The organism is Cupriavidus sp. Met-2, from assembly GCF_049843575.1.
GTDB classification, from domain to species: Bacteria; Pseudomonadota; Gammaproteobacteria; order Burkholderiales; family Burkholderiaceae; genus Cupriavidus; species Cupriavidus metallidurans.
In genome coordinates this window covers 452,318-509,988 of the sequence record NZ_JBBHZL010000001.1, presented here as the reverse complement: position 1 = coordinate 509,988, position 57,671 = coordinate 452,318, and the positions used below count along the sequence as shown (strand labels likewise).

The following is a 57,671-nucleotide window of genomic DNA, read 5'->3' as shown; positions in this document are numbered from 1 at the left end:
GACGGCCTCGAAATGCCGCGTGGTCAGCGCGGAGAGATACTCGCCCACCAGCGTGGCGACGGCTTCCTCCGCCATCGGCACCTCCACGGACCGACGCGCGCGGGGTCTGCCAGCGGACGCCTCCAGCCCCAGGAACTCGAGCACGCTGGCGATGACCTGCTCGCGATCGTTATCCACGCAGATCATGTGATAGCTGTTCTCGAGCACCACACCCCGCACCTGCGGCACCGCGCCGAGCAGGAAATCGTACGAGCGCAGCGTGGTCAGCTCGTCCTCGCGCGCGTTGACGACCAGCGTCGGGCAAGGCACGCGGTGCGCGCTGTCCAGCACCCAGCGGCGCAGACGGTCCACCTGCCGGATGCAGGTCAACGGCACCCAGCGATAGTGGAAGTTGTCGCCGCGCTCGAACTTGGCCTTGACGATGGCGCGCACCAGGTCGTTCTTGATGCCGAACGGCTCGTTCTCCTCTACCTTGATGCGCGTGGGCAGCCCCGGCAGGTGATAGACCACGTGCCGCAGCCAGCGGTAGGACGGTGTGGACCAACCATCGATATAGACCGGGGCAGCCAGCGCCACCAGTTGGCCCTTGCGATGCTGGCGCCGCGCGACCAGTTCCAGCGCGAGCAGCGCTCCCATGCACATGCCGATGACATGGAACGTGTCGTACTGGCCGACCAGTTCGTCGTAGGACTGGGTCACCACGTCCATCCACTGCTCCGCCACCACGGGCAACAGGTCCTCGGGCACGCCGCCATGACCGGGCAGCGTGACGGCGTGCGTCTCCACGCCCGCGCGGCGCAGCACCTTGTGCATCGGCCCGAGGTCGTACTGGGTACCGCCCAATCCGTGAATCAGCAGGGCTCCGGTGCGTGGAGCCTGTTGCGTTGTCATGCTGCGCGCCGCCCTTCCGTGTCGTGGGAGGCGATCACGCGCCATGCGCCGGCAATCAACGCGACGGAATCGTCGCCGTCGAGCAGCGGGCCACTCATGTCGACGATCGTCGTGGTGGCGCCCGCCGGCAGCAAGAGCCGGAACGTCAGGTCGCCGCGCATCTCGCCATCACATTCGCGCAACCAGCGGCGGCGCACCTCGGCGCGGTCGTCCGGATGCACGCGGGCCAGGACATCGTCGAGCGTGGACAACGCCGAGTCGTGCAGGCCCAGCGCGCGTTCCACGCTGCCGCTCCAGCGCAGCCGCCCGCTATGTGGGTCAAGTCGGTAGACGAGTTGCCCACTGGCAGCCAGCGCGAGTTCCACGTCGTTCTGGCGTGCGGCGGCCTGCGCGTTCGTCTGCTCGCGCGCCGTTCGCAGCGTGTTGATCAGCAGCGTCAGCAGCGCGGCTACGGCCAGGTAAAGCTGCGCGATCAACAGAGAGTCACCGTGGTACAGCGCGGTTTCGGCAAACGGGCCGTCGCCCTGGGCGGTATTGACCAGCACTAGCACGGTCAGCAACGCCACGGCGACCGATCCGCCACGCCCACCCAGCAGCAACGCCACGATGGCCACGAAGAACAACGGGATATAGGTCAGCGCATAGGCCACGCCGAGCGAGAGCTGCGCAAGCCGCGTGCCGTCGAACACCAGCGCGGCGGTCGCCAGCACACATGCCAGCGCGGCCAGGCCGAAGAAGAACTCGCCGGGCTGGCGGCCGCCCGAACGCGCGGCGCGAAAACGCGCCCATCCGGCGAAGACCGGCGTGACGATCAGCACCCCGACGAAGTCCGCCGCGGCCCACACCTTGGCGGTAGCCCAGAACGGCACATCAAGGAACAGCCAGAACCAGCCCGCGCCGATGACCGCCCCGCCGACACTGGCGATCACGCCGGCCAGCAGCAACCCGCGCAGGAACGCCAGCCCTTCCAGCGAGAACTTGGTCAGATGGATCACGGCCACGGCCAGCGCTGCGAAGCCGATCTCGTCGAGCGAGAACAGCAGCATCCGGAACGCATCGCGCCCTTCCACCATGCCCAGCAGCATCTGGGCCACCAGGAACGCCAGGCCGAGCCCGAGCCAGCGGCGCATCGGCGCCAGCATGAAAGCGGCCACGGTCACGCCGGCCGGCAGCCAGATGTAGCCGGCGGCCGTGAACGGCCCATTGAATTTGTGCGAAAAGTATCCGAGGACGAAATACAGGATTGCCCAGAGCGGCAATGTGACGGCCCGGTTGGTGAGATTCACTGTGATGTTCCCGATTCAGTATGACTGACTATCACCATGATCTGAACGGCAAGACGAGGCCCGCCGTTGACCTGGGCCGCCAGAAGTGTGGCGGATTGTACACAGCAGGGTCAGACGAGACCCCGCTGCGGTGTCAATTCATGCCGCTGGCGTCGACGTAGCCGAGCGCCTCGCGCACAGCCACACGGGCCTTGAGCGTATAACAGACGCGGCGGTCGCGAATCGCCAGGGCCAGAATCTCGCCCTGGGTCATTTCCTGGAAGTGGTGCGCAGCGTGGCGCAGCGTCAGGCCGGCCAGTTCGGCCAGCTCCGCCGCGGACATGCCTTCCTCGCCCGCATCGAGCAGGGCGCGGCAGATCGTGACGCGGACGGGAGCCGTCAGCAGTGCCAAGACGAGGGCGCTTTCCTGAGTCTCCATGGTCTACCCCTTTTCTCTAACCCTTTCGTTGTTGTGACAGGCCGCCGGCCACGAATTGCGGCCTCCCGCCTATCTTCTACGCTGCACATCGTGGCAGCGCAATAGGAGATTGGATGGAGGGCCACGCAAGGGCCCGAGGCTTGACGCGCGAGTCACATCGTGAACCTGAAATAAACGGTAATAAGGCGGTCATATCTCACATGACAGCCACCGACTATGCTTGTCGAGTCAAGCGACCAATGTCACGCATGTCTGCTTCGCCTCCTCCCCGCCGGCGGCCATTGGCCATCGCCCTGTACGTCGTCATCGCCATCGTGGTGGTCTGGCTGGTTGCCAGGCCATTGGGACGATGGCTGTTCCCGCCCAAGGCCGCGCAGGCGAACCCGGCCATCGTAGTGACCACCGCCGCGGCGCAGGGCGAGGACGTGGACATTGGCCTGACTGGCGTCGGCACAGTCCAGGCCATGCAGACTGTGACGGTCAAGCCACGCGTGGATGGGCAGCTCGAGCGCGTTGGCTTCGTCGAAGGCCAGGACGTCAAGGAAGGTCAGGTGCTGGCGCAGATCGACCCGCGCACGTTCCAGGCGCAATTGCAGCAGGCGCAGGCTACCAAGGCGCGCGACGAGGCGCAGCTTGCCAACGCCCGCCTGGACCTGAAGCGCTACGAGGAACTGATCAAGGTCGACTCGACCACGCGCCAGACACTCGACACCCAGCGCGCGCTGGTCGACCAGCTTGCCGCCGCCGTGCGCAATGACGAAGCGCAGATCGCGCTGGACAAGGTGCAGCTCGATTTCACGACCATCACGGCGCCGCTCTCCGGCCGTGTCGGCGCCCGGCTGGTCGACCCCGGCAATATCGTCCATGCCACCGACACCACCGGCCTCGTCGTGATCCGCCAGATCGACCCGATCGACGTCGTCTTCACGCTACCCGACGACGCCTTCGGCCGCATCAACCGCGCGATGCAGGCCAGCCAGTCGCCACTGGTAGTGTTCGCCCACGAGCGCGGCACCGATGCCGACCTCGGGCACGGCGGCCTGATCCTGCTGAACAACACGATCGACACCACCAGCGGCACCATCCAGCTCAAGGCGCGCTTTCCGAATCCGAAGCACCTGCTGTGGCCGGGCCAGTACGTCAACGCCCGGCTCGTGCTGGGCCAGCGTGACCGCGCAGTGGTCATTCCGGCGTCAGCGGTGCAACGTAACGATGCCGGCACCTACGTCTATGCCGTGCAGGCGGACCAGACCGTGAAGCTGCAGCCGGTGGAGGTAGCGGAACTCCAGGGCGCGCGGGCCGTGATCGCCAAGGGCGTCCAGGCCGGGGAGCGCGTGGTGGCAGATGGCCAATACAAGCTCAAGCCCGGCGCGTTGATCGCCGAGGCGCCCGCGCGGCCAGGCGCCGCACCGACTGGCGGGTCGGCCGCCGAATCCACTGCCGGCACCCCCCCTGCTGTCGCCGCCAGCGCCACGGCCGCCGCGCGCCAGTGAGCCTTCCGATGAGCCACCCATGAGTATTTCGGCCACCTTCATCAAGCGGCCGATCGGCACCTCGCTGCTGGCGCTCGCGTTGCTGCTCGTTGGCCTGGCCGCGTGGCCGCTGCTGCCGATCGCCCCGCTGCCGCAGGTGGACTTTCCGACGATCCAGGTCACGGTCAACCTGCCGGGCGCCAATCCCGAGACGATGGCGTCGAACGTGGCGCAGCCGCTCGAACGGCAGTTCTCGCTGATCGCGGGGCTGTCGCAGATGACGTCGACCAGCGCGCAAGGCACCACGCAGATCACGCTGCAGTTCGACCTGAACCGCAGCATCGACGCCGCCGCCGTGGACGTGCAGGCCGCCATCAACGCCGCGGGCGGCCAGCTTCCGTCGAACCTGCCGACACCCCCGACGTTCCGCAAGATCAACCCCGCCGACGCGCCGATCCTGGTGCTGGCGGTGCAGTCCGACGCGCTGCCGCTGACCACCGTCAATGACTTCGCCGACAACATCCTGGCGCAGCAGATCTCGCAGATCGAAGGCGTGGGCCTGGTCAACATTGGCGGCCAGCAGAAGCCGGCCGTGCGCATCCAGGTAGACCCGGCCAAGCTCGCGTCGATGGGCCTGAGCATGGAAGACATCCGTGGCGTGATCGCGGCGACCACGGTCAACCAGCCAACCGGCGCCACCGATGGCGCGACCCAGGCCTTCAACGTCTACACCAACGACCAGATCACCCGCGCGGCGCCGTGGAACGACATGGTGCTGGCATGGCGCAACGGCGCCCCGGTGCGCGTGCGCGATGTCGGCGTGGCGGTGGATGGCCCCGAGAACAACCGGCTCGCGGGCTGGGCGTTCGCCGGCGCCGCCGCCCCCGCTGACAACACGTTCCACAACGGCCGCGCGATCATCCTGGCCGTGACCAAGCAGCCGGGCGCCAACGTGATCGCCACGGTGGACCGCATCAAGGCCGCCCTGCCCCGCCTGCAGCTCTCGATCCCAGCCGCGGTCAACGTCAACGTGCTGGCTGACCGCACGCAGAACATCCGCGCCTCGGAAGCCGATGTCGAGTTCACGCTGATCCTGACCATCGTGCTGGTGGTCGGCATCATCTTCGTGTTCCTGCGCGACGTATGGGCCACGGTGATCCCGAGCATCACCGTGCCGCTGGCGCTGCTGGGCACGGCCGGTGGCATGTACCTGCTGGGCTACAGCCGCGACAACCTGTCGCTGATGGCGCTGACGATTGCCGTGGGCTTCGTCGTCGATGATGCGATCGTGATGCTTGAGAACATCTATCGCCACGTGGAAGCGGGCATGTCGCCGCTGGAGGCCGCGCTGCAGGGTGCCGGCGAGATCGCCTTCACGATCGTGTCGATCTCCGTGTCGCTGGTGGCTGTGTTCATCCCGCTGCTGCTGATGGGCGGCATCGTCGGCCGGCTGTTCCGCGAATTCGCGGTCACGGTGACGCTGACGATCGCGGTATCGGTGATCGTCTCGCTGACGCTGACGCCGATGATGTGCGCAAAATTCCTGCAGCCGCACGACCCGGCCCACGCCCGCCATCACGGACGGCTCTACCTGATGTTCGAGCGCGGCTTCGATGCGATGCTCGGTGCGTACCGGCGCGGGCTCGATCACGTGCTCGATCACCAGTTCCTGACGCTGTGCGTGTTCCTGCTGACCGTGGCCACCACGGTGGTGCTGTTCGTGATCATCCCGAAGGGCTTCTTCCCCCAGCAGGACACCGGCTTCGTGTTCGGCACCGCGGAGTCCGCGCAGGATGCATCATTCAAGTCGATGAATGCGCGCATGGTGGCGCTGGCGGATGTGGTGCGCAGCGACCCCGACATCTCGGCCGTCGGCATGACAGGCGGGCAGAACACGGTCAACACTGGCAACTTCTTCATCGCGCTGCGCCCGAAGGAGGAAGGCCGCACGGCCACGGCCGACGAGATCATCGCGCGGCTGCGACCGAAGCTGGCCAAGGTGGAGGGCGCCAACCTGTTCCTGCAAGCCGGACAGGACATCAACGTTGGCGGACGGCTGTCGCGCACGCAGTACCAGTACACGCTCACCGACGCCAATCTCGCCGAACTCAACGACTGGGCGCCGCGCGTCCTGGAGCGGTTCCGCCAATTGCCGCAACTGGCCGACGTAGCGTCCGACCAGCAAAACTCCGCAGCCGCGGCCATGCTGACGATCGACCGCGCGCGCGCGTCGAGCTTCGGCATCACGCCGGCGCTGATCGACGCCACGATCTACGACGCGATCGGCCAGCGCCAGGTGGCACAGTACTTCACGCAGATCAACAGCTACCACGTGGTCCTCGAAGCCACGCCGCAACTGCAGGACGACCCACGCCTGTTCGACAAGCTCTACCTGACGTCCCCGATCACCGGCGAGCAGGTGCCGCTCTCGTCGTTCGTGAAGATCGACACGAACCGCACGGCCTACCTGTCGATCGGCCACCAGGGGCAGTTCCCGGCCGTGACCATCTCGTTCAACCTGGCGCAGGGCGCGTCGCTGGGCGATGCCGTGGAGGCCATCAACAAGGCCCTGGCCGGCATGGGGCGGCCACGCACGCTGGGCGGCGCGTTCCAGGGTACCGCGCAGGCATTCGGCGCGTCGCTGGCTTCGCAGCCCTACCTGATCGCCGCCGCGCTGATCGCGGTGTACATCGTGCTGGGGCTGCTCTACGAGAGCTATATCCACCCGCTGACGATTCTTTCGACGCTGCCATCCGCCGGCGTCGGCGCGCTGCTGGTGCTGATGCTGGGTGGCTACGACTTCACCGTGATCGCGCTGATCGGCATCATCCTGCTGATCGGCATCGTCAAGAAGAACGGCATCATGATGGTCGACTTCGCGCTGGTGGCCGAGCGCGAGCGCGGCATGTCTCCGCGCGACGCGATCTACGAGGCGTGTCTGCTGCGCTTCCGCCCGATCATGATGACCACGATGTGCGCGCTGCTGGCGGGGCTGCCGCTTATGCTCGGGCACGGCGCGGGGTCCGAACTGCGTCGGCCGCTGGGCTACGCGATGGTCGGCGGGCTGGTGGTATCGCAGATGCTCACGCTGTTCAGCACGCCGGTGGTCTATCTCTACCTGGATCGCGCGCACTACTGGTACGTGCGCCGCAAGGCCGCGCGCGGCGGCAAGCCGCCACCCACGCAACAGACACCGCACGGCAAGACGCACGAGTACATGGGTGGCGAAGGCGAGTGACGGCCTTTCGGCCCGAGAAACGCCAGAACCATTCTGATGGCGTCTCTACGTCACCTCGATGAGGCCGCTCATGTTCTCGTGCCCCGACCCGCAGAAGATGTCGCACAGGAAGCCATAGCTGCCGGGCTTGCCCGCCGTCAGCGTCACCTTGATCGCCTGGCCAGGCGGCAGGTCCGCACGGACGTCGAAGTCGGGCGCGGAAAATCCCATCACCACGTCTTCCGCCGTGATCGACAGCACCACGGTCTCACCCGCCTTGAGCTTCACGCGATCGGGGATGAACACGAAGCGCCGCGCGCGCATCGGGATCACGCGCGGCGCCGCGGCATCACTCCGGCTCACCACCGACACCACGGGCACCACCGCGGCGGCCAGCATCCAGCCCAGCAGCGTGCGACGGCTTGCATTGGCTGTGCTCATGCCTTGCTCCCGTTAACGGAGACCTCGGCCAGCTGGAATCCGTCAGGCGACGGTGTCGCCGTCACCTGACGCCAGCCCAGACCCTGATACGGATGCGCGGCATCCCACGGTATGGGCAAACGCTTCGGCTGCGACCCCGCGACCGGCAGCGGAAACATCAGCGAGCGCGCCGCATGGTGCGCGATGTGGCCGGTCATATGGTGATGCTCCTGGTGGATATGGCCGTAGAACACCGTGACGTTGCGGTACGGCATCAGGATGTCGATGACCTGCGCGCCGTCGCGCGTGGCCCAATCCCACTGTGGATAGAGATCGAACAGCGGCCGGTGCGTGAACACCACGATGCGCGCGTCGCGCGACTGCTTCGCCAGGTCGTCGGCCAGCCACTTGCGCTGCGCCTCGCCCACCATGCCGGCCGGATCGGACACGTTGTCGAGCACGATGGCGTGCAGGCCCTTGTGATCGAAGGTGTAGTGCGTGGGCCCGAACAGCTCGCGGAATGCCTCGCCCGCGTCCAGGCTGGCATCGTGCTCGCCCGGCATCAGGTGCACCGCGCCCGCACGCAGCGGCGCGATGATGTCGCGTACCTCCGTCATGCGGCGGCGGCGCTCGGCCGGATCGTCGGTGGAATGCGTCAGGTCGCCCGTGAACATGATGAAATCGGGCTGGCTCGGCAATGCGTTGACGGCCGCCACGGCCTTGGGCAACGTGCCGCGCGCGTCCGGATTCGGCGGCCCTTCGAACCCCCAGTGCGAATCGGACAATTGCACGAACACAAAGTCCTCGTCACGCCCCGCCGCCCAGCCGGGCAGCGCCGATGCGACCACGGCACCGCCTGCCGCGCCCGCCAGGCGCAATATGTCGCGCCGACTCCAGTTTCCGTGCATGACAGCCTCCTTCGTTCTGTGGGTGGTGACTGTCATACCGGAGGCGCCCGGCGTTTATTCCCGGGACCGTGGGATTCTGATGCACCACTGCCGTGCCACCACACAGGAGTGGTGAGAACACCATTGGCGCCGGACAAGCGCCGGGAATAGAATCGGCCCAGCGCCGGTATAACGGGGGAGACGCACTCATGCCGCTATGCCATTTCGACCAGCCGACACGCAAGGACTGACTTGGACGCCGCCAACACGCGCCGCCGCTTCGACGACCTGGTGCTGCCGCATCTGGACGCCGCCTACAACCTCGCCCGCTGGTTATGCGGCAATTCGGGCGATGCCGATGACGTGGTGCAGGAAGCATTCCTGCGCGCGTTCCGGCTGTTCGGCAGTTTCCGCGGCGACCAGCCCCGGCCGTGGCTGCTGGCCATCGTGCGCAACACGTGGTTCACCACGTGGCAGAAGCGCAAGGCGGCTGCCGAGGTGGAGTACGACGAAGCCGCGCCACCGGGTGAGCTGCCCGACTGGCATGGCGGGCCCGGCGACCCGGAACAGTGGCTGGTGCGCGAGGAGGATGTGCGACTGGTGCATGCCGCGCTGGAGCGACTGCCGGTCGTGTTTCGGGAGGTTCTGGTGCTGCGCGAACTGGAGGAACTGCATTACCGCGACATCGCACGCATCGCCGATATTCCGGTCGGCACCGTGATGTCGCGGCTGGCACGTGGCAGGCGAATGCTGGCCGCCACCGTCGTGGCCTTGCGCGACGAAGGCGCGGTACGGCTGGCCCATCCCGACGCCCCCAACACCGCCAACGCCCCGGCCGATATCGTTCAACCCGCAGGAGGCACCCGCCATGGACTGCAATGACGCCCGCAACCTGCTGCAGGCCTGCGCCGATGGCGAAGCCGGCGCGGCCGACAGCGTGCGCCTGGAACGCCACCTCGAAGATTGCGAGTCGTGCGTCGACAGCCTGCGTAACCTGCAGGCGCTGCGCGCGGCCACCCGTCATGGCGCGGCCTATCATCGCGCGCCAGCCGATCTGCGCGCGCGCATCGTGGCATCGCTACCCGCCCCCGCAGAACCCGGATTTGCCGACTCTGGCGCCGCCGAGCCCGCGGGCTGGCGCAGTTGGTTCACATGGTCGCCCGCCGCCAACGCCGCACTGGCCACGATCACGGCTGCGGCCGTGGGACTGAGCCTGTTCCAGTTCAATCAGCAGCCGTCAGAGGGCGACCTGACCGCGAACGCGATTGTCGCCAGCCACGTGCGTGGCCTGATCTCGAATCGCGCGATCGACGTCGTGTCGTCGGACCAGCACACCGTCAAACCCTGGTTCAACGGCCGCATCGACTACGCGCCCGACGTGCGCGACCTGGGCGCGGCGGGATTCCCGCTGGTAGGCGGACGGCTCGACTACGTCGATGGTCAGCGCGTGGCGGTCATCGTCTACCGGCGCAACCAGCATCCGATCGACGTGTTCGTCATACCGGGCAATAACTCGGGGTCACTGGGGGAACGGGAACGCCAGGGCTACCAGATCGAAACCTGGGGCGCGCACGGCATGCGCTACTGGGCCGTGACCGATGCCTCGGCCGGCGACCTGCGCGCTTTCGTGCAGGCGTGGAGGAATGCGGAAGGGGGAGTGGAACGCTAGGAGCCGTGGGATTGCTCGTGTTGCTGCCCTCGCTCCCATTTGTGGGAGCGGGGGCAGCAAACCCACCTTAACGCAAACACGCAAACGCGCAAACGCGCAAACGCTCAGGTCAGCACAAACGGCATCTGACGCTGACGCTTGCCCGTCAGCCGGAACAGCGCGTTGGCGATCGCCGGCGAGATCGCCGGAACGCCCGGCTCGCCGAGCCCGGTCGGGTTGTCGTTCGACGGCACGAAGAACACGTCCACCACCGGCGCATCAGTAATGCGGGGAGGCGGATAGTCGGGGAAGTTGCTGTTCTTCACCACGCCGTTCTCGATCTCGATCGCAAACCCGGGCTTGGTCATCGAAATGCCGAACACGCAGCCGCCCTGGACCTGGGCTTCCGCGGTCAGCGGGTTGACCACGCGGTTGGCATGCACACCCGCCGTGACGCGGTGCACCTTCGGCTGGCCCTTCTCGATCGACACGTCGACCACGTACGCCACCACCGAGCCGAACGATTCATGCACGGCCACGCCCCAGGCGTGTCCCTTGGGCAACTTCTTCTTGCCGTAGCCCGACTTGTCCACGGCAAGCTGGAGCGCCGCGCGATGGCGTGCGTGCGCCTTCTCGTCGAGCCGCGCCATGCGCCATGCCACGGGGTCCTGCTTGGCGGCAGTGGCCATTTCGTCAGCCAGCGTTTCCTTGACGAACGCCGTGTGCGTGTTGCCCACGGAGCGCCACCAGAGTACGGGCACGTCGGTCTTCGGGTGATGCACGTTCAGCTGCAGCGGCAGGCCGTAGTCGTTCTCGATGATGCCCTCGACCATGGTCGCATCGACGCCGTTCTTGACCATCATCGGCTCGAACGGCGTGCCGGTGATGATCGACTGGCCGACGATCGTATGCTGCCAGCCCACCACCTTGCCTTGCGCGTCCACGCCGACGCGTGCGCGGTGCACGTGCAGCGGACGGTAGTAGCCACCCTTGATGTCGTCCTCACGGCTCCACATCACCTTGAGCGGTTCGGTGTGGCCAGCGGCGATCCAGCTACGCATCACGTTGGCCGACTCCACCAGATAGTCGGAAGTCGGTACGGCACGGCGTCCGAAGCCGCCACCTGCCATCATCGTATTGAGCGTGACCTTGTCCGGCGTGAGCCCCAGCGTGCGCGCGATCGCGGCCTGGTCGATGGTCTGGAACTGCGAGCCCACCCACACCTTGACGGCCGTGGCCTTGTTCGCGGCGATCTCGGCCTGCATCGTGCAGTTCAACGGTTCCATCGGCGCATGGGCCAGGTACGGCACACGGTACTCGGCCTCGATCACCTTCGCGGCACCGGACAGCGCCGTGTCGATGTTGCCGCCTTCCAGCGCCCTGGCCACGGTGCCCGGCTGCGCGGCCAGCTTGCTGTACTCGTCGAACAGCGCCGCCGAACTGACCTTCGAGCCTGCGTCTTCCCAGACGATTTCCAGTGCCTCGCGCGCAGTCTTGGCCGGCCAGTAGCCGTCGGCCACCACCGCCACGCCAGTGCCACCACGATCGACGGGCACCAGGAAGACATCGGCCACGCCCTTGATCTTGCGCGCCTTGTCCGCATTGAACGACTTGACCTTGCCACCGAAGCGCGGCGGATGGGCCACCACGGCCACCTTCATATCCTTGAGCTTCACGTCCAGGCCGAACACGCCATCGCCATGCAGCTTGGAAGCGGCATCCAGGCGCGGCGTCGGCTTGCCGACGATGCGGAACTGCGCCGGGTCCTTGAGCTTGACCTGCGCCGGCACCGGCTGCGCCATGGCGGCCTGCGCCAGTTCGCCATACGTGGCGCGGTTGGCGCCCGAAGTCACCACGCCGAGCGACGTGGCGCAGCTTGCCGGGTCCACCTTCCACTGCTGGGCCGCCGCGGCGATCAGCATCGCGCGCGCCCGCGCGCCCAGCTCGCGGTACTGTTCGAACGAATGATTGACCGCCGTGGAGCCGCCGGTCATCTGGATGCCGAACATCGGGTCCTTGTAAGGATCGCCTGCCGGCGCCAGCATGGCGCGCACGTTCTTCCAGTCGACGTCGAGTTCCTCGGCCAGCGCCATCGGCAGCGCGGTATGCACGCCCTGGCCAAATTCGAGCCGGTTCACGGCGACCGTCACCGTGTTGTCCGGCGCGATCTGCAGAAAGGCCTGCGGCGAGGAAGCCGGCTTGGCCGCACCCTGCGCATGGGCCGATTCCACGACGCTACCGATGCCGAGCGCCAGCCCGCCACCGGCCATGCCGGTCAGTTTGAGGAAGCCACGGCGCGTCAGCGGCGCCACGGCATCGCCAGTTTTCACTGCTTCGCCGCTGCCGCCGGCCAGTGCTTCAATCCCACGAATTCGCATGTTGGCTCCTCAGGCGATGGCGTGCGCTGCGTCCTTGATGGCCGCGCGAATCCGTTGATAGGTGCCACAGCGGCAGACGTTGCCGGCCATGGCCTGGTCGATGTCGGCGTCAGTCGGCCGTGGCTTGCTGCGCAGCAGACCCACCGCGCTCATGACCTGGCCGTTCTGGCAGTAGCCGCATTGCGCGACGTCGTGCTTGAGCCAGGCGGCCAGCACGGCGCGGCCGACTTTGTCGTCGCCCATCGCCTCGATCGTCGTGATCTTGCTGCCGGCGGTGCCGGAAATAGGCATCACGCAGCTACGCGTGGCCGTGCCGTTGATATGGACCGTGCAGGCGCCGCACGAGGCCATGCCGCAGCCGAACTTGGTGCCGGTCATGCCGAGGTTATCGCGCAGGGCCCACAGCAGCGGCGTGGACGGATCGGCGTCCACCTCCACGGTCTTGCCGTTGATGGTGAGGGAAGTCATCGGGGGAAACTCCTTGGGTGCATTGCCCAGTCGGTTGTTCGATCTACCGCCGGGCCTGGCGACGCGGGGGCTGGCCAGGCCGGCAGACCCGAGGAGCATAGTGCAAACGGAAAAAACTTGCGCAGCGCCGCTCACATCGGGCAGCGCGCACCGAAAGCGGGATTATTTCCCGGCGAGGAACAGATACAGCGCATTGAGATCGGTATCGTTCATCTTCGCGAACGCGCCGAACGGCATCACGCGGCTCACCTCGCTGCCATCGGGCCGTTTGCCGCTGCGCATCATGGCGACGAACTGTTCTGCCTGCGGATACGTCTTCATCGCGCCGGACGGGCGCAGGTCGGCGGCGGCCGGCCAGTCGGGCGGCGCCCCGGGAATGTTGCCGCCACGCAGCGTGGCGCCGTGGCATCCCTTGCAGGAATTGGCGACGTAGGCGCCGTACTGCGCATTCAAGGCAGCCGCGATCGGTGGCGACGGCGGCAGGCTGTGGTCGATCTTCTCGGCCGCATCCTTGACCACCCCTGCGCCGTACAGGCCCTGGATGAACCACGGCAGATGGATCTCGGCCGGCTGGCCGCCCCCGGCAGGAAGGCTGCGGACGTAGGCAACGAGCGCCCCGAAGTCGTTATCGGAAAGCCGGTTGTAGTCCTCGCTCGGCATGATCAGCAGCGGACGCCCGGAAGGCGCCACGCCATGACGGATCGCCAGATCCCAGTCACGTGGCTGATACTTCTCGATGTCGGGGTTGCCTCGCGTGATGTCGGGGGCACGCACGCGCAGGCCATTGGCTTCGTCAAACACCTGTTTGCCCGCGCCGTTGGCACCGTGGCAATCCATGCATCCGCGCGATTCGTAGAGATACTTGCCGTGGTCGACCGCCCCGGTATCCGTCGGGAAGGCCACCGGCTGCACGGACACGTCGATCTTGCGCACGAGCTTGCGCCCGCCCCACCAGTACGTGCTGCCCACCGCGATCACCACGAACACGATAAATGCGACCGCCGCTGAACTGGCAATCCGGTAGAAACGTTTGACGTCCATCGGTCCCCCCCCTCTGAAGCCGCCGGGCTGATTGGAGCGGCTGCGTGCCGGATGTTCCGTGCGGGATGGTACAGACGAACCGAGATGGTGGCGAGTGGGGGGAAGTTGCTCCCCTCTTCCAATGATGGAAAAGATGGGAAAGGGGAGCGCTTCAGCGGGAAGGTCTGCTCACCCCGCCCGCTTACCCGGCCCGCTTACCCCGCCCGCTCACCCGGCCAGCCCGGCCGGCGCCCGGTCGATGAAGCCGGTCATGCCATTTAGCCGCCCATCGGCCGAAACCGTCGCGAAGTCGGTGCCGACCACCAGCGCGGCTTCGCCGGCTGGGCCCAGCTCCCAGGTGAAGCGCATGTGCTCGCCATGCGCATCCACGGGCGTGACGCGGCGGAACTGGAAGCCGGGGAAACGGGCTTGCACACCGGCGATCATCGCGTCGATGCCCGCGTGGCCCTCGCCACGCATCAGCGGGTCGACGTAGACCGCCGACTCGGTCCAGGCGCGGCCAATCAGGTCGCGGCGACGGGCTGCGTCGGTTTCGTTCCAGGCGGCGAGATAGCGGTCGGCCAGATCGGTCAGGGCGACGTTGGCGATGTTGGCGGCGATTTCGGTCATGTTGCGCTCCTTGATGTCTGCGGGTTGTGATGCGGTATGTCTGCATGATCGTCGCCCGCCCGAAGCGGCGCGATTACGCATGAGGTAATCGCCGCAATTCGCGCCCATACCAAACTTCTGCCGCGAACGCCACCCCTAACAAAGCCTCGGCAATCCCTCTTTATTGCCGCTTGGATTCCACCCGGCGGGAATAAAGTGCGCCATACGCTGGGCAGGGTCCGACCATCGCACCCACACCGGCAACGCCCGGCGCCTGCGCCCCCGGATAGCGAGAAAGATGACGCCTGAGACGGTCGCGACCCGTTCCACCCTCCCGATACCTGTGCCGGCTGCCCGCTGGGGCCTGCTGCTGGCCGCCGTGGGCTACTTCGCGCTGGCGACAGCGGGGATCTGGCTGGGCCGGCAGCCCGGCACCGGCGCCATGCTGTGGATGGGCAACGCCTTCGGGCTGGGCCTTCTGCTGCACCGCCCCCGACAGGAGGCGCCGGCACTGCTCGCGTCGATGCTGGCAGCAGACGTCGTCGCCAACCTGCTGGCCCACCACACTGCTGGCGTGGCGCTGCTGCTGGCCGGGGCGAACCTGCTCGAGATTGGCGGGATGGCCATGCTGCTGCGGCTGATGTCCAGCAGTGGCACCCTGGCACGCACCGGACCGCTGGCCACCTTCGCGCTCAAGCTCGGCGTGGCGGCCACGCTCGGGCCGGCCATCAGCGGCGTGCCCGGCGCCGCCGTGCTGGCCACCGCATACGGCACCCAGTTTCCGCGCGTGTGGTGGGCGTGGTGGAACGCCGGCGCCATCGGCATGGTGATGCTGCTGCCACTCATGGTGTCGATCTCGCGCGAGCGCGTGCAGGCCGCGCTGCGCCGCCCGATGCTGCTGCGCCTGATTGCACTGTTCGTGCTGTGCATGGCGATCGGCACGGGCGCGATCCTGGCCGGCCACGAGCCGTTCGTCGTGATGTCCCTGCCGTTGGTCATCGTGGCACTGGCCAGCAATCCGTTCGCCACGGCGCTGCTGACGCTGGTCTCGGCGCTGGCTCTGGAGAGCATCGCGCATCTGGGTGGCATGCAGTTCCTGGTCTCGCGTACCACGCCGCTTTCAGGCGCGCTGATCCTGGTCTTCCCGATCTGCATCGCGTTCATGACCGAGCAGAACCGCAATGGCCGGGCCGAGCTGCGCAGTAGCGAACGCCGCTTCCGGCAGGCGCTCGAACATTCGGCCATCGGCATGGCATTGGTCGGCCTCGATGGCAAGTGGCAACTGGTCAATCGGGCGATGGTGGATCTGCTCGGCTACAGCGCCGAGGAACTGCGCGACCTGCCGTTCCAGGTCATGACCCACCCCGAGGATCTCGCCGCCGACCTGAGCCAGCTCGACCGGCTGCTGGCGGGCGAGATCGACGCATACCGGCTCGAGAAACGTTACCGGCATAAGCAGGGCCACTACCTGTGGGCGCTGCTGGCGGTCTCCCTGGTGCGCGACGAGCACTCGGGCGAGCCCCGGCATTTCATCGCCCAGATCGAGGACATTCACACGCGCAAGCTGGCCCAGGAACAGCTCGAGGCACAGACCCGCCGCACACAGCTCGCCGTCGAGGCCGGTGGCGTAGGCATCTGGGAATGGGACTTCAACACGGCGGCCATCACGTGGGACGCACGCATGTATGCGCTGCACGGCACGGATATGGAACTCGGGCCGCCTTCGCTGGCCGAGTGGATCGCGAAGATCCATCCCGAGGATGTCAGCCGCGTCAGTTCGGAGATGCGCCAGGCCATCCGCGGCGCGCGCCGGTTCGATACCGAATACCGCATCGTTCGCCCTGCCGGCGAGACCCGGCATGTGCGCGCCATGGCCATGATCTCGCGCCACGAGGACGGCACCGCCCACTCGCTGGTCGGCACGAACTGGGACATCACTGAGCAACGCACGCTGACACGCGCGCTGTTCGAGGAAAAGGAACGGCTGCAGATCACGCTGCGCTCGATCGGCGACGCCGTGATCTGCACGGACCGCGTGATGCGCGTCACGTTCATGAACCCGATCGCCGAACAGCTTACGGGCTGGAGTCTGGATGCCGCGATGGGCCAGCCGCTCGATCAGGTGTTCCGCATCGTCGACGAGATCACCGGACTCACGATCCCGAGCCCGGTCGAGCAATGTCTGGAAACGCTGCGCCCAGCCTACCTGCAGGAAGGCGCGGTGCTGCAGAGCCTGACCGGCGAGCGGCACGACGTGCAGGACTCCGCCGCGCCGGTGCTGACCAACGATGGCGGCGTGCTTGGCGCGGTGCTCGTGTTCCAGGACATCACCTCGTCACGGGCGATGCAGCGCGAACTGGCCCACTCGGCCACCCACGACGCCCTGACCGGGCTGCCCAACCGGGCCTGGTTCGAAAAGCGCCTGCGCGAGGCGTGCGAGCAGGCGCGCTTGCATGGACACCGCACCGCGCTCTGCTTCATCGATCTGGACCGCTTCAAGATCGTCAACGACACAGCCGGCCACGGGGCCGGCGACGTGCTGCTGCGCGAGCTTGGCTACGTGATCCGCCACCATGTGCGCCCCGACGACCTGCTGGCGCGCCTGGGGGGCGACGAGTTCGCGTTGCTGCTCAAGGATTGCAGCATCGACCACGCCGAGCAGGTCTGCCAGAAGGTCATCAACGCGATCCGCGAGCGCCGCTTTCCGTGGGAAGGGCGCGTCTATGACGTGGGCGCCAGCATCGGCATTGCCGCGATCGACGCCGACGCGCCACCGGTCAGCGAACTGATGAGCCGTGCCGACGTGGCCTGCTACGCCGCCAAGGCAGCCGGCCGCAACCGCGTGTCGGTCTACCGCCGCGACGAAAGCGATGCCAGACGCCACCATCGCGAACTCGAGGTGGCGGCGGGCATTCACTCGGCGCTGGAGGCTAACCGCTTCCGCCTGTACGTGCAGGAAATCCAACCGCTGCAGCCCGAGATCGAGCACGCGCGCCACGTGGAGGTGCTGGTACGGATGGTCGACGAACAGGGCACCCTGATCATGCCCGGCGCGTTCATCCCCGCGGCAGAACGCTACGACCTGATGGGCCATGTCGACCGCTGGGTGATCCGCAACGTGCTCCACCAGTTCGGCGAACGGCTGGCGCGGGTGCCGGATCTGGTGGTGTCGATCAACCTGTCCGCCAACTCGCTCGGGGAACCCTTCCTGCTGCCATTCCTGCACAGCACGCTGGAAGATTCGATGCTGCCCGCAGCGCGCCTGGTGCTGGAGATCACCGAAACCGCGCTGATCCACAACATGACCGCCGCCAGCCGCCTGCTGAAGGAGATGCGCCACGCGGGCTGCACCGTGGCGCTGGACGACTTCGGCTCGGGGCTGTCGTCGTTCGCGTACCTGAAGCAGTTCCCGGTGGACTACCTGAAGATCGACGGCAGCTTCATCCGCAACCTGGCCGACAACGTGGTGGATCGCGAGATCGTCAGCTCGATCAACGACATCGGCCACCGGCTCGGCGTGCGCACGGTGGCCGAATGGGTCGAGGACGAAACCACGCTGCGCGTGCTGCGCGCGATTGGCGTCGACTACGCACAGGGCTACGCTATCGGTCGCCCCATGCCGATAGAGATTTTCCTGGAGATCTGCGAGAACGCGGACGCCTGACGAGCCTGCGTCTCGCCCGGGTGCCCTCCACGGCACTCTCGGCACCTCCCCTCCCCTTACGCCGTTCGGAAATCCGAACGGCGTTTTTGCTTCCGCATCCGGATTTCCGAACGGCGCGTACGCATCACTCAGAAAATCCCTTTGTATTCATCCACTTACATCTGTATCCAGATGCAACCGGGCTGGCACGGCTCGTGCGATTTAGGCGCCGCCGTAGGGCACACAAGCGCGGCCGCGCCATCCCCAAGAGGAAACACGCGGGGGCCGCCACAGTACAAAGGAGGATGTACCCACGATGACAAAACGACTGCCAACCCTGATCTTCGTCGCGATGCTGCTAGGCGTGCTCGTCGGCGCTGCCGTGCACAACATGTCGCCGGACGCCGCAACCGCGAAGTCGATCGCCGATCACCTGTCGATCCTGACCGACGTGTTCCTGCGGATGATCAAGATGATCATCGGCCCGCTGGTGTTCGCCACACTGGTTTCCGGCATTGCCAGCATGGGCGACGGCAAGACCGTCGGCCGCATCGGCCTGAAGGCGATGGCCTGGTTCATGGCCGCGTCGATCACGTCGCTGCTGCTGGGCCTGCTGATGGCCAACCTGCTGGCCCCGGGCCACGGCATGAACCTGCCGCTGCCGGCCGCCGACGCCGCGTCGAACCTGAAGACCGGCGCGCTGAACCTGCGCGACTTCATCGCCCACATGTTCCCGAAGAGCTTCGTGGAAGCGATGGCCACCAACGAAGTGCTGCAGATCGTGGTGTTCTCGCTGTTCTTCGGCTTCGCGCTGGGTACCCTCAAGGACGGCGTGGGCAAGCCCGTGCTGGCCGGTATCGATGGCCTGGGCCACATCATGCTCAAGGTCACCAACTACGTGATGGCCTTCGCGCCGCTGGGCGTGTTCGGCGCCGTCTCCGCCGTGATCTCGGCACAGGGCCTGGGCGTGCTGGTGGTCTACGCCAAGCTGCTGGGCAGCGTGTACGCAGCGCTGGCGCTGCTGTGGCTGGCACTGATCGCGGGTGGCTACTTCTTCCTGGGTCGTGACGTCTTCCGCCTGATGCGCACGCTGCGCGCGCCGCTGATGATCGGCTTCGCCACGGCCAGCAGCGAATCGGCCTACCCGAAGGTGATCGACCAGCTGACGCGCTTCGGCGTCAAGCCGCGCATCACGAACTTCGTGCTGCCGCTGGGCTACTCGTTCAACCTTGACGGCTCGATCATGTACACCTCCTTTGCCGCCCTGTTCGTGGCGCAGGTGTATGGGATCCAGCTTTCGCTGACCCAGCAGATCACCATGCTGCTGGTGCTGCTGGTCACCAGCAAGGGCATCGCCGGCGTGCCGCGCGCCTCGCTGGTGGTGGTAGCCGCCGTTCTGCCGATGTTCGGCCTGCCCGAAGCCGGCATCCTGCTCGTCCTCGGTATCGACCATATCCTCGATATGGGCCGGACCGTGACCAATGTGCTTGGCAATGCCATTGCCACGACCGTCGTCGCCAAAAGCGAAGGCGCGATCGGCGCGCCGGAACTCTCCGAGGAGGCAGACACCTCCGAGGACAGCAATACCGGCCTGACACCCGCTCAGGTCCTGGCGAGCAAGTAAGACATTGCTCCCAGGCGTGCCAGGGCCCGGTTGCCGATCAGGTAACCGGGCCTTTTTTGCTTTTTGGCGGCTGTAACGCCGGGTGTGGTAAAACGTCGCCTTGCCGATGGCTCGCATCACCCGAATGCGTGAAAGCATTCGATAAATGCCTTATACAGCACTCATTGGCGCCCGTATCACCGATTCCGCATGATTGCCCCCCTTGAATCCATCCCCGTTCCCGGCCAGTCCGAGGGCGGCGGTATGCCCTCGCCATGGCGTCGCGTCGCGCCGTTCGTCGCCCTGCTCGCGCTGGCCGCCCTGGTCACGCTGGCCGGGTGGCTCGGCTATCGCTATACGTACGACACCGCGCTGGCCCGCCAGGCCGAGCGCGGCCAGGTGCAACTGCGCCTCTACGCCCAGGCGCTGGAAAGCGAGCTGGCGCGCTACGACTACGTGCCGAGCCTGCTGTCGCTGGACGCGCGGATCGAAGGGCTGCTGCGCGAGCCGGGCGATCCCGCGCACGTGGCGCAAGCCAATGCCTATCTGGCATCGCTGAACATCCGCGCCGGCACGCGCGTGGTCTATGTGCTCGACGCCCGCGGCAAGGTGCTGGCAACGAGCAACTACCAGCGCCCCGACAGCTACCTGGGCGAAGACCTGAGCTTCCGCCCCTATTTCCGCACGGCCATCGACGGCCAGCTCGGGCGCTTCTACGGCGTGGGCACCACGCGCAGCGAATCCGGCTACTACCTGTCCGCGCCGCTCGGCGACCGTGACCGGCCTCAGGGCGTGGCCGTGGTCAAGATCGGCCTCGAACCGCTGGAGAACCGCTGGCAGGGCAACGACAGCCAGATGCTGCTGGCCGACGAGAATGGCGTCGTGATCCTGGCCTCCGATCCATCATGGAAGCTGGCCGCCTTGCGGCCGCTCTCCGCCGACCAACGCGCGAAGCTGGACCGCAGCCTGCAGTACAACCGCGCGCCGTTGCCGCAACTGGAACTGTCCAAGGTCCGCGCGCTCGGCACCGGCCCGGCCGAGGGCGGCGACGCCCTGATGCGTCTGCGCCAGGGCCCGCCAATGCTGGCCCAGCATCTGGCGCTGGCCGGCACGGACTGGAATCTCACTCTGCTCACCAACACCTCGCAGGCACGCGTGGCAGCGCTCAACAGCGCCGCGCTGGCCGGCGTGCTGTCGGCCTTCGTGCTGCTGCTGGCCGCCGCCTGGAACGTGCGGCGGCGCATCAACAGCGAACGGCTGGCCGCGCGCGCCGCGCTGGAAGCAGCCAACAGCGAACTCGAGCGCAAGGTGGCCGAGCGCACCGCCGACCTGTCCGCCACCAACCAGCAGCTTCATGCCGAAGTGGCCGAACGGATCCGCACCGAGACAGTGTTGCGCCAGGCCCAGGACGGCCTGATGCAGGCCGGCAAGCTCGCCGCCGTAGGCCAGATGTCGGCCGGCATCGCACACGAACTGAACCAGCCCCTGACCGCGCTGCGCACGCTGTCCGGCAACACGGGCAAGTTCCTGGAACGCGGCGACTACGCGACGGTGCAGCACAACCTGGACAAGATCGTCGGACTGGTGGAGCGGATGGGTCGCATCACGGGCGCGCTCAAGTCGTTTGCCCGCAATCCATCGGCCAGCCAGCGCAGTGTGGCGTATCTGGGCGACGCCGTTGAAAATGCGCTGTTCCTGCTGGAAACGCGTGTGGCGGCCGTGGCGCCGCGCATCGAGCGCCAGATCGACGCGCGCCTGGCCGTGGCCTGCGATCCGAACCGCCTCGAACAGGTGCTGGTCAACCTGATCGGCAATGCGCTCGACGCGCTGCGCGACCGCCCCGATCCCCTGCTGTCGTTGCACGCCTACGAAACCGGCGAAAACGGCGGCATGGTGCATCTGACGGTGCGGGACAACGGCCCCGGCCTCTCCGAAGCCGCGTTCGCGAAGCTGTTCGAACCGTTCTTCACCACCAAACCCGCGGGCGAAGGGCTCGGCCTTGGGCTCACCCTGTCGGCCGGCATCCTCAACGAGAACGGCGGCACCCTGACCGCGATCAATCACCCCGATGGCGGCGCCTGCTTCACGCTGGCGCTGCCGCAGGCGCGCGAGACACTTCGCCATGTCGGCTAACCCGATCGAAGCGCCCCTGGACGCCGAGGCAACAAGCCCCGTGCTGACCGTGCTCATCGTCGAGGACGACGCCGACGTGCGGCTCGGCTGCGAACAGGCGCTGCGCCTCGAAGGCATTGCCACACGCGCGGTCGGCAGCGCCGAAGCTGCGCTGCGTGAGGTCGATGCGGGCTACGCGGGCATCGTCGTCAGCGATATCAATCTGCCGGGATCGGACGGCATGGCGCTGCTGCGCGAACTCGCGTCGCGCGATGCTGCACTGCCCGTCATCATGATCACCGGCCACGGCGATATCACGCTGGCCGTGCAAGCCATGAAACAGGGCGCCTACGATTTCATCGAGAAGCCGTTCTCGCCAGAACGGCTCGTGGCCACCTGCCGGCGCGCGCTGGAGAAGCGTCGCCTGGCGCTCGAGGTGGCAGACCTGCGAGCCCGGCTGGCGGGGCAGGAATCGCTCTCCGCGCGCCTGATCGGTCATTCGCCCGCCATCGAGCGCCTGCGCCAGATGATCACCGGCCTCGGCAACACGACCGCGAGCGTGCTGATTCATGGCGAGACCGGCACCGGCAAGGAACTTGTGGCACGCTGCCTGCACGAAGCCAGCGCGCGCCGGGCGCGGCATTTCGTGCCGATCAATTGCGGCGGGCTGCCCGAGCAACTGTTCGAATCCGAGATCTTCGGCCATGAGGCCGGCGCGTTCACGGGTGCGGCCAAACGCCGCATCGGCAAGATCGAACACGCTGAAGGCGGCACACTGTTTCTCGACGAAATCGAGAGCATGCCGATGCAGATGCAGATCAAGCTGCTACGCGTGTTGCAGGAGCGCGTGGTGGAGCGGCTGGGCTCGAATCAGGCGGTGCAGGTCAACGCGCGCGTGGTGGCGGCCACCAAGGCCGATCTGCGCGCGGCGGCCGATGTGGGCCAGTTCCGCGCCGATCTCTATTACCGTCTCAATGTCGTCACGCTGGAGCTTCCGCCGTTGCGAGAGCGCCGGGAGGACATCCCGCTGCTGTTCGAGCACTTCGTCGCGCAGGCCGCGCTGCGATTCGAACGCGAGGCGATTCCGCCCACGCCAGCCGAGATGGCCGGATTGATGGCCTACCCGTGGCCCGGCAACGTGCGCGAGTTGCGCAACCTCGCCGAGCGCCATGTACTGGGGCTGGGATGCCGGCCAGGCGAAGGCGGACACGATATGGCGCCACCTGCGGCCTTGCCGCTGGCGCAGGCGGTAGAACAGTTCGAACGTGCACTGATAGCAGACGCACTGCGCCGCCATGATGGCAATCTGACACGCGCCGGCGAGTCGCTCGGTATTGCCAAGACCACTCTTTTCGACAAGGTCCGCAAGTACGGACTTTCGTCATGAGAATGTGGCAATTTACAAAATGTCGTTTTGATGGGAACTGGCGACCACGCGGGGAGTCTCTGCAATCGTCATGTGAAGAACGTCTGATACATATCGCAACATGATCATTGCACTCACCTGTCCACGCGATCCGCGCAGCGTACGTTAAACGACAAAAGTGTGACCCCAGTCATGACTCTGGCTGTGACGTGTGCGTATCAAGGGGCCATACTAGTGACGTTTTTGCAGAGATGCGATTTGAGGGTGTAGTCAGGTACCAGGCAGCGCAAGACTGCAGGCACCGAAAACGTGCACGGCATCCTGTTGCCGTGGCATGTCAGGTAGCAAATGCAAAAGCAACAAAGACCAGCCGGGGAGCGGGTCGCACGCATCAGGGTCAGTAAAAATTCGACAGCCCGGTATTAAACCGGCGTGGCGTGTCCGAAGGCGCCACGGCGTGCGCGTTGCGCGCCGAGCTGCTGATCGATACTACGGGTGATTGGATGAAACTGGATCCAGAACTGGCTGAAAAGCCATACTACAGCACGCGCACCGCAGCAAAACTCCTGAACGTCTCGTTGGGCACCGTCCAGAAGATGGTCGAACGGGGTGAGCTTGGCGCCTGGAAAACCAACGGCGGCCACCGCCGTATCCACAAGGAAACGGTGCACCGGTTGCTCGCCAGCCGGTCCGCGCCCGACGCGGCGATGGAGCACGACCTCGATCTGCTGGTCTTCCATCCGAACCATGTGGAAGCACAGCGCATCAGCGCGCAGCTTGGCAAATGGTCGTTGCCGCTCAAAAGCCAGGTGCTCGAGGACGTGGTGGACACGGTGATCACGTCGGTCGATTCACGTCCGCGCGTGGTGCTTTACTACGTTGAAGAACTCAATGACGCGCAATCGGCAACGATCGAGAAGCTGCAGAATTTCTTCTCGCGCCAGCACGTGGTCTTCGCGGTAATCACGAACCGCCAGGCCTACGACGGCGTGGCTGACGCGCTCCAGCAATGGGGCATCATGGTGTTCCTCAAGACACCTTCGCTGGAAGAGATCAAGGGATTTCTGCGCGCCCAGCTGATGATGGGACGCGTGGGCGCCTGACCCGCCTGATTCCCGATACGACAACGGCCCCGACGCAAGTCCGGGCCGTTGTGCCATTGGGCGCACCAATTGTCACGGCATGCGCCTGGCGTTGACGATGCCTCAGGCCAGGGCGACTGCCTTCCCGGGAACATCGCTCATCGCACCGGGCATGGCGATATCCGGCTTCATCATCCATCCATAGAGATCACGCGGATCTGGCGGCAAGGCCACGAGCTCGATGAACTGGCCCGCGTGATGCGCGATGGCCGCCGCATGGAGCCAACGCAACGCCGAGTAGTCTTCCAGCGCGAAACCAACGGAATCGAAGATCGTCACGTCATCCGCACTGACACGCCCCGGCACCGCGCCCGACAACACTTGCCACAGCTCACTGACCGGCGCCTCCGGCCACTGCTGGATTTCGCCTTCGATACGCGACTGCGGCGCGTACTCCACCATGATCCGCGCGCGATGCAGGATGTCGACGTGCAGCTCGGTTTTGCCCGGGCAATCACCACCCACGGCATTGAGATGCATCCCCGGCCGGATCATGTCCGGTGTCAGAATCGTAGCGCGGGTCTTGTCCGCCGTTACCGTGGTGACGATATCGGCACCGTCGAGCGCCTCTCGCACCGAACGTGTCGGCACGATGTTCAGCCCCGGCACTGCCGCGAAGTTGCGCATCAGCCGTGCGGTGGCATGCGCGTCGATGTCAAAGGCGCGCACTGTTTCGATACCGAGACCGGCATGGAAGGCCAGCGACTGGAATTCGGCCTGGGCGCCATTGCCGATCAACGCCATGGTCCGCGCGCCGGGCCGCGCCATGGCACGCGCAGCCAGCACCGACGTCGCCGCGGTGCGCAAGGCCGTGGCCAGCGTGAGATCGGCCAGCAGCAACGGAAATCCGGTCTCCACTTCGGCCAGCATGCCGCACGCCATCACCGTTGGCAGCGCGTGTCGCGCGTTGCGCGGATGTCCGTTGACGTACTTGAACGCGAACTGGACACCATCGCTGACAGGCATCAGTTCTATCACGCCCACCGGTGAATGGCTGGCCAGCCGTGCCGACTTCTCGAACGCATCCCAGCGCAGGAAATCCTGTCGCACACAGTCCGCCATCTGCATGATGGCCACCGGAACACCGATGCGCCGCACCAGCGTCGCAACGTCACCCGCATCCAGGAATCGCGTCATCCCGGTTTCTTTCAGTGCGTGCTTCATGCTCGGCTCCTTTCATGCCGCGGCCGCACGCCGCACGGACGTGCTGACGCGGTCCAGACGCAACGTCATGCAATACGCGCCACCGCCCGACATCATGTACGGCGACAGATCCACCTCGAGCACCCGATAGCCGCGACTGCCCAGTTCGGTACGCAGATGCGGCGTGGTGTGCGTCATCACGACGGTGTCGCCGCGATTGACCGCGTTCACGCTGAAGTGCCGCAGGTCGTCCTCGGTGGCCTCGATGCGCTGCGCGGCCGGAACGCGCGCGCGAATCTCTCGCAGCGCGGCAGGACTGAAGGCGGGTGGGTAGTACAGGACTTCGCCGCCGGCCAGGGGGCAGAAGCAGACGTCGAGGTGATAGCTCTGTTCGGTGGCAAGCTCTAGCGCCACGACTTCCTGACCGAAGTGGCGCGCCATCGCATCGGCGGCTTCACGGGAGGAACGTGGTCCGAAGCCGGCCCAGAAGTGGCCGCGCGACGCATCCCAGATGCAGTCGCCCGCGCCTTCCTGATAGCAACCCTCCGGCAGCGTCTCGACGCTATCGAGCAGGCCGCGCGCGCGCAGGTCTTCGAATATCGCAGCGAACGGCGCTTCCTCGCCACGCCGCTGCGGATAGCGAAAACGCGCCAGCACGGCCTTGCCATCGAGCACGACAGCCGCGTTGGCCGGGAACACCATGTCAGGTTGACCCGGCGCGCCTTCCATGACTTCAACCTGAAATCCGGCCGTGCCGAGCGCTTCCCGCAGGGCGTCGAACGACGCCATCGCGCGCCGATGCATGCCACGCGGGTCGCGAGCCCACGCCCCGGGGTCCATCCAGGGATTGATGCTGTAGGAAACGTCGTAGAAGGTGGGGGCTACCAGGAGGATGGTTGGGCGGTCTGTCACGGTGGAGGCTCCTTGATTTCACTCTCGTGTTCGGTGAGTGAATTCTGGTGCCCTCGCACGTCAAAAAACAGCTAACAAACTGACCAAATTGCTATCCTTCGTATCCGATATGTCAAGCATCCATGCACAAAATGCCAGCAGGACAGCCGGATCCTGCTACACGGTGCGGCCAAGCGCCTTTATCGCCATCCCGCGCAACCGCTCACGCTGGGTTTCCTCGTGCAGCACGTGGCTGCTGGGCGCCATCAGGTCGCGCAGCGAGACAATGCCCACCAGCCGCATCGTGATCTCGTCCTCGACCACTGGCAGCCTGGCCACGCTGAGTTCGGCCATGCGTCCGGCAGCGGCGCGACCGGTCTGTGCGGGCAACAGCACGGCCGGACCGGCGTTCGGATTTGCGCCATCGGCAAGCAGATCGCCACAGGTCAGTCCGGCATCGTCGCCGGCATGTGCCGCGACAATTGCCGCGCGCTGGAGCATACCGATCACCCTGCCGTCCCGGAGCACCGGATAGGCGCGATGCGCAGCATGGTCGCCGAAGTATCGCGGCAGCGCCTCGGTGACCGGCAGGCTGGCGTCGATCCACACCACGTCCCGCGTCATCAGTTCGCCCACATGCGCGCGCTCCAGCGGATCGACGCCGTACTCGCGATAGATGTGCAGCCCGCGGCGCGCGATCTTCTCGGTCATGATCGAGCGCTTCATCGTCAGCACCGAGAAACCGTAGGCCACGGCCGTCGTCAGCAGCAGCGGCAACAGTGCCTCGCTATCGTGCGTCAGGCCGAAGGCGAACACGATGGCCGTCAGCGGCGCGCCGAGTACACTGCCAAGCACACCGGCCATGCAGACCAGCGCCCACAGGCCCGGCGATCCGCCCGGCAGCATCGGGGCCAGCACCACGCCAAGCCCCGCGCCAAGCATCAGCAACGGGGCCAGTACCCCGCCCGAAGTGCCCGAGCCGAGCGCCGCGATCCAGATCACCGCCTTCACGGCCAGCAGCGCCACCGCCGCTTCCACGAGCAGCCGGTTGTTGAGCAGGTCGCCGATTACGTCGTAGCCCACGCCGAGCGCGCGCGGCTCGAAATAGCCGCCGATCCCGACCACCAGGCCACCGATGGCCGGCCACCACATCCAGTGCAGGCGCAGATGGTCGAATGCATCCTCGGTGCGATACAGCGCGAGCGTGAGCCCCGCGCCAAGCGCGCCGCACAGCAGCCCTGCCAGCACGCACGAACCGAGCGCCAGTGTGCTGGCCGGCGCGGTCTGCAGCGGAAACAGCGGACCCGCTTCGAACACGAACGGCCGCAGGAACCCGGCCACGGCGCAGGCCAGCGCCACGGGCAGCAGGCTGCGCGGGCGCAGTTCGAACAGCAGCAGTTCGATGGCCAGCAGGACGGCCGCCACAGGCGTGCCGAAGATCGCGGTCATACCTGCGCAGGCGCCAGATACGAGCAGCGTCTTGCGCTCGGCCGCCGTCAGATGCAGGTACTGCGCCAGCAGCGAGGCGATCGAGCCGCCGGTCATGATGATCGGCCCTTCCGCCCCGAACGGGCCACCGCTGCCGATCACGATGCCCGACGACAGCGGCTTGAGCACCGCCACCTTCGGCGACATCTTGCTCTTGCCGAACAGCACCGCCTCGATCGCCTCTGGAATGCCGTGGCCGCGGATCTTGTCGCTGCCATAGCGTGCCATCAGGCCGACGATCAACCCGCCGATCGCAGGCACCACGATCACCCAGGGGCCCAGCGTGTGTCCAGCCGGCGAGCGATCGGCAAACGACAGCGTCTGGAAGAAGAACAGGTTGGTGAAGAAGTGGATCAGGTTGACCAGCACATAGGCGGCGCCGGTGCTGATGGCACCGATGCCTAGCGCGATGGCAGCCAGCATGGGCAGGCGGCCATTGACGGCGTAGTCGCGTTTTTCAACGGTGTGAACTTCCGTATGCATGAGCGGGGGCGGCTTCTTTTCCGGCAGGATTGCCGGTCGGCGGAATATATCACGCCATGATATATTGGCGGGCCTCGCTCCTGTAGCGTGGTACGCTGCGGCGCGCCTCGCGCACAGCAAAGACGCCCCCGTTGCGCCCCCAACGCCCCCAACCGCCCCCGCTTTCGATGCCAGCAGCATTCGACTTATCCACTTCCGTTGCCGGAACACGTGCGTGGTTACGCACTTTCGTCCCCATGCCCATCGCGGCGAGCCGCCGCGAGCGCATCAAGAGCTGCATCGGCGCACTGATCGGCCTGTTCCTCACGGAATGGATCTGCCGCCACTTCCTGCAGGGCTTCAACCCGTGGTTCGTGGCGCCGATGGGCGCGTCGGCAGTGCTGCTGTTCGCCGTGCCGGCCAGTCCGCTGGCACAGCCGTGGTCGATCATCGGCGGCAACCTCGTGGCCGCCACGGTCGGCGTGGCCTGCGTGCGCTGGATTCCGGAGCCGGGGCTGGCCGCCGGCGTGGCCGTCGCGGTGGCCATCGCGCTGATGTTCCAGCTTCGCTGCGTGCACCCGCCCAGCGGCGCGGTGGCGATCACCGCCGTGTTTGGCGGACCTGCCGTGCAGGCGCTCGGTTTCGGCTTCGTGGTGGCGCCGGTCGCGATCAACTCGGCGCTGCTGCTTCTGACGGCGCTGGCGTTCAACAACCTCATGCAGCGCCGCTATCCGCACCGGCCGCCCGAGCCGCCCTCGCAGCACCTGACCAAGGATGTGCCGCCCAGCCGGCGCGTGGGCTTCACACGCGCGGACCTGGATGCGGTGCTGGCTGCACGCGGTGAATTCCTGGACATCGAGGAAGACGATCTCGAGGCGATCCTGGTGGCCGCCGAACTGCGCGCCTACTCGCGCCGCTTCGGCGACGTGCGTTGCAGCGACATCATGTCGCGCGACGTGGTGGCCGTGCGCCCCGGCCAGCGCGCGGCCGATGCCGCCGCGCTGCTGGCGCGCCACCACATCAAGGCGCTACCTGTGGTGGACGGCAATCGCCGCCTGCTCGGTATCGTGACGCAGAGCGATTTCTTCCGCGCGCATCGTTCGAACTCGCGCCGTGTCAACGGCACCGTGCGCGATCTGATGACGCGCGTGGTGGTGACCGCGCATGTCGACCAGCCGATGGTGGAACTGGCGCACGCGTTCTCCGATGGCGGGCTGCACCATGTGCCCGTGGTCGATGGAGACCGGCACGTCGTGGGCATGGTGACCCAGTCGGATCTGGTAGCTGCCCTGCTGCGCCGGGACACCACCGCAAACTGAGTGATCGAGGGGAAACCCGGACGGCTCATCGAATTCCGCTATGCTATCGGCGTTCTTATAAAGTGGACGCCCCTGGCCCGCCAAAGATGAGTTCCGGACAACTGATTGAGAAGCTGGCTGCCGTATTCGCGCTGATCGTCCTGATCGGCGGCTCGCTGCTCGTACTCGCGCCATTCGCCACGGCCCTGCTGTGGGGCGCGATCCTCGCCTACAGCTCCTGGCACCCCTATACCGTGCTGACGCGCTGGCTCGGCAACCGCCGCGGCCTGGCCGCGCTGATTTGCGTGCTGATCGCCACCGTGATCGTGCTCGGGCCGTTCGTCTACGCTGGCGCCAGCTTCTCGGCGCACATCGACGAACTGACCGCGCTGGTCAATCGCTATACCGAACACGGTATCCCGCAACTGCCGGACTGGCTCAGCAGCCTGCCGTTCGTTGGCCCGCAGATCGAATCGGCCTGGAACAAGGTCATCACTGCCGACTCCGAGACCGTGGCCAGCCTGCGCAAGCTGATTGCGCCGGTGGGACACGCGCTGCTCGGCGCCGGCCTGTCGATCGGTGCCGGTCTCGGCCAGCTCGCGCTGTCGATCGTACTGGCGTTTTTCTTCTATACCGGTGGCGAATTGGCCGTGGACTGGGTACGCGGCGGCATGCGCCGTGTGTCCGGCGACCGGGCCGACCACTTGCTGTCACTGGCCGGCAGTACGGTCAAGGGCGTGGTCTACGGCGTGCTCGGCACCGCTTTTGTGCAAGCCGTGCTGGCCGGCATCGGGTTCTGGATCGCTGGCGTGCCCGGCGCGGCGATTCTCGGCTTCATCACGTTCTTCCTTTCCGTCGTGCCGATGGGCCCGCCGCTGGCCTGGATTCCCGCCGCGTTGTGGCTCTATCACACCGGCGAGACGGGCTGGGCGATCTTCATGGTGGTCTGGGGCGCCGCAGTGGTCGGCATGGCCGACAACGTCATCAAGCCGCTGCTCATCAGCAAGGGCACCGGCCTGCCGCTCATCTGGATCATGATGGGCGTGCTGGGCGGCGCGCTGGCCTTCGGCTTCCTGGGCGTCTTCATCGGACCGACCGTGCTGGCCGTGGCGTACGCGCTGCTGCGCGACTGGACCATCGGCAACCAGGAACGCGCGAGCGTGACCGCCGTCACGGCGCCGCCGCCGTCCCAACTGACCCCGGATGCCTGAGCACCACGGCCCTGCGGCGTCGGCGTCCGCGCCGGCGCCGGACCTGCGCCACCTCGTGGCCTGCGAGTACTGCGACGCGCTCTACGAGCGTGCGTCGCTCGCGCCCGGCGAACGCGCCAACTGCCTGCGTTGCGGCAGCGAGCTCTATCGCGAAAGCACCCGCGCCTATCGCCGCCTGCTGCCGCTCGTGTTCACCGCACTGATCCTGTTCGTGATCTCGAACACGTATCCGATCGTCGAAATGGACCTGAAGGGCGTACGCACCGAGACCACGCTCTGGGGCGCGGTGCAGGCGCTCTACTCGGACCAGATGACGCTGGTGGCCATGCTGGTGTTCGCCACGACGATCCTGTTCCCGCTCTCCGAGATGCTGATGATGTGCTACCTGCTGGTGCCGATGGCACAGCGGAAGATGCCGCACGGGTTCGACGCCATCGTGCGTGGCATCCGTCAGACCCGGCCCTGGGGCATGATCGAGGTATTCATGATCGGCGTGCTGGTCACGCTGGTGAAGCTGTCGACCATGGCGGAAGTGCTGCCCGGCGTGGCGCTGTGGTCGTTCGGCGCGCTGGTGGTGGTGCTGGCCGCGATGCTGTCGTTCGATCCCCGCGACCTGTGGCATTACCTGGAAACGCCGGATGGAGATGACACCCCGCCCGGCGCGCAGGAGCCCACGCCATGAGCCAGCCATCACGCCCATCGCGCCCATCACGCACGGCCATGGCACGCGACCAGATCGCGCGGTCACGGCGCGTGGCCGCCGATGTGATGGCGGAGCTGACCGACGACGACGAACGCACCCCGCTGGCAGAGGTACCCACCGCATCCTCACGCGGGTTGCTGTCGTGCCATGCATGCGACCTGGTGAGCCCCATCACGCTCGAAGGCGAACCGTGCCCACGCTGCGGCGCCACGCTACACCGCCGCAAGCCGGCCAGCCTGGCGCGCACCTGGGCCTTCCTGCTGGCCGCGTACATCCTCTACATCCCGGCCAACCTGCTACCGGTGATGGTCACCGAGTCGATCCTGGGCGTGCAGCGCGACACCATCCTGTCCGGTGTGCTCTATCTGTGGCTATCCGGATCGCACATGCTGGCTGGCGTGGTGCTGATCGCGAGTATCGTCGTGCCGCTGCTGAAGATGATGATCCTGACGCTGCTGCTGATCTCGGTGCACATGAAATCTACATGGCGCATCCGCCAGCAGACCAAGCTGTACGGGCTGGTCGAAGTCATCGGCCGCTGGTCGATGCTTGATATCTTCGTGGTGGCGCTGCTGGCCTCGCTGGTGCGCGCGGGCGCGCTAGCCACGATCATCCCCGGCGCCGGCGCGCTGGCATTTGCCTCGGTGGTCGTGATGACCATGCTGGCATCGCTGAGCTTCGACCCGCGCCTACTTTGGGACTCGCTCGAGACCCCGAACCCCTCTTCCATCGAATTGCCGGAATCCGACAATGCCCGATCACGATAGTCCCTCCCCGCCGCCGACCTCCGGTGGCGTGCCCCAGCCCGCGCGCAAGCGTCGCGCCCGCTGGCTGCCATCGCTGGTGTGGCTGATCCCGATTGTCGCCGCCGTGGTCGGCGTCTCGCTGCTGATCAACACGCTCGCCTCACGCGGGCCAGAGATCAACGTCACCTTCCGCTCCGCCGACGGGCTGACACCGGGCAAGACCGCCGTGCGCTACAAGGACGTCGACATCGGCCTGGTCAAGTCAGTGCGGCTCGCGTCCGATCGCTCGCACGTGATCGCGTCGATCGAGCTGACAAAGGACGCCGAGAGCTTCGCCGTCAAGGACACGCGTTTCTGGGTGGTGCGCCCGCGCTTTGCGATCAGTGGCGTATCCGGCCTGGAAACGCTGCTCTCGGGCGCCTACATCGGCGTGGATGCCGGCAAGTCACGGGAAAGCACGCGCAACTTCATCGGTCTCGAAGTGCCACCCGTGGTCACCGCCGACGCGTCCGGCCGCCAGTTCGTGCTGCGCGCCCAGGACTTGGGCTCGCTCGATATCGGCTCGCCGGTCTACTATCGCCGCGTGCAGGTAGGCCAGGTGGTGGCGTACCAGCTCGACCCGAACGGGCGTGACATCTCGCTGCGCGTGTTCGTCAACAAGCCGTACGACAAGCTCGTCAATGGCGACACCCGCTTCTGGCACGCCAGCGGCGTCGACCTCAAACTCGATGCGAACGGCCTGAAGCTTTCCACGCAATCGCTGGTCACGGTGCTGTTGGGCGGCGTGGCCTTCCAGGCGCCGGACAACTCCACCGCAACGCAACCGGCGTCCGAGAATACGCAATTCCTGCTGGCATCGGACCAGTCAGAGGCGATGAAGGAGCCTGAAGAACTGGCGCCAGCGCTGGCAGTGCTGAACTTCGACCAGTCGGTGCGCGGCCTGTCGCCGGGCGCGCCGGTCGACTTCCGCGGTGTGATCGTGGGCCAGGTGCGCTCGATCGGCATCGAATACCAGCGCGACAAAAAGGCATTCCGAATGCCCGTAGTGGTGGAGTTCTACCCGTCGCGCATGGGATTCCGGGAGCGCGATGTGTCCGACGAGGCCAAGAAGCGCAGCATCGTGCAGGGCCTGGTCAAGCGCGGCATGCGCGCGCAACTGCGCACTGGCAACCTGCTGACCGGTCAGCTCTACGTGGCGCTCGACTTCTTCCCGAAGGCGCCACCGCCGAAGGACCTCGACCTCAACGCGACAATGCCGGAACTGCCGACCACGCCGGGTACCTTCGATGAGTTGCAGGCCAAGCTCGGCGACATCGTCAACAAGATCGACAAGGTGCCGTTCGATCAGATCGGCCAGGATCTGCGTACCAGCGTGGTGTCGATGAACAAGATGCTCGATAACGCCGACAAGCTCGTGACCCAACTGCACGGCGATGTAGCGCCCCAGGTACTCGCCGCGCTGCAGGATGCACGACGTACGCTGAACGCCGCCAATGGCACGCTTGCATCGGACGCGCCGCTGCAGCAGGATACGCGCCGCATGATGCAGGAACTGACGCGCACGGCCGTGTCCCTGCGTGCGCTGACCGACTATCTCGAGCGCCATCCCGAGGCGCTGTTGCGTGGGAAGACGGAGAAGGAATGATGAAACGCTCGCTGATGCTTCTGGCGCTGGCCGCCGCGCTGCTCAACGGCTGTGCATCGCCGGAGCCCCGCTACTACACGCTCGCATCCACAGCCGCACCGGCCGCCACGCCCCCGACACCCGGCACGCAGCCCATCTGGATCGAGGTGTCGCCGGTCAGGGTGCCGGAGCGCCTGAACCGCACCCAGCTCGTGGTAGCCGACGGCAACGCTGGCGTCGTGAAGATGCTGGACCTGTCGCGCTGGTCCGCGCCGTTGCCGGACGAGTTGCGCGATGCGCTGTCACAGCAGCTTCAGGCGAAACTCGGTGCCGTGGATATCTATCAGCAGGGCCTGTCCGAAGTGGAACCGGTCTATCGCGTGACCACGGAAGTAGTGCGGCTGGATGCGGACCCTGGCCAGCGCGCCAGCGCTTCGATCGCCTGGACCGTACGCCGGCTGCCCGATGGCAAGGTCCTGGGCGGCCGCACGGAAGCCGAGCTGCCCGCGCCCGGTCAGGTGGATGGCGTGGTGAACGCCTATCGCCAGATCGTCGCGGCAACCGCGGCCGACATCGCCGCCGGCGTGCTATCCCTGCGCCGCTGAGGCGTCAATCCCTCCGGACCGCCAGTTGGCGGTCCGCTTCGGCCATCGCGGCCAGGCACGCTTCGGCATCCCCCGTCACCCGCCGCACGCTGCAAGCCAGCATCAGGTTCATCGACAAGCCGAAGTCCTCCACCACATAACCGCGCGCATCGCGCGCGTTCCCGTCGGCATCGGTCCTGACACGCACACGATCCAGCAACGTGCCGGCATCGGCCGCATAGCCCCAGACGGGCTTCTCCAGCGCCACGGCAAACCCAACCTCGAACGCAGTACCGCTGTCTGGCTCCCCCGACCCGCGGAAGTCGTCGAGATTCGCCATCACGACATCGGCGCGACGAATCAACGCGATGTTGGCCTCGTAGATCCATTGTGCCGTGGCTGACCCCGACAGCCCCGACGGCGCCGCCTTGTCCAGCGGATACAAGCCTTCATAGCCATACCGCATACACAGCGCCTTCAGCTGTTCACCCCAGTCGCGCGCGTCCTCGCGGAACACATCAAAGCCGGCGAGATAGACCATCTTCATGGCATTTCCTCCATATGGAACGACGCAAGAATAGCGCAGAGGTGCGCGCCTTTCATTTCTGATCCCCGCCAGAAACAAATTTAGTGAAATTACGATTTACTTGTAAATCCAATATTGATTGTCCGTGAAGGCGCAAGGAAATTTCTTGCCTCCCATGCGTCGCATTTAGCCTACACAACCGCTCTCGCCGACACATTCAATCGGAACTCTCCCAAGAAAATCAAAAATTCAAGATAAATACGATTAAAAGAATTTCCCAAAGCCAATAGTCTTTGACCTTGTCAGGAAGACGCGATGCATAGCGACTTCACTAGCGAAATACCGGGGATATCCGCACGGAATGTGCGGCTTCTTATTCCGGATACAGCTGCCTTCGCTCGCTATGCGGATCTCCGCGATTCGCCTTGACAGCCACCAATCACATCAATATTCGAGGTCAATGTGAAACATATTCGAACAAAGATCCTTGCCACATCCCTGCTCCTTGCCGCGTTGAGTCCGACTGCATTTGCCGCGGATGGCACCATCGTCTTTACTGGCGAAATCAAGGGTCAAACCTGCTCCGTCGCGGGCGAAGGCAGGCCCGCCGGCGACTTCACCGTTGTGCTGCCCAACGTTCCATCCTCGCTGCTGAACACCGGCGGCAACATCGCAGGTAACACGCCTTTCGCTATTACGCTCTCTAACTGCACAGCATCCCTCAAGAAAGCGGCGGTTTACTTCGAAGCCGGCGGAAACGTGGATGCCGTCACCGGCAACCTGAATAACAACGCTGCCACCAACGGCGCAAAGAACGTCCAGATCGCCCTGTCGAACAACGATGGGAGCCCCATCAAACTAGGGGCCGCGTACCACGCGCAGAACTCGAAAACCGTGGACATTGCAGGCGGCAATGCAACACTGCGGTACCAGGCCCAGTACGTGGCAACTGGCACAGCCTCAGCCGGCCTAATCAGCACTACATTGAGGTACTCCGTCGTGTACCCGTAAGTCGGATCATCTAACCAGCCTATACCTGCCGGCATGCGCATACATGCCGGCACCTCCAGCCGTGCCCCTCCAGTAGTCGTTCATCATGTTCAAGACTTCAATCTGCCGCGCAGCCATTGCTGCCGTCCTCCTGGCAATGACTGCGCCTGGAACCCTTGCGTCCGTGGTTTTGACCGGTACCCGCGTCATCTACCCGGAGTCGGAGCGGGAAGTCAGCCTCAAACTCACCAACGAAGGAGACGCACCCTCCCTGGTACAGGCATGGATCGACGACGGCGACCCCAATGCGACGCCGGAGAACGCGAAATCACTATTCGTACTCACGCCGCCGCTGTTTAGACTGGACGCAAAGAAAGGTCAGACGCTACGCATCATTCAACTCCAGCAAGCGCTGTCTCGCGATCAGGAATCGCTGTTCTGGCTCAACGTTCTCGAAGTCCCGCCAATCGCATCCAGCAGCAAGGATCCGCAGAATTCGCTTCAGTTTGCCTTTCGGTCACGCATCAAGCTGTTCTTCCGTCCAACGGGATTGCCTGGCGACGCGGACAGCGCGCCCACCAAGGTTACCTGGCGCTTCGTACGCAAGGATGACGGCCATCATGTACTGACTGCAACAAATCCAACGCCGTACCACATCACCTACACAAAGGTCGAGGCAACCTCTGGCGGGCATGTGTACAGCAATGATGCCGGAGCAATGGTAAATCCCGGCGGCACAGTCGAGTTTGCCATCGATGACGCGTCGCCCGTGTCCGGCGAACCCGCGCAGGTCAGTTACACGTTTATCTCGGACTATGGCGCCGGTGTATCTGGCGTCCACAATGCGAAGCCAACACAGGAAGCGAAAGGGCAATGACGATGCGCACTCGGAAGCCGCGCGCCTCGCGCGCTCTGGCTGCGCGTTGGATCCTGGCCACCGCTCTGCCCACCGCGGTATTTGCTAATGAACCCGGCAAGACGGCCACCATCGCAGCCGTCAAGTTCAATTCAGATTTTCTGAAACGTTCCGATGGCACCAGCGTCGATGTCAGCCGGTTTGCGTTTGGCAACCCCATCTCACCTGGCGACCATGCGGTCGACATCTACCTGAACGGATCGTGGGTTGGTCGAGAGACAGTGCGATTCCGGTCCCGGGACGAGGTTGTCGGCCCATGCATGGACCGATCGCTCATTACCCGGTTGAATCTCGACGAACAGGCGCTGCCACCCGCCAGCCGCAATGCGATAGCGCAGGCCGTCAGTGGCGAATGCACTCGCCCATCGGACATCTCGGAAGACCTCACCTGGTCGTTCAACCTCAATGACCTGCGTCTCGACATCGGCGTGGCGCAGGCATTGTTACGCCGCACGCCGCGCGGCAGCGTCAGCCCAGAGCTCCTGGATGATGGCGTCCCGTCCGCGACGGTCGCCTACAATTTCAACACGTTCCACACTACTGGTAGCTCATCTGTCACTTCTACCTACCTTGGCATCGATTCCGGATTAAACATCGGTGCCTGGCACCTGCGGCAGCGCTCCTCGATGAGTTGGCAGTCCATGGGCCAAAGCACCTACGACTACCAGAACATCGCGACCTATTTGCAGCGGGATATATCGCGCCTGCGTAGTCAGCTCACCGTTGGCGATGCCTACACGGATGGAGCCGTCTTCGACAGCTTTTCCGTGCGCGGCGTGAATCTGGCCAGCGATGACCGGATGCTTCCTGACTCCGCACGCGGCTATGCGCCACTGGTGCGAGGCGTCGCCCGCTCCAATGCGCGTGTCACGGTCACGCAGAATGGCAACAAGCTCTATGAAACGACCGTGGCGCCAGGACCGTTCGAGATCAAGGATCTCTACGCCACCGGTTATGGCGGCAATCTGCTCGTCACGGTGACAGAAGCCGACGGCAGCCAAAGCAGCTTTACCGTGCCCTATGCATCTGTGGCTCAGCTTCTACGGCCCGGTATCACGCGGTACTCGGCCACGGTTGGGGAGTACCGCGATGGCTCGCGCACGTCTTCCCGCCGCGAGAAACTGGTCCAGGGTACGGTGCAGCACGGGTTCAACAACTTCGTAACGGGCTATGCCGGGCTAGTCCTCTCGGAGGGCTACCGGGCGGGCCTGATCGGCGCGGCCTTGAATCTGCCCATTGGCGCATTCGCGCTGGATGCGACCCATGCCCACGCCTCGATCGACCAGGTTGACAACACCAGCGGACAAAGCGTGCGCCTCAGCTACAGCAAGTTCGTGCCGTCAACTAGCACGAGTATGTCACTCGCCGCCTATCGCTATGCGACCCGTGGCTTCTGGACGATGAGCGACGCATTCACGGCTCGCGCCAGCGGTGGCAATGCCCGCGCCGTGGACCGCCAGCGCAGCCAGGTCCAACTCACGCTGAATCAGAGTCTCGGAGATCGCTGGGGCAACTTCTATCTCACAGGCACTTCCGCGGAATACTGGAATCGGGGCGGTACTGCGCTGATGTTCCAGGTGGGCTACAGCAACTCGCTGCGTGTGCTGGGACTGCCGATGACCTACAACATCGCGGCCTCACGCCAACGCGAGGCGATGACCGGCCGGTTCACCACCCAGGTTTTCGCCAGCCTCACCGTACCGCTGGGCAAGAGCAGCCACGCCCCGATGCTGTCGTTCGGCGCCACGCATAGTGACAGCCAATCCTCGCAACAGATGCGGCTGAGCGGCACTGCACTCGAGGACAACGCCTTCACCTATGGCCTGAACGTCGACCGTTCGCCGAACACAACCACCGGCGGTGGCAACGTACAGTACCGGACGCCTTACACCACCGTTTCCGCTTCTGTCAGCGGCGGCGGCGGTTACACGCAATACTCGGGTGGCCTGCAAGGCGCCCTGGTCGCCCACCAAGGAGGCATCACACTTGCCAACTTCCTTGGCGACACCATCGGCATCGTCGAAGCAAAGGGCGCTACCGGCGCGCGCGTCGCCAATGCGACGGGCGTCAGGATCGACGCATTCGGCTACGCCATTGTGCCGTACCTCCAGCCTTACAACATGAACACGATCGAGATAGATCCACGCGGGATACCGCTGGATGTATCGCTGGACGCGACCAGCGCCCAGGTAGCGCCGCGCGCGAACGCAGCGGTAAAAATCAAGTTCGCCGCGCTCAGCGGACGCGCCGTCATCATTTCAGCCAGCCAGCCCGATGGAGCGCCTTTGCCCTTTGGCGCATCAGTGCGCGATAGGGACAATGCCGAAATCGGCGTGGTTGGCCAAAGCGGCATCATTTTCGCGCGTGGCATCGAAGACACCGGACGCTTGCAGGTGTCCTGGGGCACACACTCAGCGCAACGCTGCACGATCGAATATCGGCTGCCGGAGAAGGTCCGCAATGCGACATCATTCACGCAGATCCGATCGGTATGCCAGCCCGACGCAAAGGGGGAATCGTGAATGCCGATACTGCTATCAGATCGCGCCAAATGTTGCCAACCATCGCCGTGACTAGGCTTGGCCTGATCACTATCGGCGCAATGTCAACGCCTCGCACGCGAACTATTGCACGCAGCAACTCTCCGGCCCGTTGTCATTACCACGCTGACGGACATCACCTCGCCAGGCAATCGTTCATCATGAGCTATCAATAGCGGCGGGGCTTACGGATTGATCGCCGGATGCTTCAGTGCATGCGCAGCCTCGGCCAGATGCTGGCGGTAGTTGCTCTCGTCTCGCGAGAGGCCAAGTTCTCCGCTGCGATAGGCCATCGCCAGCGCCTGGATCGAGGCCGGATGCTCCCGCTCGGCGGCAGCCTCGTACCAGGACACCGCAGTAGCATCATTACGCGGCACGCCATCGCCCTCTCGGTAGGCATTGGCCAGCAAGAACATGGCCTGCGCAACTCCACCGTCGGCAGCCACTCTGAACCAGTGCGCGGCGGCAGCCGGGTCCGCTGTGTGGCCATAGCCACCACGATAGAGCAGCCCCAGGTAATACGCCGCGCCAACATCGCCCACCCTTGCCGCCGCGCCGAGTTCGCGCCATGCGACAGGCAAGTCCGTACGACCGGACGCCAACTCACCTAGCATCGCGGCTTTGCCAAGCAGGAACTGCGCGCGGGTGTGGCCGCTCGCTGCCGCCAGGCTAAGCCAGTGCTCCGCTTGCGCGCGGCTCTCGGTGTCCGTCCGGGACAGTAGTGTTTCACCGAGAGCCGCACATGCCGCAATCTCGCCCGCCGCGGCTGCGCGCTGCAGCCGCGACAGTGCGGCGGCATCATTCGCCGAGGTCGCCATCAACTGCCATCGCGCGATCTCGCTTTGACGCACGTCCGATTGCTGTCGCCACATGGCGGCGCCAGCGACTCCAGCGGCCGCAACGGTTACAGCCAGCGTGGCCGCCACAAACAGCGGGTGGATGCGAGGAAAGCGCCGCGGTGCGGCCATAGTTGTTGGCATGGCGTGCATGGTCAATCAGTCAATCACAAGCTGAGATCGAGCTTGTACTGCGACAGGTTCTTGCCGGACCCATCGTCTGCCTTGTCGAGCGAGATATTGGTCAACCCAGCGTCGGTTGCCTGCTGCAGCATCCCGATACCCGAGCTGAACACCACCTTGCCCGTGGTGGTCACCTTGGTGAACTTCCAGCTACGCGCGCTGCCGTTGACCATGCGTGTGACATTGGCCACCTTCTTGATGTAGCTGATCAGCACATCGCGGTTGGCATCTGGCGAGGCATAGATCGTCTTGGTGCCATCGAGGCCCGGGAAGTTGCCGCCCCCGCTGGCACGATAGTTGTTGGTAGCCACGATGAAGTTCATCGCCGCGGTCACCGGCGCGCCCTTGTACGTCAGGTTCTTGATACGGCTGCCAACCGGCTGCGTCACGTCGATCTCATACTGCATGTCCGGATCGGTGAACATGTCGAAGTTGTAGCCCGGGAAGGTGCTGATCAACTGCTGGTCGGTCGTCTTGGCCGGGTCGATCTGGTTGAAGCGCTTGGCCGCGGTTTCCAGCCATGCCTTCACATCGTCGCCGTTGACCTTCACCGCGTACACCGTGTTCGGGTACAGGTAGAGATCGGCCGCGTTGTTGATGGCCAGGTTGCCGGACGCCACGTCGGTATAGTCGCTGCCACCGCCAAAGCCGCTCTTGAACGGGGCCGAAACCGACAGCACGGGCAGCGAGGCCAGCGCTGGCAGGTTCGCGGTGACGTAGTCCTTCACGTAGGCAGCCTGTGCCATGTTGACGATCTGAATCGCACCCGGATCACCCACGTCGGCGAAGTAGCTCGACATGCGGTAATTGGTACTGCCGATCGGCGTCTTCACGTATTGGATAGTTGCCTGGTGCTCGGTGTCGATCATCGGCGCCACGCTGGCGTCGGCCGTCACATAGGTCTTGTCGGCGTTCTGGGTCGAGCGCGCCTCCACAGTGGTCTTGGTGCGATCGACGCTCCAGCTCTTGCCGTCGTGGTTCAGCGACAGGTTGATCACGCCCAGGTGCTTGCCCCAGTAGTTGGCCATCACGGTCGGCACGCCGTTGACCGTGCCCTTGACCTTGTCCACGCCCGGCAGGTTGAACTGGCCGACCGTGCTGTTGGCATCCGGGAAGATCTGGTGCGAGTGGCCGATCAGCATCGCGTCCACGCCAGCCACCTTCGACAGGTGATAGCTGCCGTTCTCCATCGTCGGCGAGTAGGTCGAGTTATCCAGGCCACCATGCGAAATCACGACGACGAGGTCGGCGCCCTTGGCGCGCATCTCGGGAATGTATTTCTGGGCCGTCTCCACCAGACCTTCGGTGTAGACCTTGCCGTCGAGCCAGCGCTTGTCCCAGCTCATGATGGCCGGCGGCGCGAAGCCGATGATGCCAACCTTGATCGGCGCGGTGACCGTCTTGCCGTCCGGGCCGGTAGCCGTCAGCGTCTTGCTCAGGATCGCGTACGGCTGGAACAGCGGCGCGCGCGTCTTGACGCTGTAGACGTTGGCCAGCACCTGCGGAAACTTCGGGCCCGCGCATGCGGTCTGGGTGGCAGGATCGGGCAGGCCGTCCACGTTGAACTTGCTGCCGGTGACCTGGCTCAGGTACTGCAACCCATAATTGAATTCGTGATTGCCGATGCCACCGCCGTCAAAGCCAGCGGCGTTCATCACCTTGTACATCGCCAGGGTCTCGGTGCACGAGACCGGCTTCACCAGTGCCTGATAGTCCGAGAGCGCGGTGCCCTGGATCGTGTCGCCGTTGTCGAGCAACAGGCTGTTCGGAAACTCCTGCCGCGCGGACTTGATCAGCGTCGAGACGCGCTCGAAGCCCAGCGACTTGTCCTCGGCCAGCTTGAAGTAGTCATAGCTCAGGACGTTGGTGTGGAGGTCGGTGGTCTCGAGCAGCGCCAGCGTGGACTTGGTACCTGCGACGATCGCCGCCGGGGTGTCGCCACCGTTGTTACCGCCGTTGCCACTGTTTCCGCTATTGCCGCCGTTGTTGCCGGAGGTGGAGGACGAGGGGTCGTCTGAGCCGCAGGCGGCCAGCGCGGTCACCCCCACCAGCAAGGCCGCGAGCGTCGCGGCCTGGATGCGATGGAGTTGCATGTTTCGGGTTCCCTGATTGATTTGTTTTGGTTTTGGTGCAGCCACGGAATTGTCGGCAACCGCGATGGCAGGAAAGTGGCGAAATCGCGTCATTCGCGTGACAAACGCCACGGATGTCTGCGAAGTCAGGGAATGCACAAATCGCGCGCCAGACTATTCCAAATGGCTGAAGACCCTTATCCATCCGGGCAATTGACGGTGCGCTATATACCCGCTTATATTGCGCGAGGTAACGATCGCGCACACCGCACCCCTTCACGCCATGACCTTCCGCACCCTGCCCTTCCTGCGCCGCGCCGCCTGCGTCGGCGCCGCCCTGGCCCTGACCGTCGCCGCACCGTCGGCCTTTGCCGCCGATCTCGTGGTCTCCGCCGCCGCCAGCCTGACCAACGCGTTCAAGACGCTGGCCGAGCAGTACGAGCACGCCCACCCGGATACCAAGGTGGTGCTGAATTTCGGCGCTTCGGACGTGCTGATGCAGCAGATCATCAAGGGCGCGCCGGCCGATGTGTTCGCGTCCGCCGACCAGACCGCCATGGACAAGGCCGAGGCCGAGAAGGTCGTGCAACCGGCCAGCCGCAAGGACTTTGCCGCCAACCAGGTAGTGCTGATCGTGCCGCAGGACAGCAAGCTCGGCATCGGCTCGCTCAAGGACCTGACCCGCGCCGACGTCAAGCGCGTGGCATACGGCAATCCGTCGTCAGTGCCGGTGGGCCGCTATACCAAGGGCGCGCTCGAGGCCGAGGGCCTTTGGGATGCCGTGGCGGCCAAGGGCGTGCCGGCCCAGAACGTTCGCCAGAGCCTGGACTACGTGGCGCGCGGCGAAGTCGACGCCGGCTTCGTGTTCGCCACCGATGCGGCGATCATGCCGGAGAAGGTCAAGGTGGCGGTGCGCGTGCCAAATCGCACGCCGGTCACCTACCCCATCGCCGTCACCACGCAGACGAAGCAGGCCCAGCAGGCCACCAGCTTCGTCCAGTACGTACTGTCGTCCGAGGGCCAGGCCGTGCTGGCCAAATTTGGATTCCAGAAACCGTAACAAGGTCTGATTGCTGTCATGGATGCCGTCTGGGTACCGCTGTTGCTGTCGCTCAAGGTAGCGGGCTGGGCCACGCTGCTGAACGCCATTCTTGGCGTGGCGGCCGCCTATGCGATATCGCGCTGGCGCTCGTCCGCGCGAGATGTGGTGGATGCCATCCTGACACTGCCGCTGGTTCTCCCACCCACCGTGCTCGGCTACTACCTGCTTGTGCTGGTGGGTCGGCGCGGCGTGTTTGGCGCATGGCTGGACCGGATCGGGATCGAGCTTGTATTCACATGGCAGGGCGCGGTGCTGGCGTCGACCGTGGTGGCATTTCCGCTCGTGCTGAAGTCCGCGCGCGCCGCGTTCGAAGGCGTCGATCACCAGCTTGAGAATGCCGCCCGGGTGCTGGGCGTATCGGAGACCGGCATCTTCTTTCGCGTCACGCTGCCGATGGCGCAGCGCGGCATCTCCGCTGGCGTGGTGCTGGCGTTTGCGCGGGCACTGGGCGAATTCGGCGCCACACTGATGGTGGCCGGCAACCTGCCGGGCCGCACCCAGACGCTCTCGGTGGCCATTTATGAAGCCGTGCAGGCTGGTGACGACAACACTGCCAACCTGCTGGTGCTGGTGACGTCGGTCACATGCATCGTGCTGCTGGTGGTGGCCGGCCGGCTTGTGCCGCCCGCCGCGCGTGGCGTTGGCGAGGTCTACGAGCGACGCGCCTTCCGGCGCGAAGCCGTGGGCAAGTGAGGCCCGCCATGAGTATGCAGATCACCATCCGCAAGCGCCTGGTGTCGCGAGATCGCCAGTTCGCGCTCGACATCGGATTTGAGTCGGACAGTCACCGCATTGCGATGTTCGGCCCCTCCGGCTCTGGCAAGACCCTGACACTGCGCGCCATCGCCGGGTTGCTGGCGCCGGAAAGCGGGCGCATCGTACTCAACGGACGCACGCTGTTCGACAGCGAATCCGGCATCGACCTGCCGCCCCAGGAGCGCCGCGTGGCGTACCTGTTCCAGGACTACGCGCTGTTTCCGCATCTGACCGTGGCGCAGAACATCGCGTTCGGTCTGAACCACGGCTGGCGCAATCCCCGGCGGCGCGAGTTGCCGCCAGAGGCCGCGCACTGGGTCGATGCCTTCGGCTTGCGCGAGATCGTGAATCAATATCCGGCCGAGATCTCGGGCGGTCAGAAGCAGCGCGTGGCGCTGGCCCGCGCGCTGGCGCCCAAGCCGGATATCGTTCTGCTCGACGAACCGTTCTCGGCGCTGGACCCGGCGCTACGGTCGCGTATGCGCGAAGAGCTGCTGTCGCTGCAGGCGAACCTCGATGTGCCAATGGTTGTGATTTCGCACGATCCGCAAGACGTCGAGATCCTGGGCGACCACGTGCTCGAGATTCGCGAGGGCCGCATCTTTGGCAGCGGCACCGGCAAGCGGCATCCGCCGGTCTACGCGCCCCTGCCCGCACGCGTGGCCTGATCCGAAGTCAGCAGATCGACGTAGGCGCCTTCGATCAGGGCGTCATGGTTCACGCCCAGCCGCGCCATCAGTCCATGCGCCTCGGCGACGCCGGCTTCCGCTGGCTCACCTTCGCGCAGCACCACTTCCAGTTCCAGAAAGTCGCCCAATCCTTCCACGCGATCGAGATGCACGCGCGTGCGACCGACGAGGAACAGTGTCCGCACCTTGCGCACGCGTCCACGCTCGCCGTGGGCCGAGACCAATGCGGCTCGCAACGTGTCGGGCGACGCCGTCGGGGACAGGATGTAGAAACTTTCCTTCGGCCCCGTCTGGTCAGGCCGCGAATAGAAGATCAGTTGCCCTTGATCGGCACTGAACGCGCGCAGCTTGAGCCTGCCGTTCGGGCACGGGAAGAATGTGTCATCCTGCTCGATCAGTTCCGGGCCATGATCCGCGACAGCGGCGGCGCGCGGGATCAACGCCTCGACGCAGGCGATGCGTGCCTTGATTTCGATATTGCGTGCCATGCTGCTCTAGCCCACCGTCCCGAGGATCACGCTCGACGCCTTGAAAATGGCCACCGCACGCGTGCCCACCTTCAGATCGAGTTCCGTCACCGCTGCATTGGTGATGATGGCCGCGACCGTGCCGCCGCCATCGAGATCGAGCACTACCTCGGCATTGACCGCGCCCGGCTGCACGCGCGAGACCACGCCCGGCAACTGGTTACGCGCCGACAGCCGCACGTTGGGGTCGGGCAGGCCGATCATCACCGACGATGCCTTGACGAGCGCGAACGCCTCGGCGCCGGCCGCCAGGCCCAGGGTCTCCACGCTCTCATGCGTGATAGTGGAAACAACGCGCTGACCACCCGGCAGCGCCAGCGTGACTTCATCGTTGACGGCCCCGCCGCGAACCGCTTCCACGCGGCCGAACAGCTTGTTGCGCGCACTGGTCTGGACCATGAATCGCCTCATCAGGTGAAGGTCGTCGGCATCCGCATCGCTCAATGCGCTCCCGACCTTGTCAAGGTAGGCGACGAAGCGGGCGTGCTCGGCCTCCATCGCATGGTAGGTGCGGATCAGGCGCTCGGCGCGTTCGGTCAGTCGGGTACCGCCCCCGCCCTTGCCGCCAGCCGCGCGCGAAACCAGCGGCTCGCCGGCGCTGTTGTTCATGGCGTCGATGGCGTCCCAGGCAGCCTTGTAGCTGATGCCGACGGCGCGCGCCGCGGCCGTGATCGAGCCATGTTCGCCAATGGCAGCCAGCAGCGCGATGCGGTCCTTGCCGCCCCAATCATGCGTGCCGGCGCGAAACCAGATCGCTCCCTGGAGTTCGAGCATGTGCTAACGGTGTGGGAAGTGAAAGATAGCGTATGGTACCGCCAGCCGACACCGCGCCGATACGGCACTGACACCAGTGCCGTATCGGCGCGGCATTCACGCGGCATCCACTAGTTCTGGTGCGCCGGGATGTACCAGCGCATGATGCTGCCGGCGAAGTACTGTTTGTCGAGCTGGCGCAACAGCCGCCAGGCCGTGAAGGCGTCGACGTCCAGATCCACCCATGCCCATGGATGATCGGCGTCACCCTCGCGCATGATCTCGATCGAGATGACGCGGGCGTAAATCTTGAGCTTCTCGCGCAGCATATCCGCCGTCACATCTCGATGCAGCCCGCGGATCAGTACCTGCATGGCGGCCTCTCTCTCGGTGCGTTGGCATTGGGTGTATTGTAGGCCGCGCTCCGCGTCACGTCGTGTGCCTTATGCGCTGATCGCACACAGCGTCGCCCCATCCTGTCAGGCCATCACGTGCACACCGCCATCGACGTACACGGTGTTGCCCGACAGCCGTCGCGCGTACGGCGTAGCCAGGTAGGCGGTGGCGAAGCCAACATCCATGATGTCGACCAGTTCGCCCAACGGCGCGCGCCCCGCCGCCTCGGCCAGCAGAGCGTCGAAGTCCTTGAGCCCCGACGCCGCGCGCGTCTTCAGCGGCCCGGGCGAGATCGCGTGCACGCGGATGTTGCGTGGCCCGAGCTCATAGGCCAGATAGCGGCAACTGGCTTCCAGCGCGGCCTTTACCGGCCCCATCAAGTCATAGTTCGGCACCACGCGGTTGGCACCGTCGTAGCTCATCGCGAACATCGTGCCGCCGTGCGGCATCAGCGGCACTGCGCGGCGCGCCATGCGAATGAACGAGTGGCAGGAGACATCCATCGCCCGTGCGAATCCGGCGGCCGATGAATTGAGCAGTCCGCCCTGCAGGTCGGCCTTCGGCGCGAAAGCCACGGAATGGACCAGGGAATCCAGCTGCCCCCATTCTGCTGCGATACGCGCGAATAGCGCGTCCATCTGTGTATCGTCCTCGACATTGAGCGGCATCAGGATCGGCGCCTCCACCTGGCGCGCCAGTGGCTCCACGTACGGTAGCGCCTTGTCGTTGAGATAGGTCAGCGCGATCTCGGCGCCCATTTCCCGGAACGCCCGGGCGCAGCCCCAGGCAATCGAGTCCTCGTTCGCCACGCCCACGACGAGCACGCGCGCCCCTGCAAGGGGTGGATTCGGTACTTGCACCATCGGATTCTCCGGCGAAGCTACGTGATGAGCGATACACGACCACCGCCCCGCCTCCGGCACGCAGAGGCGGAGCAAAACGGTAATCGTGAATCAGGTCTTGGCGTCGGCGTCCGCCTCGCGCGTGGCCTTGCCGTGATCGGTACCCATCACGTCAGCGACCTTGCGATAACGCTCCATCCACTCGCCCTCGAGCGGGCCACCGACAGTCAGCACGCGATGCGCCAGCACCATCACCCGGCGGCGCTCCTTCATGTCCGGCACGAGTTGTGGCAGCGTGCGCAGCGCGGCCTCGGGGTCGAGACTGACTACATAGCTCTGACGCCGTACCGCGTCCTTGAACTCGGCCAGCGTGAAACGCTCGTCGGGCGGGTTTTCCACCGCCAGCTTGCGTAGCAGGTTGAATGGACGTTCCTCGATGGCGGACTTGCCCGCCGTCACGTAGGCCAGGATACGCAGGAATCCATCGACCAGCGTGCCCTCGCCGATCCGGGACAGCGCCTCGCGACGGCGAAGTTCCGCCACCTCCGTGCGCAGCGCGCTAACGGCGGGCGACTCGGCGCGCTCGGTATCCACCTTCATGCCGAACAGGGCCGGCAGCCACGGCGTGGCGTAGATCGACGAGAACGCCTGTTCCTGCCAGGCATCGCGCATATCGCGGTACAGGTCGAGCGAGCGCACGATCTGGTCGGAAATCGCGGTCTGCATGGCCAGGAACGGGTTGTCGGGTGACACGGGCTGGCGCGCTTCGCGCACGGCCGGCGCCATCGCGCTCACCCATTGCATCCACGGATTGGTGTCACCTTCCAGCGAGCGTTCAAGCCGCGTCGGATGCACCGCCCGAATCACCTCCGCCATCGACTCGTTCGACATCGCGCGCAGGAACGGCGAGGCAAACGTATCGTAGAGATGCTGGTTGATCTCGGCCACGCGGCGCACCACCTGGAACGGCAGTTCGTCGTCCCGGCCGTCGTCGAGCGCCAGGATGTCGTCGATCGTGCGCCGTTCGAAGCGCACCATGTAGCGGCCTTCGATCAGATCCTTGTGCGACGTGCCCGGCGCGATGTCATCGATCTTCGCTTCGTACAGGCCCGGCGGCAGCACGTCGATCAGGTCCAGCGCGCAGAAGAGTTCCGAGTGTTCCTTGTTGGCCACGCTGCCCGATACGAAGATGCCGAGGTGGCCGATCGAAGGATGCAGGCAATAGACGATGGTCTGGTCGTTGGCGACGATCTCGTCAACGTTCGCGTAGAGATCGGGAATCCAGTTCAGCGCCTGCTGCGGCGGCGTGATGTTGTCGCCCCAGGAGGCAAACACGATCACCGGCGAGCGCACGTTCCGCAGGTCGATCACCGTCTTGCCGTCGTTGCTGCGCACCTCACCCGCTGTGAGATGGTTGCCGACGAACAGGTTCTGCACGATCCAGTCGATCTCTCCCCGGTTCATCAGGAAGTGGCCGCCCCACCAGCGCTCGAACTCCAGGAAACGCGGACCCTCGGTATCGGCCTTGGCATAAACGTTGTAGAGCTTCGACCAGAACGTGTTCGCGGGATCGAGCTTCTCGAAGTTCTGGACGAGCCAGGCGCCGTCGAAGCGGCCATTGCCCAGATCCGCAGCCAGCGATGCCAGCCAGGTGCCGCCAAGCAGGCCACCCGAGTACCGCATCGGATTCTTGCCACGCACTCCGGACCAGTACGCCACAGGCGCGCCAGCCAGCAGGATCGGGCCGGTGACTTCCGGCGCGGCAGCCGCCAGCATCAGCAGGGCCCAGCCTGCCTGACAGTTGCCGACGACGAATGGCTTGCCGGGCGCATCGGGGTGGCGCTCGGCGACCGCCTGCAGAAACAGGCCTTCCGTACGCGCGACGTCCTCGATCGTCTGCCCCGGGCAAGGATCGCGGAAGAACGTGATGAAGTAACACGGATGCCCACTGCGCAGCGCGTTGCCAATCTCGCTGTCGGACTTGAACCCGCCGATGCCGGGACCGTGCCCCGCGCGGGGGTCCATCACCACGAACGGCCGCTTGGCCGGGTCCGTCGGTTGCCCTTCAGGTGGCACGATGCGAACCAGCGCGTAGTTGACCGGCGTCGGCAAATCGCGACCGTCGATCAGTACCTCGTAGTCGAAAACCAGCACTGGCGGCATACCACCGCGCTCGTGCTCCGCGGTTTCATTGCCGCGCTGCCGAAGGATGTCGAGGAACAGGATCGAGCGTTGCCACGCATCGAGGCCGTACTCCCATGCGGCGTGCGCAATGGCGGTAGGCGGAACTGGTGGAAGAAACCCGGCGAGCGCGGTCGCGGCCGGTGAGGGTGCCTCCGCTGTCGATGTGACAGCGGTCGGTTGACGTGCGGTCATTCCGTTTCTCCCAGTCTGGATAGGCGGAGTCAGGGTGTCGCGGCAAGAGGTGTCGCCCGGATGACCGATAGATCAGCGCCGGTGCGCTTGCTGCGATGCAACACCGAAAATCTACCAGTGTCGCGGCGACATGGCAATTGGCCGAAGCGCCACTCCGAACATATCGGTCACCCATGACATATGCGTGTCATCGTAGCAGTTGGAACATTGGCATATACTTTGCCGCAAGACGTTTGCGCAATGCAGCATCCGTGGCCCCCAGGATGCCTGCCCTCCAAAACCGTTTGGTTCCTGGGAACGCTGCCTATGCCGACCACACCGTCCACCGACAAGTACGCCCAGCTGCTCGCGCGTTGCGAGGGGCTGCCCCCCATCCCCACCGCCGTCGCGCATCCGTGCGACCAGTCATCGCTCGATGGCGCACTGGAAGCTGCACGACTTGGCCTGATTACTCCGCTGCTGGTTGGTCCCGAGTGGCGCATCCGGCAAGTGGCGGAGGAGCACGGCCTGACCCTCGGCGATACCCCGATCATCGACACGCCTCACAGCCATGCTTCGGCCGAAGCCGCCGTGGAAGCCGTGCGCTCGGGCCGCGCCGAACTGCTGATGAAGGGCAGCCTCCATACCGATGAGTTGCTGCACGCCGTGACGCGCAGCACCAGCGGTTTGCGCACGGAACGGCGCCTTTCGCATGTCTTCGCGATGGACGTGCCGACCTATCACAAGCCGCTGTTCATCACGGACGCCGCGGTCAACATCTTCCCCACGCTGAACGAGAAGGCCGACATCGTGCGCAACGCCATCGACCTCGTGCGCATTCTCGGCGTCGAGCGCCCCAAGGTGGCGATTCTCTCGGCCGTGGAAACAGTGACGGACAAGATCCCGTCGACGATCGACGCCGCCGCGCTGTGCATGATGAGCCTGCGCGGGCAGATCGAAGGCGGCCTGCTCGATGGTCCGCTGGCGTTCGACAACGCCATCAGCAAGGCCGCGGCCGAAACCAAGGGCATCCATTCCGAAGTGGCCGGCGACCCCGATATCCTGCTCGTGCCGGACCTCGAAGCCGGCAACATGCTCGCCAAGCAGCTCACGTTCCTGGCCGGTGCGGAAGCGGCTGGCATCGTGCTTGGCGCGCGCGTGCCGATCATCCTGACCAGCCGCGCCGACAGCGTGCGCGCGCGCATTGGTAGTTGCGCGATCGCCGTGCTCATCGCCCATGCACGCCGTGTTGCCACCGAGGCAGCCGTCAAGGTCTGAAGCCACTTACGGAGATTCGCCGCGTGACCACTGCTCATCCCGTCATCCTCGTCGTCAACGCTGGCTCGTCGAGCGTCAAGATTTCCATCTTCTCCGTGCCGGAGGCTGCTCACGAGGACGTCGAAGTCCTGCCCGCGCAGCTTGCGCACGGTCAGATCGAAGGTATCGGCGTGGCGCCGCATATCGAGGGGCGCCTGGCCGATGGAACCGTCGTCGCCGACGAGCGCTTTCCCGTGGAGCTGGTGCCCGATCACGATGCGGCGTTCCGCCTGATCCAGGCCAGGCTGCAGGAAGGCCTGCGCGACACGCCGCCGGTAGCGATCGGCCATCGCGTGGTGCATGGCGGCATGGACTTTGCCGACGCCGTGCGCATCGACGACAACGTGATCGCCAGGCTCGATGCGCTGGTACCGCTGGCACCGCTGCACCAGCCACACAACCTGACGGCGATCCGCGCGGTGCGGGCCGCCGCGCCCGACCTGTTGCAGGTGGCGTGCTTCGACACCGCGTTCCACGCCGGGCACGATCCGATGGCCCAGTTGATGGCGCTGCCCTACGAGTACTACGAGCAGGGCATCCGGCGTTTCGGCTTTCATGGGCTGTCCTACGCGTATATCGCGCGCCGGCTCAAGCAGGTGGCGCCCGACTTGGCCGAGGGCCGCGTGATCGTTGCCCACTTCGGCAATGGCGCGAGCCTGTGCGCGATGCGCGGCGGCAAGAGCGTGGAATCGACCATGGGCCTCACGGCGCTGGACGGCATGCCGATGGGCACGCGCTGCGGCACGATCGACCCCGGCGCGGTGCTGTGGCTGGCGGCGCAAGGGATGACGCCCGACGCAATCCAGGCGATGCTCTATGGGCAATCTGGCCTGAAGGGTATCTCCGGCGTCAGCAGCGACATGCGCGCACTGCTGGCCAGCGATACGCCGCGCGCGAAGCTGGCCGTGGACTTCTACGCCTATCGCGCCGCACAGGAAATCGGCAAGCTCGCGGTCACGCTGGGTGGCCTGGATGGACTGGTCTTCACGGCTGGTATCGGCGCCAACTCGCCGGACGTGCGCGCACGCGTCTGCGCGCACCTCACCGATCTCTTCGGCATCTCGCTGGATGCCGCGGCCAATGGCGACAACTGCCAGCGCATCAGCAGCGACACAAGCCGCGTGCCGGTGCTGGCGCTGCAGACGGACGAGGAAGGCATGATCGCCCTCTCGACCGCGAAGATCCTGCTAAACGGCGGCTAATCTTCGAGGTAGTGCCCGCGTAGTTGCCCCACATCGATGCGCAGGTCATCGGCAAGAAATTGCTCCACACTGCCGTAGGCCCGCGCAATCGCATCCATCGATGCTTCCAGGTATTCGGGCCGCACTTCGAGCAACGGCATGATGACGTCCGCGTCGACCCCGATCGGGGCCACGCGCGCCAGCACATCTTCGTTGAGGCGGCGATTCCAGTGATTGGATTCGAGGTAATTGGCAACGATTTCGTCCTGCGACACGCCAAGCGCCGATAGCAACAGCAACGACGCAAAGCCTGTGCGGTCCTTGCCTGCGGTGCAGTGATAGAACAGCGTGCGGCCGGCCTCGGCATGACGCAGGAACGCGCCGAACGCCTCGCGGTAGCGCACCGGAAAATCGCGGTACACATCGAGCATGAAGTCTCGCATCTGTGTGGGCGTGCTTGCACGCAGGCGCGGCACCAGCACATCCATCGCCATGCTGCCCTCCAGCACCGGCACCGCGAGCCAGTGAAAGCGCTCGCCGAAAGCGGCCTCGGCAGGCGACTTCTCGCCGGGAGACCGGAAATCGACAACGATATCCAGATCGAGCGAATGCAGGCGATCGAGATCGGCGGCCGAGGCCAGCGCGGGATTCGCGCTGCGATAGAGCTTGCCCGACCTGACGCGACGGCCGGATAAACCGGCCAGTCCGCCAAGGTCACGCGCGTTGGGGATCGTCTCCAGCCCCAGCGAGGGGCGTGTGTCGTGATTCATATTATTGGTCATTTCGCATAAGCGTGCGGTCAAGCACGCCTTCCAAAAACGTTCAGCATCGGCTTCAATTATTTCAGATCGCCGCATCGAAGGACAGGTGCCACGTACGGCTTCATGCTTCCGTGCCGCTCATACACCCATCCACGCGCAATCACACTCACTCGATCCGCACAAGGCCCCATTGCTGGCATCGAAGCCTGACATCACAGTGAGTTGATATCCAGCAATTGCGCCGTCACCAGCACCTTGGCACATCGGCCTTGGCTTCACATAATGAGCCCATGTCGGCCGCGGCGATCCTGCGATACGACGCGACTGGCAGGCTGATCCAACATAGGGATTCCACGATGCCTGAATCACAAGTACCTCCTGCCGCCTCCGGCGCCCCCACCGCCGCGACGGCCGTCGCGGCCGCGCCCAAGCTCAATATCCACTGGGGTCTGTATGCGGCCGTGGTCGTGCTGATCGCGGTGCTCCTGATACCGATGCCGGCTGACCTGCCTGTGGCCGGTCAGCGCATGCTGGCCATCCTGGCATTCGCGGTCGTGGTGTGGATTACCGAAGCGGTGACCTACGAGACCAGCGCCATCATGATCACGTCGCTGATGGCCGGCCTGATCGGCTTCGCGCCGATGGTCAATGACCCCAACACGCTATATGGCACATCGCGCGCGCTTGGCATGGCCCTGGCGGGCTTCTCGAACACCGCGCTGGCCCTCGTCGCCGCCGCGCTGTTCATCTCGGCGGCCATGACCGTGACCGGACTGGACCGGCGCATCGCGCTGGTCACCTTGTCGGCCATCGGCACCAGTACCCGACGCATCCTGATCGGCACGATCGCCGTCACGATCCTGCTCAGCCTGGTGGTGCCGAGCGCCACCGCGCGCAGCGCATGTACCGTGCCGATCATGATGGGCGTGATCGCCGCATTCGGCGTCGACAAGAAGTCGAACATCGCAGCCGGCATCATGATCATGGTCGCGCAAGCCACCAGCGTCTGGAACGTCGGTATCCAGACCGCCGCCGCACAGAACCTGCTGACCGCGGGCTTCATGGACAAGCTGCTCGGCGAACGCGTGACCTGGCTGCAATGGCTGATTGCCGGCGCTCCCTGGGCCATCGTGATGTCGATCGTGCTGTACTTCCTCGTGCGCTGGCTGCTTCCGCCTGAAACCGACGCAATTGCGGGCGGCAAGGAAGCCGTGCAGCGTGAGCTGGCCGCGCTGGGTCCGATGACGGGCCCGCAGAAGCGCCTGGCTGCCGTCGCCATCGGCCTGCTGCTGTTCTGGGCCACCGAGGGCAAGCTGCACAAGTTCGATACGGCGTCGATCACGTTCGTGGGCCTGGTGATCCTGATGCTGCCGCGCATCGGCGTGATGGACTGGAAGACGATGCAGCAACGCACGCCATGGGGCACGCTGATCGTGTTCGGCGTTGGTATCAGCCTGGGCACCGCGCTGCTGACCACGCAGGCCGGCCAATGGCTCGGGAAATTCGTCGTCACGCATTCCGGCCTGGCCAATCACGGCACGCTGCTGGTCTTTGCCGTGCTGGCGGCATTCCTGATCCTGATCCACCTCGGCTTTGCCAGCGCCACGGCACTGACCTCCGCGATGCTGCCGATCCTGATCTCGGTACTGCAAACCATACCCGGTGACATGAACAAGGTCGGCATGACGATGCTGCTCGGCTTCACGGTCAGCTTCGGCTTCATCCTGCCCATCAACGCACCGCAGAACATGGTCTGCCTCGGCACCGATACCTTCAACGGGCGACAGTTCGCGCGCATCGGCATCCCGACCACGATCATCGGGTATCTGCTGATGCTGCTGTTCGCGTCGACGTACTGGCGCTGGCTTGGCTGGATCTGACCGGCAAACATGCAACCTCGCCGCTGACACAAGCGCCCCCAAACCTTCGCCCCCAACGATGATGAAAATTACCCTAGACAGCGCGCGGCAGTTCGCGCGCAGCATCCTGGCGGCGCAGGGTGTGCCCGCCGATATCGCCGATGACGTGGCCGAGCACCTGGTGGAAGCCGATCGCAGCGGCTACGTCAGCCACGGCCTGTCGATCCTGCCGAACTACCGCCGTGCCATCGAGAGTGGCAACGTGAATCCCACCGGACGCGCTGCGTGCGTGCTCGACCGCGACATGCTGATGGTGTTCGACGGTAACGGCGGCTTTGGCCAGCACGTCGGCAAGACCGTGATGACGCGTGCCATCGAACGCGTGCGTCAGCACGGCCATTGCATCGTGACACTGCGCAAATCGCACCACCTTGGCCGCATGGGCCACTATGGCGAGATGGTGGCCAGCGCAGGCTTCGTGCTGTTGAGCTTCACCAACGTGATCAACCGGCCGCCCGTGGTCGCGCCCTTCGGCGGCCGCGTGCCACGGCTCACCACCAATCCGCTTTGCTTTGCCGGGCCGATGCCGAACGGGCGACCGCCGCTCGTCGTCGATATCGCCACCAGCGCCATCGCCATCAACAAGGCACGCGTGCTGGCGGAGAAAGGCGAGCCCGCGCCGGAGAACAGCATCATCGACGCCGAAGGCAACCCGACTACCGATGCGGGGGTCATGTTCGACGATCAACCGGGATCGCTGCTGCCGTTTGGCGCCCACAAGGGCTACGGTCTCGGCGTGGTGGCGGAACTGCTGGCCGGGGTGTTGTCCGGCGGTGGCACGATCCAGCCGGACAACCCGCGCGGCGGCGTGGCCACGAACAACCTGTTCGCGGTGCTGCTGAATCCCGAACTCGATCTCGGCATCAACTGGGAACGGGAGGAGGTAGAGGCCTTCGTGCGCTACCTCCACGACACGCCGCCTGCGCCAGGCTTCGACCAGGTGCAGTATCCGGGCGAGTACGAAGCCATGCATCGCGCCGCGGCGGCAACGCATCTGGAGATCAATCCGAAGATCTGGAGCCATCTGGCAGCGTTGGCGGGGGATCTCGGGGTGGATATGCCGGCGGCGTAGGCCATTGACGCACGCTTCGCACGGACCGGTGACAGGAGAGCATCAGAGATTTCCCAGACGCGATAGCCGCCAATGGCACAATACGCGCCATGCAACGTCTCTGGTCCGCCCTCGTCAAATTCGTTCTGCTCGCCATCATCGGGAGCGCCCTGCTGCTAGCCTTCGCCATCGTGATGGCGAATCGGCAGTTGCCGTCCCTCGACGCGCTGACGGCATTTCGCGATTCGCCCGGCTACGTGAAGATCGCGGATTTCCCGCACAACTTGCCCGAGGCCGTGGTCGCCATCGAAGACGACCGCTTCTACCTGCATGACGGCGTGGACTATGTGGGCGCAATGCGCGCCGGCATTGCCAATCTCTCCGACGATCTCTCGCAAGGCGCGTCGACGATCACGATGCAGGTGGCGCGTAACTTCTATCTGTCGCGCCAGAAGACCTACACGCGCAAGCTCTACGAAATCCTGCTGGCGTACCGGATCGAGAACGCACTGAGCAAGGATGAAATCCTGGAGATCTACCTGAACAAGATCTACCTAGGACAGGGCGCGTATGGCTTCGGCGAGGCTGCCGAAACCTATTTCGGCAAACCGGTCGACCGGCTCACGCTGGCCGAATGCGCGATGCTGGCCGGGCTGCCCAAGGCGCCATCCGCCAACAACCCGGTGGTCAATCCGCGCCGCGCTCGCCAGCGCCAGGCCTACATCCTGCTGCGGATGCTGGAACTGGGCCGCATCACGCGCGCCCAGTACGATGCCGCACTGCTCGAACCGCTGCGGCTCAAGTAGGCTCGCGCGTCACGCGGCCACCTGCGCCACCGCCACCTTGTCGCGATGACGCGCCACGGCAGCCTGCACGATCGGATCGAGCCCTTCCCCGCCTGTCGTGTCGATATGGGCCAGCAGCGCGCGCCGCATCCGTGGCTCCCAGAACCGCTTCAGATGGCTGGCGATATCCCCCAGCGCTTCATCTCGATCTGGCATCGCTTCGAAGAACGTGCCGATCTGATTGGCCATCTTGACCAGATTGTCGATATGCATGAAGGACCCTACGCAAGCTTGAGTCGTTGGGGGTGAGAGTAGGCGACCAGGGTGCCGCCGCGCACGAAACCGGCCAGCGTGACGCCCGCCGATTCGGCCAGACGCGCAGCCAGCCCCGTTGATCCGGACACCGCCGCCAGGATACCCGCGCCAATCGAGGCCGTCTTGAGC

General features: G+C 65.4%; 49 protein-coding genes (2 of these 49 running past the window's edge). 26 read left to right on the top strand and 23 right to left on the bottom strand.

What is annotated here, in order from left to right; genetic code table 11:
* The 3 genes from WD006_RS02390 to WD006_RS02380 form a co-directional block, all read right to left on the bottom strand.
* Window positions 1-891, bottom strand: partial view of an alpha/beta fold hydrolase gene (locus WD006_RS02390; RefSeq protein ID WP_286879653.1) — the 5' portion only. The gene continues 333 nt to the left of window position 1, outside the view; 891 of the gene's 1,224 nt are visible here — the first part of the coding sequence; the start codon lies at window positions 889-891; its stop codon lies off the left edge, out of view.
* Window positions 888-2,177, bottom strand: coding sequence for an MASE1 domain-containing protein (locus tag WD006_RS02385; RefSeq protein ID WP_008651104.1), 1,290 nt, complete (start codon window positions 2,175-2,177; stop codon window positions 888-890). Before WD006_RS02385 ends, WD006_RS02390 begins: the two co-directional genes overlap by 4 nt.
* Before the next feature lie 133 nt (window positions 2,178-2,310).
* Window positions 2,311-2,595 carry a helix-turn-helix domain-containing protein gene (locus WD006_RS02380; RefSeq protein ID WP_008651105.1) on the bottom strand — a complete coding sequence of 95 codons (285 nt, stop codon included), beginning with the start codon at window positions 2,593-2,595 and terminating at the stop codon, window positions 2,311-2,313.
* Between the two features lie 248 nt (window positions 2,596-2,843).
* On the opposite strand from WD006_RS02380, the gene WD006_RS02375 reads away from it, so the two are divergent.
* On the top strand, window positions 2,844-4,088 hold the full coding sequence (locus WD006_RS02375) for an efflux RND transporter periplasmic adaptor subunit (protein WP_286879652.1): 1,245 nt from the start codon (window positions 2,844-2,846) through the stop codon (window positions 4,086-4,088).
* 19 nt (window positions 4,089-4,107) lie between these two features.
* Complete coding sequence (locus WD006_RS02370; RefSeq protein ID WP_008643550.1) at window positions 4,108-7,305, top strand: efflux RND transporter permease subunit; 3,198 nt, start codon at window positions 4,108-4,110, stop codon at window positions 7,303-7,305.
* Window positions 7,306-7,350: 45 nt separating this feature from the next.
* Here the strand turns inward: WD006_RS02370 and WD006_RS02365 are convergent, their stop codons facing one another.
* The gene (locus WD006_RS02365) at window positions 7,351-7,725 is read right to left on the bottom strand and encodes a cupredoxin domain-containing protein (RefSeq protein ID WP_008643552.1); all 375 of its coding nucleotides are present in this window, start codon (window positions 7,723-7,725) and stop codon (window positions 7,351-7,353) included.
* Complete coding sequence (locus tag WD006_RS02360; RefSeq protein ID WP_017514820.1) at window positions 7,722-8,612, bottom strand: metallophosphoesterase family protein; 891 nt, start codon at window positions 8,610-8,612, stop codon at window positions 7,722-7,724. Before WD006_RS02360 ends, WD006_RS02365 begins: the two co-directional genes overlap by 4 nt.
* A 231-nt stretch (window positions 8,613-8,843) precedes the next feature.
* On the opposite strand from WD006_RS02360, the gene WD006_RS02355 reads away from it, so the two are divergent.
* A complete protein-coding gene (locus WD006_RS02355; RefSeq protein ID WP_008643556.1) occupies window positions 8,844-9,473 on the top strand; it encodes an RNA polymerase sigma factor in 630 nt (209 codons plus the stop codon).
* Entirely contained in the window at window positions 9,460-10,260 is an 801-nt protein-coding gene (locus WD006_RS02350; protein ID WP_008643558.1) for an anti-sigma factor family protein, read from the top strand. The genes WD006_RS02355 and WD006_RS02350 overlap by 14 nt, the downstream gene beginning before the upstream one ends.
* A 104-nt stretch (window positions 10,261-10,364) precedes the next feature.
* Here WD006_RS02350 and WD006_RS02345 read toward each other — a convergent pair whose 3' ends face one another.
* The 4 genes from WD006_RS02345 to WD006_RS02330 form a co-directional block, all read right to left on the bottom strand.
* Entirely contained in the window at window positions 10,365-12,617 is a 2,253-nt protein-coding gene (locus WD006_RS02345) for a xanthine dehydrogenase family protein molybdopterin-binding subunit (RefSeq protein WP_008643559.1), read from the bottom strand.
* A 9-nt stretch (window positions 12,618-12,626) separates the two neighbouring features.
* Complete coding sequence (locus WD006_RS02340; protein ID WP_008643561.1) at window positions 12,627-13,085, bottom strand: (2Fe-2S)-binding protein; 459 nt, start codon at window positions 13,083-13,085, stop codon at window positions 12,627-12,629.
* Between the two features lie 162 nt (window positions 13,086-13,247).
* Entirely contained in the window at window positions 13,248-14,126 is an 879-nt protein-coding gene (locus WD006_RS02335; RefSeq protein WP_008643562.1) for a c-type cytochrome, read from the bottom strand.
* Window positions 14,127-14,333: 207 nt separating this feature from the next.
* The gene (locus tag WD006_RS02330; protein ID WP_035881446.1) at window positions 14,334-14,735 is read right to left on the bottom strand and encodes a nuclear transport factor 2 family protein; all 402 of its coding nucleotides are present in this window, start codon (window positions 14,733-14,735) and stop codon (window positions 14,334-14,336) included.
* A gap of 277 nt (window positions 14,736-15,012) precedes the next feature.
* On the opposite strand from WD006_RS02330, the gene WD006_RS02325 reads away from it, so the two are divergent.
* The 5 genes from WD006_RS02325 to WD006_RS02305 all read left to right on the top strand — a co-directional run bounded on the left by WD006_RS02325 (window position 15,013) and on the right by WD006_RS02305 (window position 24,541).
* Window positions 15,013-18,378 (top strand): diguanylate cyclase, encoded by a 3,366-nt coding sequence (locus WD006_RS02325; protein WP_286879651.1) that lies wholly within the window; start codon window positions 15,013-15,015, stop codon window positions 18,376-18,378.
* A gap of 295 nt (window positions 18,379-18,673) precedes the next feature.
* Complete coding sequence (locus WD006_RS02320; protein WP_375198925.1) at window positions 18,674-19,981, top strand: dicarboxylate/amino acid:cation symporter; 1,308 nt, start codon at window positions 18,674-18,676, stop codon at window positions 19,979-19,981.
* 243 nt (window positions 19,982-20,224) lie between these two features.
* Window positions 20,225-22,093: a sensor histidine kinase gene (locus WD006_RS02315; protein ID WP_035833007.1), complete on the top strand. Its 1,869-nt coding sequence runs from the start codon at window positions 20,225-20,227 to the stop codon at window positions 22,091-22,093.
* Entirely contained in the window at window positions 22,083-23,459 is a 1,377-nt protein-coding gene (locus WD006_RS02310; RefSeq protein WP_011515448.1) for a sigma-54-dependent transcriptional regulator, read from the top strand. The genes WD006_RS02315 and WD006_RS02310 overlap by 11 nt, the downstream gene beginning before the upstream one ends.
* A 482-nt stretch (window positions 23,460-23,941) precedes the next feature.
* Window positions 23,942-24,541 carry a helix-turn-helix domain-containing protein gene (locus WD006_RS02305; RefSeq protein ID WP_011515447.1) on the top strand — a complete coding sequence of 200 codons (600 nt, stop codon included), beginning with the start codon at window positions 23,942-23,944 and terminating at the stop codon, window positions 24,539-24,541.
* A gap of 102 nt (window positions 24,542-24,643) precedes the next feature.
* Here WD006_RS02305 and WD006_RS02300 read toward each other — a convergent pair whose 3' ends face one another.
* The 3 genes from WD006_RS02300 to WD006_RS02290 form a co-directional block, all read right to left on the bottom strand.
* Complete coding sequence (locus WD006_RS02300; protein WP_234710856.1) at window positions 24,644-25,717, bottom strand: ornithine cyclodeaminase; 1,074 nt, start codon at window positions 25,715-25,717, stop codon at window positions 24,644-24,646.
* Between the two features lie 39 nt (window positions 25,718-25,756).
* Window positions 25,757-26,635, bottom strand: a complete 879-nt coding sequence (locus tag WD006_RS02295; RefSeq protein WP_011515445.1) for a dimethylarginine dimethylaminohydrolase family protein — start codon at window positions 26,633-26,635, stop codon at window positions 25,757-25,759.
* Between the two features lie 156 nt (window positions 26,636-26,791).
* On the bottom strand, window positions 26,792-28,585 hold the full coding sequence (locus WD006_RS02290) for a chloride channel protein (protein WP_029308389.1): 1,794 nt from the start codon (window positions 28,583-28,585) through the stop codon (window positions 26,792-26,794).
* A 167-nt stretch (window positions 28,586-28,752) separates the two neighbouring features.
* Here WD006_RS02290 and WD006_RS02285 point away from each other — a divergent pair, with 167 nt between their 5' ends.
* The 6 genes from WD006_RS02285 to WD006_RS02260 all read left to right on the top strand — a co-directional run bounded on the left by WD006_RS02285 (window position 28,753) and on the right by WD006_RS02260 (window position 34,751).
* Window positions 28,753-29,883 carry an HPP family protein gene (locus WD006_RS02285; protein ID WP_011515443.1) on the top strand — a complete coding sequence of 377 codons (1,131 nt, stop codon included), beginning with the start codon at window positions 28,753-28,755 and terminating at the stop codon, window positions 29,881-29,883.
* Window positions 29,884-29,969: 86 nt separating this feature from the next.
* Window positions 29,970-31,073, top strand: a complete 1,104-nt coding sequence (locus WD006_RS02280; protein ID WP_008643578.1) for an AI-2E family transporter — start codon at window positions 29,970-29,972, stop codon at window positions 31,071-31,073.
* Window positions 31,066-31,755, top strand: a complete 690-nt coding sequence (locus WD006_RS02275) for a paraquat-inducible protein A (RefSeq protein WP_011515442.1) — start codon at window positions 31,066-31,068, stop codon at window positions 31,753-31,755. The genes WD006_RS02280 and WD006_RS02275 overlap by 8 nt, the downstream gene beginning before the upstream one ends.
* The gene (locus WD006_RS02270; protein WP_008640879.1) at window positions 31,752-32,543 is read left to right on the top strand and encodes a paraquat-inducible protein A; all 792 of its coding nucleotides are present in this window, start codon (window positions 31,752-31,754) and stop codon (window positions 32,541-32,543) included. Before WD006_RS02275 ends, WD006_RS02270 begins: the two co-directional genes overlap by 4 nt.
* A complete protein-coding gene (locus WD006_RS02265; RefSeq protein ID WP_011515440.1) occupies window positions 32,527-34,167 on the top strand; it encodes an intermembrane transport protein PqiB in 1,641 nt (546 codons plus the stop codon). The genes WD006_RS02270 and WD006_RS02265 overlap by 17 nt, the downstream gene beginning before the upstream one ends.
* Entirely contained in the window at window positions 34,164-34,751 is a 588-nt protein-coding gene (locus WD006_RS02260) for a PqiC family protein (protein ID WP_011515439.1), read from the top strand. The genes WD006_RS02265 and WD006_RS02260 overlap by 4 nt, the downstream gene beginning before the upstream one ends.
* A gap of 4 nt (window positions 34,752-34,755) precedes the next feature.
* On the opposite strand, the gene WD006_RS02255 is transcribed toward WD006_RS02260, so the two are convergent.
* Window positions 34,756-35,277 carry a nucleoside 2-deoxyribosyltransferase gene (locus tag WD006_RS02255; RefSeq protein WP_011515438.1) on the bottom strand — a complete coding sequence of 174 codons (522 nt, stop codon included), beginning with the start codon at window positions 35,275-35,277 and terminating at the stop codon, window positions 34,756-34,758.
* A 441-nt stretch (window positions 35,278-35,718) separates the two neighbouring features.
* Here WD006_RS02255 and WD006_RS02250 point away from each other — a divergent pair, with 441 nt between their 5' ends.
* The 3 genes from WD006_RS02250 to WD006_RS02240 all read left to right on the top strand — a co-directional run bounded on the left by WD006_RS02250 (window position 35,719) and on the right by WD006_RS02240 (window position 39,684).
* Entirely contained in the window at window positions 35,719-36,267 is a 549-nt protein-coding gene (locus WD006_RS02250; RefSeq protein WP_011515437.1) for a fimbrial protein, read from the top strand.
* An 85-nt stretch (window positions 36,268-36,352) separates the two neighbouring features.
* The gene (locus WD006_RS02245) at window positions 36,353-37,123 is read left to right on the top strand and encodes a fimbrial biogenesis chaperone (RefSeq protein WP_011515436.1); all 771 of its coding nucleotides are present in this window, start codon (window positions 36,353-36,355) and stop codon (window positions 37,121-37,123) included.
* Entirely contained in the window at window positions 37,120-39,684 is a 2,565-nt protein-coding gene (locus WD006_RS02240; RefSeq protein WP_029308391.1) for a fimbria/pilus outer membrane usher protein, read from the top strand. The genes WD006_RS02245 and WD006_RS02240 overlap by 4 nt, the downstream gene beginning before the upstream one ends.
* Before the next feature lie 203 nt (window positions 39,685-39,887).
* Here the strand turns inward: WD006_RS02240 and WD006_RS02235 are convergent, their stop codons facing one another.
* Window positions 39,888-40,682, bottom strand: a complete 795-nt coding sequence (locus WD006_RS02235; RefSeq protein WP_227874061.1) for a tetratricopeptide repeat protein — start codon at window positions 40,680-40,682, stop codon at window positions 39,888-39,890.
* Between the two features lie 23 nt (window positions 40,683-40,705).
* Window positions 40,706-42,814 carry a bifunctional 2',3'-cyclic-nucleotide 2'-phosphodiesterase/3'-nucleotidase gene (locus WD006_RS02230; RefSeq protein WP_011515433.1) on the bottom strand — a complete coding sequence of 703 codons (2,109 nt, stop codon included), beginning with the start codon at window positions 42,812-42,814 and terminating at the stop codon, window positions 40,706-40,708.
* Window positions 42,815-43,076: 262 nt separating this feature from the next.
* On the opposite strand from WD006_RS02230, the gene modA reads away from it, so the two are divergent.
* From modA to WD006_RS02215, 3 genes are read left to right on the top strand one after another with little or no spacing between them, the layout of a single operon-like run.
* A complete protein-coding gene (gene modA / locus WD006_RS02225; protein ID WP_011515432.1) occupies window positions 43,077-43,853 on the top strand; it encodes a molybdate ABC transporter substrate-binding protein in 777 nt (258 codons plus the stop codon).
* An 18-nt stretch (window positions 43,854-43,871) separates the two neighbouring features.
* The gene (gene modB, locus WD006_RS02220) at window positions 43,872-44,588 is read left to right on the top strand and encodes a molybdate ABC transporter permease subunit (protein ID WP_375198924.1); all 717 of its coding nucleotides are present in this window, start codon (window positions 43,872-43,874) and stop codon (window positions 44,586-44,588) included.
* A gap of 8 nt (window positions 44,589-44,596) precedes the next feature.
* On the top strand, window positions 44,597-45,319 hold the full coding sequence (locus WD006_RS02215; protein WP_029308392.1) for an ATP-binding cassette domain-containing protein: 723 nt from the start codon (window positions 44,597-44,599) through the stop codon (window positions 45,317-45,319).
* On the opposite strand, the gene WD006_RS02210 is transcribed toward WD006_RS02215, so the two are convergent.
* The 5 genes from WD006_RS02210 to WD006_RS02190 all read right to left on the bottom strand — a co-directional run bounded on the left by WD006_RS02210 (window position 45,289) and on the right by WD006_RS02190 (window position 50,234).
* Window positions 45,289-45,828, bottom strand: a complete 540-nt coding sequence (locus WD006_RS02210; RefSeq protein ID WP_011515430.1) for a class IV adenylate cyclase — start codon at window positions 45,826-45,828, stop codon at window positions 45,289-45,291. The genes WD006_RS02215 and WD006_RS02210 overlap by 31 nt on opposite strands.
* Before the next feature lie 6 nt (window positions 45,829-45,834).
* A complete protein-coding gene (locus WD006_RS02205) occupies window positions 45,835-46,641 on the bottom strand; it encodes a TOBE domain-containing protein (RefSeq protein WP_011515429.1) in 807 nt (268 codons plus the stop codon).
* Window positions 46,642-46,751: 110 nt separating this feature from the next.
* Window positions 46,752-46,994, bottom strand: coding sequence for an RNA recognition motif domain-containing protein (locus tag WD006_RS02200; protein ID WP_011515428.1), 243 nt, complete (start codon window positions 46,992-46,994; stop codon window positions 46,752-46,754).
* A 105-nt stretch (window positions 46,995-47,099) separates the two neighbouring features.
* Window positions 47,100-47,879, bottom strand: coding sequence for an enoyl-ACP reductase FabI (gene fabI / locus WD006_RS02195; protein WP_011515427.1), 780 nt, complete (start codon window positions 47,877-47,879; stop codon window positions 47,100-47,102).
* 90 nt (window positions 47,880-47,969) lie between these two features.
* Complete coding sequence (locus WD006_RS02190; RefSeq protein ID WP_011515426.1) at window positions 47,970-50,234, bottom strand: DUF3141 domain-containing protein; 2,265 nt, start codon at window positions 50,232-50,234, stop codon at window positions 47,970-47,972.
* Between the two features lie 306 nt (window positions 50,235-50,540).
* Here WD006_RS02190 and WD006_RS02185 point away from each other — a divergent pair, with 306 nt between their 5' ends.
* Complete coding sequence (locus WD006_RS02185) at window positions 50,541-51,491, top strand: phosphate acetyltransferase (protein ID WP_011515425.1); 951 nt, start codon at window positions 50,541-50,543, stop codon at window positions 51,489-51,491.
* 23 nt (window positions 51,492-51,514) lie between these two features.
* A complete protein-coding gene (locus tag WD006_RS02180; RefSeq protein WP_011515424.1) occupies window positions 51,515-52,732 on the top strand; it encodes an acetate/propionate family kinase in 1,218 nt (405 codons plus the stop codon).
* On the opposite strand, the gene WD006_RS02175 is transcribed toward WD006_RS02180, so the two are convergent.
* Window positions 52,729-53,481: a tyrosine-protein phosphatase gene (locus WD006_RS02175; RefSeq protein ID WP_227874060.1), complete on the bottom strand. Its 753-nt coding sequence runs from the start codon at window positions 53,479-53,481 to the stop codon at window positions 52,729-52,731. The genes WD006_RS02180 and WD006_RS02175 overlap by 4 nt on opposite strands.
* 347 nt (window positions 53,482-53,828) lie before the next feature.
* Here WD006_RS02175 and WD006_RS02170 point away from each other — a divergent pair, with 347 nt between their 5' ends.
* From WD006_RS02170 to WD006_RS02160, 3 genes are all read left to right on the top strand, one after another.
* Window positions 53,829-55,352: a DASS family sodium-coupled anion symporter gene (locus tag WD006_RS02170; protein ID WP_011515422.1), complete on the top strand. Its 1,524-nt coding sequence runs from the start codon at window positions 53,829-53,831 to the stop codon at window positions 55,350-55,352.
* 61 nt (window positions 55,353-55,413) lie between these two features.
* On the top strand, window positions 55,414-56,463 hold the full coding sequence (locus WD006_RS02165) for an Ldh family oxidoreductase (RefSeq protein WP_029308394.1): 1,050 nt from the start codon (window positions 55,414-55,416) through the stop codon (window positions 56,461-56,463).
* Between the two features lie 89 nt (window positions 56,464-56,552).
* Window positions 56,553-57,248, top strand: a complete 696-nt coding sequence (locus WD006_RS02160; protein WP_011515420.1) for a transglycosylase domain-containing protein — start codon at window positions 56,553-56,555, stop codon at window positions 57,246-57,248.
* A gap of 9 nt (window positions 57,249-57,257) precedes the next feature.
* On the opposite strand, the gene WD006_RS02155 is transcribed toward WD006_RS02160, so the two are convergent.
* Window positions 57,258-57,500 (bottom strand): formate dehydrogenase subunit delta, encoded by a 243-nt coding sequence (locus tag WD006_RS02155; protein ID WP_011515419.1) that lies wholly within the window; start codon window positions 57,498-57,500, stop codon window positions 57,258-57,260.
* Window positions 57,501-57,508: 8 nt separating this feature from the next.
* A protein-coding gene (gene fdhD / locus WD006_RS02150) for a formate dehydrogenase accessory sulfurtransferase FdhD (protein ID WP_011515418.1) crosses the window boundary here: on the bottom strand, window positions 57,509-57,671 show its 3' portion. 683 nt of this gene lie beyond the right edge of the window; the window shows 163 of its 846 coding nt (coding positions 684-846); the start codon falls outside the window, past its right edge; the stop codon is at window positions 57,509-57,511.

What these genes read in the sequence shown, in the direction of transcription:
- WD006_RS02380 (WP_008651105.1), bottom strand. Translation starts at nt 2,595, where the DNA reads ATGGAGACTCAGGAAAGCGCCCTCGTCTTGGCACTGCTGACGGCTCCC.
- WD006_RS02375 (WP_286879652.1), top strand. Translation starts at nt 2,844, where the DNA reads ATGTCTGCTTCGCCTCCTCCCCGCCGGCGGCCATTGGCCATCGCCCTG.
- WD006_RS02370 (WP_008643550.1), top strand. Translation starts at nt 4,108, where the DNA reads ATGAGTATTTCGGCCACCTTCATCAAGCGGCCGATCGGCACCTCGCTG.
- WD006_RS02365 (WP_008643552.1), bottom strand. Translation starts at nt 7,725, where the DNA reads ATGAGCACAGCCAATGCAAGCCGTCGCACGCTGCTGGGCTGGATGCTG.
- WD006_RS02360 (WP_017514820.1), bottom strand. Translation starts at nt 8,612, where the DNA reads ATGCACGGAAACTGGAGTCGGCGCGACATATTGCGCCTGGCGGGCGCG.
- WD006_RS02350 (WP_008643558.1), top strand. Translation starts at nt 9,460, where the DNA reads ATGGACTGCAATGACGCCCGCAACCTGCTGCAGGCCTGCGCCGATGGC.
- WD006_RS02345 (WP_008643559.1), bottom strand. Translation starts at nt 12,617, where the DNA reads ATGCGAATTCGTGGGATTGAAGCACTGGCCGGCGGCAGCGGCGAAGCA.
- WD006_RS02340 (WP_008643561.1), bottom strand. Translation starts at nt 13,085, where the DNA reads ATGACTTCCCTCACCATCAACGGCAAGACCGTGGAGGTGGACGCCGAT.
- WD006_RS02335 (WP_008643562.1), bottom strand. Translation starts at nt 14,126, where the DNA reads ATGGACGTCAAACGTTTCTACCGGATTGCCAGTTCAGCGGCGGTCGCA.
- WD006_RS02330 (WP_035881446.1), bottom strand. Translation starts at nt 14,735, where the DNA reads ATGACCGAAATCGCCGCCAACATCGCCAACGTCGCCCTGACCGATCTG.
- WD006_RS02325 (WP_286879651.1), top strand. Translation starts at nt 15,013, where the DNA reads ATGACGCCTGAGACGGTCGCGACCCGTTCCACCCTCCCGATACCTGTG.
- WD006_RS02320 (WP_375198925.1), top strand. Translation starts at nt 18,674, where the DNA reads ATGACAAAACGACTGCCAACCCTGATCTTCGTCGCGATGCTGCTAGGC.
- WD006_RS02315 (WP_035833007.1), top strand. Translation starts at nt 20,225, where the DNA reads ATGCCCTCGCCATGGCGTCGCGTCGCGCCGTTCGTCGCCCTGCTCGCG.
- WD006_RS02310 (WP_011515448.1), top strand. Translation starts at nt 22,083, where the DNA reads ATGTCGGCTAACCCGATCGAAGCGCCCCTGGACGCCGAGGCAACAAGC.
- WD006_RS02305 (WP_011515447.1), top strand. Translation starts at nt 23,942, where the DNA reads ATGAAACTGGATCCAGAACTGGCTGAAAAGCCATACTACAGCACGCGC.
- WD006_RS02300 (WP_234710856.1), bottom strand. Translation starts at nt 25,717, where the DNA reads ATGACGCGATTCCTGGATGCGGGTGACGTTGCGACGCTGGTGCGGCGC.
- WD006_RS02290 (WP_029308389.1), bottom strand. Translation starts at nt 28,585, where the DNA reads ATGCATACGGAAGTTCACACCGTTGAAAAACGCGACTACGCCGTCAAT.
- WD006_RS02285 (WP_011515443.1), top strand. Translation starts at nt 28,753, where the DNA reads ATGCCAGCAGCATTCGACTTATCCACTTCCGTTGCCGGAACACGTGCG.
- WD006_RS02280 (WP_008643578.1), top strand. Translation starts at nt 29,970, where the DNA reads ATGAGTTCCGGACAACTGATTGAGAAGCTGGCTGCCGTATTCGCGCTG.
- WD006_RS02275 (WP_011515442.1), top strand. Translation starts at nt 31,066, where the DNA reads ATGCCTGAGCACCACGGCCCTGCGGCGTCGGCGTCCGCGCCGGCGCCG.
- WD006_RS02270 (WP_008640879.1), top strand. Translation starts at nt 31,752, where the DNA reads ATGAGCCAGCCATCACGCCCATCGCGCCCATCACGCACGGCCATGGCA.
- WD006_RS02265 (WP_011515440.1), top strand. Translation starts at nt 32,527, where the DNA reads ATGCCCGATCACGATAGTCCCTCCCCGCCGCCGACCTCCGGTGGCGTG.
- WD006_RS02260 (WP_011515439.1), top strand. Translation starts at nt 34,164, where the DNA reads ATGATGAAACGCTCGCTGATGCTTCTGGCGCTGGCCGCCGCGCTGCTC.
- WD006_RS02255 (WP_011515438.1), bottom strand. Translation starts at nt 35,277, where the DNA reads ATGAAGATGGTCTATCTCGCCGGCTTTGATGTGTTCCGCGAGGACGCG.
- WD006_RS02245 (WP_011515436.1), top strand. Translation starts at nt 36,353, where the DNA reads ATGTTCAAGACTTCAATCTGCCGCGCAGCCATTGCTGCCGTCCTCCTG.
- WD006_RS02240 (WP_029308391.1), top strand. Translation starts at nt 37,120, where the DNA reads ATGACGATGCGCACTCGGAAGCCGCGCGCCTCGCGCGCTCTGGCTGCG.
- WD006_RS02235 (WP_227874061.1), bottom strand. Translation starts at nt 40,682, where the DNA reads ATGCCAACAACTATGGCCGCACCGCGGCGCTTTCCTCGCATCCACCCG.
- WD006_RS02230 (WP_011515433.1), bottom strand. Translation starts at nt 42,814, where the DNA reads ATGCAACTCCATCGCATCCAGGCCGCGACGCTCGCGGCCTTGCTGGTG.
- modA (WP_011515432.1), top strand. Translation starts at nt 43,077, where the DNA reads ATGACCTTCCGCACCCTGCCCTTCCTGCGCCGCGCCGCCTGCGTCGGC.
- modB (WP_375198924.1), top strand. Translation starts at nt 43,872, where the DNA reads ATGGATGCCGTCTGGGTACCGCTGTTGCTGTCGCTCAAGGTAGCGGGC.
- WD006_RS02215 (WP_029308392.1), top strand. Translation starts at nt 44,597, where the DNA reads ATGAGTATGCAGATCACCATCCGCAAGCGCCTGGTGTCGCGAGATCGC.
- WD006_RS02210 (WP_011515430.1), bottom strand. Translation starts at nt 45,828, where the DNA reads ATGGCACGCAATATCGAAATCAAGGCACGCATCGCCTGCGTCGAGGCG.
- WD006_RS02205 (WP_011515429.1), bottom strand. Translation starts at nt 46,641, where the DNA reads ATGCTCGAACTCCAGGGAGCGATCTGGTTTCGCGCCGGCACGCATGAT.
- WD006_RS02200 (WP_011515428.1), bottom strand. Translation starts at nt 46,994, where the DNA reads ATGCAGGTACTGATCCGCGGGCTGCATCGAGATGTGACGGCGGATATG.
- fabI (WP_011515427.1), bottom strand. Translation starts at nt 47,879, where the DNA reads ATGGTGCAAGTACCGAATCCACCCCTTGCAGGGGCGCGCGTGCTCGTC.
- WD006_RS02190 (WP_011515426.1), bottom strand. Translation starts at nt 50,234, where the DNA reads ATGACCGCACGTCAACCGACCGCTGTCACATCGACAGCGGAGGCACCC.
- WD006_RS02185 (WP_011515425.1), top strand. Translation starts at nt 50,541, where the DNA reads ATGCCGACCACACCGTCCACCGACAAGTACGCCCAGCTGCTCGCGCGT.
- WD006_RS02175 (WP_227874060.1), bottom strand. Translation starts at nt 53,481, where the DNA reads ATGAATCACGACACACGCCCCTCGCTGGGGCTGGAGACGATCCCCAAC.
- WD006_RS02170 (WP_011515422.1), top strand. Translation starts at nt 53,829, where the DNA reads ATGCCTGAATCACAAGTACCTCCTGCCGCCTCCGGCGCCCCCACCGCC.
- WD006_RS02165 (WP_029308394.1), top strand. Translation starts at nt 55,414, where the DNA reads ATGAAAATTACCCTAGACAGCGCGCGGCAGTTCGCGCGCAGCATCCTG.
- WD006_RS02160 (WP_011515420.1), top strand. Translation starts at nt 56,553, where the DNA reads ATGCAACGTCTCTGGTCCGCCCTCGTCAAATTCGTTCTGCTCGCCATC.
- WD006_RS02155 (WP_011515419.1), bottom strand. Translation starts at nt 57,500, where the DNA reads ATGCATATCGACAATCTGGTCAAGATGGCCAATCAGATCGGCACGTTC.